The sequence below is a fragment of the Mycobacterium sp. genome (genome assembly GCF_035623875.1).
In the GTDB taxonomy this organism is placed as follows: domain Bacteria; phylum Actinomycetota; class Actinomycetes; order Mycobacteriales; family Mycobacteriaceae; genus Mycobacterium.
Genome location: NZ_DASPSP010000248.1, coordinates 1 through 42,690, shown reverse-complemented (window position 1 = coordinate 42,690; position 42,690 = coordinate 1). Strand labels below are relative to the sequence as shown.

General features: G+C 65.6%; 38 protein-coding genes. 22 read left to right on the top strand and 16 right to left on the bottom strand.

The window, feature by feature from the left end:
- Positions 1–98 precede the first annotated feature (98 nt).
- Genes rfbC through VEI45_RS20490 form a run of 6 tightly spaced genes read right to left on the bottom strand, consistent with a single transcriptional unit; the run spans position 99 to position 6,688 of the window.
- Entirely contained in the window at positions 99–701 is a 603-nt protein-coding gene (rfbC, locus tag VEI45_RS20515; protein ID WP_324856362.1) for a dTDP-4-dehydrorhamnose 3,5-epimerase, read from the bottom strand.
- A gap of 1 nt (position 702) precedes the next feature.
- Entirely contained in the window at positions 703–1,698 is a 996-nt protein-coding gene (gene rfbB / locus VEI45_RS20510; protein ID WP_324856361.1) for a dTDP-glucose 4,6-dehydratase, read from the bottom strand.
- 27 nt (positions 1,699–1,725) lie between these two features.
- Positions 1,726–2,592, bottom strand: coding sequence for an LLM class F420-dependent oxidoreductase (locus VEI45_RS20505; protein WP_324856360.1), 867 nt, complete (start codon positions 2,590–2,592; stop codon positions 1,726–1,728).
- Between the two features lie 19 nt (positions 2,593–2,611).
- The gene (locus tag VEI45_RS20500) at positions 2,612–3,460 is read right to left on the bottom strand and encodes an LLM class F420-dependent oxidoreductase (protein ID WP_324856359.1); all 849 of its coding nucleotides are present in this window, start codon (positions 3,458–3,460) and stop codon (positions 2,612–2,614) included.
- A gap of 28 nt (positions 3,461–3,488) precedes the next feature.
- On the bottom strand, positions 3,489–5,006 hold the full coding sequence (locus tag VEI45_RS20495; RefSeq protein ID WP_324856358.1) for an ATP-binding protein: 1,518 nt from the start codon (positions 5,004–5,006) through the stop codon (positions 3,489–3,491).
- The gene (locus tag VEI45_RS20490) at positions 5,003–6,688 is read right to left on the bottom strand and encodes an FAD-dependent oxidoreductase (protein ID WP_324856357.1); all 1,686 of its coding nucleotides are present in this window, start codon (positions 6,686–6,688) and stop codon (positions 5,003–5,005) included. Before VEI45_RS20490 ends, VEI45_RS20495 begins: the two co-directional genes overlap by 4 nt.
- Positions 6,689–6,937: 249 nt before the next feature.
- Here VEI45_RS20490 and infA point away from each other — a divergent pair, with 249 nt between their 5' ends.
- The 8 genes from infA to truA all read left to right on the top strand — a co-directional run bounded on the left by infA (position 6,938) and on the right by truA (position 11,550).
- Positions 6,938–7,159, top strand: coding sequence for a translation initiation factor IF-1 (infA, locus tag VEI45_RS20485; RefSeq protein ID WP_003418601.1), 222 nt, complete (start codon positions 6,938–6,940; stop codon positions 7,157–7,159).
- Positions 7,160–7,209: 50 nt separating this feature from the next.
- Entirely contained in the window at positions 7,210–7,323 is a 114-nt protein-coding gene (gene rpmJ / locus VEI45_RS20480) for a 50S ribosomal protein L36 (protein WP_003879483.1), read from the top strand.
- 170 nt (positions 7,324–7,493) lie between these two features.
- On the top strand, positions 7,494–7,868 hold the full coding sequence (gene rpsM / locus VEI45_RS20475) for a 30S ribosomal protein S13 (RefSeq protein WP_324856356.1): 375 nt from the start codon (positions 7,494–7,496) through the stop codon (positions 7,866–7,868).
- Positions 7,869–7,871: 3 nt separating this feature from the next.
- On the top strand, positions 7,872–8,291 hold the full coding sequence (rpsK, locus tag VEI45_RS20470; RefSeq protein WP_324856355.1) for a 30S ribosomal protein S11: 420 nt from the start codon (positions 7,872–7,874) through the stop codon (positions 8,289–8,291).
- 24 nt (positions 8,292–8,315) lie between these two features.
- Complete coding sequence (gene rpsD, locus VEI45_RS20465; RefSeq protein WP_324856354.1) at positions 8,316–8,921, top strand: 30S ribosomal protein S4; 606 nt, start codon at positions 8,316–8,318, stop codon at positions 8,919–8,921.
- Between the two features lie 75 nt (positions 8,922–8,996).
- Positions 8,997–10,040 (top strand): DNA-directed RNA polymerase subunit alpha, encoded by a 1,044-nt coding sequence (locus tag VEI45_RS20460; RefSeq protein WP_324856353.1) that lies wholly within the window; start codon positions 8,997–8,999, stop codon positions 10,038–10,040.
- Between the two features lie 30 nt (positions 10,041–10,070).
- Positions 10,071–10,667, top strand: coding sequence for a 50S ribosomal protein L17 (gene rplQ / locus VEI45_RS20455; protein WP_324856352.1), 597 nt, complete (start codon positions 10,071–10,073; stop codon positions 10,665–10,667).
- On the top strand, positions 10,654–11,550 hold the full coding sequence (gene truA / locus VEI45_RS20450) for a tRNA pseudouridine(38-40) synthase TruA (RefSeq protein WP_414687546.1): 897 nt from the start codon (positions 10,654–10,656) through the stop codon (positions 11,548–11,550). Before rplQ ends, truA begins: the two co-directional genes overlap by 14 nt.
- 7 nt (positions 11,551–11,557) lie before the next feature.
- On the opposite strand, the gene VEI45_RS20445 is transcribed toward truA, so the two are convergent.
- Genes VEI45_RS20445 through VEI45_RS20435 form a run of 3 tightly spaced genes read right to left on the bottom strand, consistent with a single transcriptional unit; the run spans position 11,558 to position 13,930 of the window.
- On the bottom strand, positions 11,558–12,280 hold the full coding sequence (locus VEI45_RS20445; RefSeq protein ID WP_324856350.1) for a cutinase family protein: 723 nt from the start codon (positions 12,278–12,280) through the stop codon (positions 11,558–11,560).
- 60 nt (positions 12,281–12,340) lie between these two features.
- Complete coding sequence (locus VEI45_RS20440; protein WP_324856349.1) at positions 12,341–13,033, bottom strand: cutinase family protein; 693 nt, start codon at positions 13,031–13,033, stop codon at positions 12,341–12,343.
- A 48-nt stretch (positions 13,034–13,081) separates the two neighbouring features.
- Entirely contained in the window at positions 13,082–13,930 is an 849-nt protein-coding gene (locus tag VEI45_RS20435) for a cutinase family protein (RefSeq protein WP_324856366.1), read from the bottom strand.
- 151 nt (positions 13,931–14,081) lie between these two features.
- Between VEI45_RS20435 and eccB the strand changes: the two genes are divergently transcribed.
- Positions 14,082–15,512, top strand: a complete 1,431-nt coding sequence (gene eccB, locus VEI45_RS20430) for a type VII secretion protein EccB (protein ID WP_324856348.1) — start codon at positions 14,082–14,084, stop codon at positions 15,510–15,512.
- On the opposite strand, the gene mycP is transcribed toward eccB, so the two are convergent.
- Positions 15,459–16,841: a type VII secretion-associated serine protease mycosin gene (mycP, locus tag VEI45_RS20425; RefSeq protein WP_324856365.1), complete on the bottom strand. Its 1,383-nt coding sequence runs from the start codon at positions 16,839–16,841 to the stop codon at positions 15,459–15,461. The two genes, eccB and mycP, sit on opposite strands and share 54 nt — an antisense overlap.
- Before the next feature lie 2 nt (positions 16,842–16,843).
- Positions 16,844–18,280: a type VII secretion integral membrane protein EccD gene (gene eccD / locus VEI45_RS20420; RefSeq protein ID WP_324856347.1), complete on the bottom strand. Its 1,437-nt coding sequence runs from the start codon at positions 18,278–18,280 to the stop codon at positions 16,844–16,846.
- A 189-nt stretch (positions 18,281–18,469) separates the two neighbouring features.
- On the opposite strand from eccD, the gene eccCa reads away from it, so the two are divergent.
- Together eccCa and VEI45_RS20410 are read left to right on the top strand one after the other, a co-directional pair.
- Positions 18,470–22,369 carry a type VII secretion protein EccCa gene (gene eccCa / locus VEI45_RS20415; protein WP_324856364.1) on the top strand — a complete coding sequence of 1,300 codons (3,900 nt, stop codon included), beginning with the start codon at positions 18,470–18,472 and terminating at the stop codon, positions 22,367–22,369.
- Positions 22,366–23,595 carry a type VII secretion-associated protein gene (locus tag VEI45_RS20410; protein ID WP_324856346.1) on the top strand — a complete coding sequence of 410 codons (1,230 nt, stop codon included), beginning with the start codon at positions 22,366–22,368 and terminating at the stop codon, positions 23,593–23,595. Before eccCa ends, VEI45_RS20410 begins: the two co-directional genes overlap by 4 nt.
- A gap of 8 nt (positions 23,596–23,603) precedes the next feature.
- Here the strand turns inward: VEI45_RS20410 and VEI45_RS20405 are convergent, their stop codons facing one another.
- A complete protein-coding gene (locus VEI45_RS20405; protein WP_324856345.1) occupies positions 23,604–25,010 on the bottom strand; it encodes a wax ester/triacylglycerol synthase family O-acyltransferase in 1,407 nt (468 codons plus the stop codon).
- A 223-nt stretch (positions 25,011–25,233) separates the two neighbouring features.
- On the opposite strand from VEI45_RS20405, the gene VEI45_RS20400 reads away from it, so the two are divergent.
- From VEI45_RS20400 to VEI45_RS20385, 4 genes are all read left to right on the top strand, one after another.
- Entirely contained in the window at positions 25,234–25,863 is a 630-nt protein-coding gene (locus tag VEI45_RS20400; protein WP_324856344.1) for a TetR/AcrR family transcriptional regulator, read from the top strand.
- 4 nt (positions 25,864–25,867) lie between these two features.
- Positions 25,868–26,668, top strand: a complete 801-nt coding sequence (locus VEI45_RS20395; RefSeq protein ID WP_324856343.1) for an enoyl-CoA hydratase/isomerase family protein — start codon at positions 25,868–25,870, stop codon at positions 26,666–26,668.
- A 44-nt stretch (positions 26,669–26,712) separates the two neighbouring features.
- The gene (locus VEI45_RS20390) at positions 26,713–29,994 is read left to right on the top strand and encodes an error-prone DNA polymerase (protein WP_324856342.1); all 3,282 of its coding nucleotides are present in this window, start codon (positions 26,713–26,715) and stop codon (positions 29,992–29,994) included.
- A 65-nt stretch (positions 29,995–30,059) separates the two neighbouring features.
- Positions 30,060–30,704 carry a nitroreductase family protein gene (locus VEI45_RS20385; RefSeq protein ID WP_324856341.1) on the top strand — a complete coding sequence of 215 codons (645 nt, stop codon included), beginning with the start codon at positions 30,060–30,062 and terminating at the stop codon, positions 30,702–30,704.
- 57 nt (positions 30,705–30,761) lie between these two features.
- On the opposite strand, the gene VEI45_RS20380 is transcribed toward VEI45_RS20385, so the two are convergent.
- Complete coding sequence (locus VEI45_RS20380) at positions 30,762–31,256, bottom strand: tRNA (cytidine(34)-2'-O)-methyltransferase (RefSeq protein ID WP_324856340.1); 495 nt, start codon at positions 31,254–31,256, stop codon at positions 30,762–30,764.
- Positions 31,257–31,495: 239 nt separating this feature from the next.
- Here VEI45_RS20380 and VEI45_RS20375 point away from each other — a divergent pair, with 239 nt between their 5' ends.
- From VEI45_RS20375 to VEI45_RS20360, 4 genes are read left to right on the top strand one after another with little or no spacing between them, the layout of a single operon-like run.
- Positions 31,496–34,348 (top strand): sensor histidine kinase, encoded by a 2,853-nt coding sequence (locus VEI45_RS20375; RefSeq protein ID WP_414687545.1) that lies wholly within the window; start codon positions 31,496–31,498, stop codon positions 34,346–34,348.
- Positions 34,345–34,830, top strand: coding sequence for a roadblock/LC7 domain-containing protein (locus tag VEI45_RS20370; RefSeq protein ID WP_324856339.1), 486 nt, complete (start codon positions 34,345–34,347; stop codon positions 34,828–34,830). Before VEI45_RS20375 ends, VEI45_RS20370 begins: the two co-directional genes overlap by 4 nt.
- A 6-nt stretch (positions 34,831–34,836) precedes the next feature.
- Positions 34,837–35,220, top strand: a complete 384-nt coding sequence (locus VEI45_RS20365; protein WP_324856338.1) for a DUF742 domain-containing protein — start codon at positions 34,837–34,839, stop codon at positions 35,218–35,220.
- Complete coding sequence (locus VEI45_RS20360) at positions 35,201–35,806, top strand: ATP/GTP-binding protein (RefSeq protein WP_324856337.1); 606 nt, start codon at positions 35,201–35,203, stop codon at positions 35,804–35,806. The genes VEI45_RS20365 and VEI45_RS20360 overlap by 20 nt, the downstream gene beginning before the upstream one ends.
- A 13-nt stretch (positions 35,807–35,819) precedes the next feature.
- On the opposite strand, the gene VEI45_RS20355 is transcribed toward VEI45_RS20360, so the two are convergent.
- Positions 35,820–38,438: an FHA domain-containing protein gene (locus tag VEI45_RS20355; protein WP_324856336.1), complete on the bottom strand. Its 2,619-nt coding sequence runs from the start codon at positions 38,436–38,438 to the stop codon at positions 35,820–35,822.
- Between the two features lie 78 nt (positions 38,439–38,516).
- Positions 38,517–39,722 carry an NADH:flavin oxidoreductase gene (locus VEI45_RS20350; RefSeq protein WP_324856335.1) on the bottom strand — a complete coding sequence of 402 codons (1,206 nt, stop codon included), beginning with the start codon at positions 39,720–39,722 and terminating at the stop codon, positions 38,517–38,519.
- Positions 39,723–39,748: 26 nt separating this feature from the next.
- Between VEI45_RS20350 and VEI45_RS20345 the strand changes: the two genes are divergently transcribed.
- A complete protein-coding gene (locus VEI45_RS20345; RefSeq protein ID WP_324856334.1) occupies positions 39,749–40,594 on the top strand; it encodes a bifunctional methylenetetrahydrofolate dehydrogenase/methenyltetrahydrofolate cyclohydrolase in 846 nt (281 codons plus the stop codon).
- Positions 40,591–40,872 carry a DUF3017 domain-containing protein gene (locus VEI45_RS20340; protein ID WP_414687544.1) on the top strand — a complete coding sequence of 94 codons (282 nt, stop codon included), beginning with the start codon at positions 40,591–40,593 and terminating at the stop codon, positions 40,870–40,872. Before VEI45_RS20345 ends, VEI45_RS20340 begins: the two co-directional genes overlap by 4 nt.
- Here the strand turns inward: VEI45_RS20340 and VEI45_RS20335 are convergent.
- Positions 40,869–41,297 (bottom strand): DUF732 domain-containing protein, encoded by a 429-nt coding sequence (locus VEI45_RS20335; protein ID WP_324856332.1) that lies wholly within the window; start codon positions 41,295–41,297, stop codon positions 40,869–40,871. The genes VEI45_RS20340 and VEI45_RS20335 overlap by 4 nt on opposite strands.
- 173 nt (positions 41,298–41,470) lie before the next feature.
- Between VEI45_RS20335 and VEI45_RS20330 the strand changes: the two genes are divergently transcribed.
- Positions 41,471–42,690, top strand: a 1,220-nt coding sequence (locus VEI45_RS20330; protein ID WP_324856331.1) for an FAD-binding oxidoreductase, incomplete at its 3' end; no start/stop codon positions are given.

Genomic DNA, 42,690 nt, shown 5'->3' with positions numbered 1-42,690 from the left:
GCCCGGATTGCCACCGAACGTAAGCAGAATCAGCGAGCCCGCCAAGCCGCCCGGTCGGGTCAGCCACCACCCGTCAGCGACGACGAACCGCCGCCGTTCTAGCTGTCGCACAAGCCGTTAATGAACGCTTGGGTGTCTTCCCAGGTCGGCAGCAGGCCGGCGGCGCGGACCTCGTCCAAAGTGGGTGCGGCCGCGTCGCGGTCGGACAACACCAACTCATGGCCGCCGGGCCAGTCAATCGCCAACGCGGGGTCGGTGGCGGCAATGGTGTGCTCGCGTTGCGGGTTGTATTCGGCTGAGCACAAATACATTACCGTCGAGTTGTCTTGTAGCGCGAGGAAACCATGCGCAAGGCCTTCGGAGACGTACACCGTTCTGTGGTCGCGGTCGTCGAGTAGCACTGAGTCCCACCGCCCGAAAGTCGGTGAGCCGACCCGGACGTCGACAACCACATCGAAAACCGACCCGGATACGCAGGTCACATATTTGGCCTGGCTCGGCGGTACCTGGGCGAAGTGCAGGCCGCGCAGCACACCGGCCGTCGATACCGAACAGTTGGCTTGCTGGACATCCAACCGGTGACCGGCAAACCCGGTGAACCCGCGGTCGGTGAGCCACTCGAAGAACATTCCACGCGAATCGGAATGCAGCTGCGGCGTGATCTCCCATACGCCGGCGATATCGAGTTCACGGGCCTGCATGTCACCGACTCCATTGCTCGTAGCGCGCTTCGACGGCAGCCTTCAGCGGACCCCACCACGATTCGTTGTTCCGATACCAGTCGATGGTGGCGCGCAGGCCCTCCGTGAAATCGGTATGCTTTGGCGCCCAGCCTAATTCGTCGCACAGCGCCGTTGGATCGATAGCGTACCGTAGGTCGTGGCCAGCGCGGTCGACGACATAGTCGAAGTCGTCGGGATCGTGGCCCATCAGCTCTAACAGCGTCTGCAGCACCGATAGGTTGTCGCGCTCGCCCCCGGCGCCGATCAAGTAGGTTCGGCCGATCTGGCCGCCGTGCAAGATCCGCCGAACCGCGTCGTTGTGGTCGTCGACGTGGATCCAATCCCTGACATTGGTCCCTTTGCCGTACAGCTTCGGCCGCCGCCCCGTAAGCACGTTGGTGATCTGGCGGGGTATGAACTTCTCCACGTGCTGATAAGGCCCGTAGTTGTTGGAGCAGTTCGAGATCGTCGCGTGCACATCGTAGGAGCGCACCCAGGCGCGCACCAGCATGTCGGATGCGGCCTTGGTCGACGAGTACGGACTTGACGGGTTGTAGGGCGTGGACTCGGTGAACCGCTTTGGGTCGTCGAGCGCCAGGTCGCCGTAAACCTCGTCGGTGGAGACGTGATGCAGCCGCACCCCGTGCTCGCGTACCGCCTCCAGAACGTTGAACGTCCCGATCACGTTGGCCCGCAGGAACGTCGCCGGGTCGGCCAACGAGTTGTCGACGTGGGTTTCGGCCGCGAAGTGCACCACCGTGTCGCACTCGGCGACCAGTCGGGACACCAAGTCGGCGTCGGTGATATCGCCTTGTACCAGCCGGATGTCGTTCTCGACGGGAGCCAGCGATTCGCGGCTGCCGGCATACGTCATCGCGTCCAGCACCGTCACCGCGTCGTCTGGGTGCTCGCGCACGGTGGTGTGCACGAAGTTGGCGCCGATGAAACCGGCGCCGCCGGTCACCAGCAGCCGCATGGTCGAACCCTAACCGAGCGGGGGCGATCAGCTGACGGCTATCAGCCCCAGCGGTCCGGCCAGTTCGCTCAACGCGGGCAGGAGCGTCTCCGGGGTCCAGCCGTCCAGCACCTGGATCGCCACGTGATCGGCACCGGCCTCCAGGTGCTCGTTGAGGCGCGCGGCGATCGCCTCCGGGGTGCCGTAAGCCACCACCGCGTCGATCAGCCTGTCGCTGCCGGGCTTGCGCACGTCGTCCTCGCTGAAGCCCAGCCGCAGCCAATTGTTCACGTAGTTGCTCAGACCCAGGTAGTGGTCAACGGTCTCCCGGCCAATCCGGCGGGCCTCGTCGACGTCGGTGGTGAGCACCACCTTGTGCTCCGGCGCCAAGAACACCGAGTTGCCCATCTCTTCGCGCGCTTTGGCCGTGTGTTCCGGTGTGGTCAGATACGGATGTGCGCCCGCGCTGCGCTCGGCGGCCAGTTTCAGGACTTTGGGGCCCAGCGCCGCGAGCACTCGGCGACTGGTCGGCACCATGGCACCGTCGAGTTCGTCGAGGTAACCGACCAGCGCGTCGTAAGGCTTCACGTACTCCTCGGTGTGCTCGCGGTGCCCAACCCCGATGCCCAGCAAAAACCTTCCGGGATAGGCGTTTTCGATGCGCTCAAAAGACTGGGCCACCACCGGCGCGGGTGCGGACCAGATGTTGACGATCCCGGTGGCCAGCTGCAACGAATTGGTCTGCGCCAGAGCCGGATCTACCCACTCCAACTCCGCATCCGGCGATCCGCCGACCCAGGTGGCGCCATAACCGAGCGATTCGATTTGGGCGGCGAGTTCGGGTGCCAGTGAGCGGAAGGCCAGCCACACGCCGAAGCGGCCCAGGTCAGGTTTCAGCGAGACTCCCTCGCTCATCTAGATCCCCTCTGCTTCGTCAAGATTGGTTCAGTCCAAGCGGCCCGGCCAGTTCGGCCAGCGCCGGAACCAGGTTCTCACTCTTCGTCAGCACCTGAACGGCCACGTGGTCTGCGCCCGCGTCGAGGTGTTCATTCAGCCGGGCGGCTATCGAGTCGGTCGTGCCGTAGGCGACCATCGCATCGACGAGGCGGTCACTGCCGGGGCGAGTGATGTCGTCGTCGGTGAAACCCAGCCGCCGCCAATTGTTCAGGTAGTTGGCCAGGTTGAGGTAAATGTCGAGTGCCTTACGTCCGACGGAGCGGGCGTGGTCCGCGTCGGTGGTCAGTACCACCTTGTGCTCGGGCGCCAAAAACGCCGACGGGCCGATCAGTTCCCGGGCGTGCGCCGTGTGCTCCGGCGTGGTCAGGTAGGGATGCGCTCCGGCGCCGCGCTGCGCCGAAAGCTGCAGCACCCGCGGGCCCAGCGCGGCAACTACCCGACGCTCGGCGGGTACCCCGTAGTCGTCGAGGCGGTCGAGGTACTCCACCAGCGCGTCGTAGGGCTTGCGGTACTCGCTGACCGCCTCGGGATGCCCGACGCCGATGCCCAGCAGGAAGCGGCCGGGGTAGCCCTTGTCGATGCGGTGGAAAGACTCGGCGACCGGCTTGGCCGGTGCCGACCAGATGTTGACGATGCCGGTGGCCACCTGCAGCGTGCTTGTCGCTTCGAGGATGGGTTCCACCCATTCCAACTCGGCCGGCGGTGAGCCGCCTACCCAGACGGCCCCGTAGCCCAGGGCCTCGATTTCTTTGGCCTGCTGCGGGGTGACGCCGCGGCCGAACGATCCGAACCGACCAAGATTGGGTTTACTCGCTGCATCAGTCATGGTGTCTCCAACCGGTCGCGCGATGTCGCTATTCCACCTGCGGCGAAACCTCGGCGGGGTCGTCTAGCGGCAGGGTCACATCGATGGCGGGCGGCATCTCCAGCGGCAATAGCACGATGAAGCGAGTATCGCCGGGCACAGACTCCACGCGCAGATCCCCGCGATGCTTCTTGACGACGATCTTCCAGGCCAGATCCAGCCCGAGGCCGGTGCCCTCGCCGACTGGTTTGGTGGTGAAGAACGGCTCGAAGATGCGCTCGCGCACGTCGTTGGGGACCCCGGGCCCGGTGTCGCAGATCTCGACCCGGGCCATTTTCTCACCGTCCCGGGCGGTGCGGATGGTCAGCGTGCCGCCATCTTCGCCCATCGCGGCAATGGCGTTGTCAATGATATTGGTCCATACTTGGTTGAGATCGCCTGGAAAGCAAGGGATTTCGGGCAGCGAGCGATCGAACTCCTTGACCACCGTGACGGTTTTGGCGCCTTTGCCGCTGTCTTTGCCCAACCGGTCGGCAAACATTGTCAGTGTGCTGCGCAGCAGTTCGTGGACATCGGCAACCTGGAACGGGGCGCGGTCCATCTGAGAGTACTGTTTGGCGTCGGCAAGCAACACCGAGATCCGCTTGCTGGCTTCCGAAATCTGGTTCAGCAGCAGCTCGATCTCGACGGTGTAGTAGAGCCAGCGGATAGCCCCCTCCAATGATGTCGACGGGAGCTCGTGGGCAACCGCGGAAATCCGCTCCAACCAATCGGCGTCGATGCCGCCTTCGACGAAAGTCGGTGCCAGATCCCATCCGCCGTCGATGCCGTGGTCCTCCAGCCACTCGCCCACGGCGTCCTCGGTGTCGGCGGTCTCGATCGCGCTCATCTGGTGCGACGTGGACTTGGCGACCTGCTCGGTGACCTCCTGCTGCAGCTGCATCAGGGCGCGCAACGCGTGCGGGGTGAAGCTTCCGTCGGCGAGCGTCCGCAGCTTGTGCCGCATGCCGGCGACCCGCTCACGCAGCTCGGCGGCGGCTCGCACGCTGGCCGCGGCGGGATTATTGAGCTGGTGGGTGAGCCCGGCCGATAACTGGCCCAGCGCCAGCAGTTTTTCGCGATTGTCGATGATCCGACGAGTCCGCTCGGTGCCGACGGCCAGCCCGTCGAGCAGGTGGACCGCCATCGGAAACTGGTCCTTCATGAACTTGCCGAAGGCGGGCGCGTCCATCACGAAAAACCGCGACGGCTTGGTCACGTGCACCGAGGTGGTGTAGGTCTGATGCTGCTCGGCGGTGAACGCCGACCAGGCGCCGCAATAGACGCCGCGCTGCGATGTCCGGTTTGTTTCGATGTCTTGGCCGCCGGAAAGCTTCGACATCGACAGCTCTCCATCGATGAGGACATAAAAGCAAGTAGCCGGCTCGCCCTCGACGCAGATTGGGCCCGGTTCGTAGTGCTGGATGTGGCCATCGGCGCACAACGTCTCGAGCTGCTCGTCGCTGAGCGCCTCGAACAAGAACAGGGTGCGCAGCTCGTCGGCGTCGCACGGCAGCTGGTCGGTCATGATTCGGCCAAGTAGCGGTGAACCAGCATCACGGCCATCGATCCTTCGCCGACCGCGGCTGCAACCCGTTTGGCGGAGTCGGCGCGCACATCGCCGGCCACGAACACGCCCGGCACGCTGGTTTCCAGGTGGTGCGGTGGACGGTCCAGCGTCCATCCGCAGACGTTCCGCAGATCGGGACCGGTGAGGATGAAGCCGCGGTCGTCACGGGCGACTACCCCGTCAAGCCAGTCGGTGCGCGGCGCGGCGCCGATGAAGATGAACATCCGGCCGCAGGTGACATCCTCGGTTTGGCCCGTTCGGTTGTCGATCAGGGTCAGCTTCTCCAGGTGATCATCTCCGGTAGCGCAGTGAACTTCGGTACAGGTGCGCACGTTGATCTTGGGGTTCTGCTCGATCTGCTGGATTAGGTAGTACGACATCGACGCCTCCAACGACGGGCCACGCACGACGATGGTCACCGAGTTGGCCTGGCGGGACAGATACATCGCGGCCTGGCCGGCTGAGTTGGCCCCGCCGACCACGTAGACCTCTTCGTCCTTGCAGTCCGACGCGATCGAGACGGCAGCCCCGTAGTAGACGCCGCGCCCGGTCAGCTCGGCGCAGCCGGTGGCGGCCAGTTGGCGATAGGCGACGCCGGTGGCCAGGATGACCGCGTGCGCGTCGATGGAGCCGCCGTCGGCGAAGCGGACGGTGCGCTTGGACCCATTGACCTCCAGCCCGGTGGCCGTGCGGGCGGTGATCAGTTCGGCGCCGAACTTCTCGGCCTGTCTGCGCGCCCGATCAGCCAACTGGCCGCCCGACACCCCGTCCGGAAAGCCCAGATAGTTCTCGATCCGCGAGCTCTGGCCGGCCTGACCGCCGGTCGCGGTGCGTTCGATCAGCACTGTGCGCAGCCCCTCGGAGGCGCCGTAGACCGCGGCAGCCAGGCCTGCGGGCCCGCCGCCGACCACGATCAGGTCGTAGAACTCCTGCGATGGGGTGGTGGTGAGGCCCAACGTGTCCGCCAGTTCGGCGTCGCTGGGTTCGACGAGGGTGTCGCCGCGTTCGGTGACGACGACCGGCAGCCGTAGGCCGTCTTCGCCGGCGGCCCGTAACAGCTGTTCGCCTTCGGGATCGTCGGCCATGAACCAGTTGTAGTAGAGCCCGTTGCGGGCCAGAAAATCGCGTACCTGCCACGATCGCGCCGACCAGCGGTGCCCGATCACCTTGGTATGTGGGACGGGGTGTTCCGGTGCCCGCTCCCAGGCGTCCAGCAGGGCATCGATGACGGGGTAGAGCTTTTCCTCGGGTGGGTCCCATGGCTTGAGCAGGTAGTGGTCGAGGTCGACGACGTTGATCGCGTCGATCGCGGCGTGGGTATCGGCGTAGGCGGTGAGCAGCACCCGCCGCGCCGCTGGATACAGGTCCATCGCCTGCTCGAGGAATTCGATACCGGTCATCTGCGGCATCCGGTAGTCCGCGACGAGCGTTGCGACCGTCTCACCACGCAGTTTGAGCTGCTTAAGGGTTTCCAATGCATCCGGGCCGGACTCCGCCCGCATGATCCGGTGGGCCTCGCCGTAATGGCGACGCAGATCCCTGGCAACCGCCCGGGATACCGCGGGATCGTCGTCGACGGTCAAGATCACCGGTTTGCGGGTCTGGGCGTCGGGACTTGCAGGGCTTGCAGGATGGGTCATTGGGGTTAAGTATGCGCTTGTCAGGGCCCGTCCGGGGGGGTGACGTTGGCAGGTCCGATTCCGCTCACAGCGATTTTGGCCAGCCGGAATGTGCGGGTATCGTGGACCAACGGCGCGTCATCGCGCTGGTTTCGTGCGTGCCCAGTCCTAGGAATTTCCTGTCACCGGCTCACGTTGTAAAGCCAGCCATTGCTGCGCCGATCCGGGCGTAGAAGCAACGAAACCAAAGATGAGGATTTCTGGAAAGTTATGGCCAAGAAGGACGGCGCCATAGAGGTCGAGGGCCGCGTGGTCGAGCCCCTGCCCAATGCGATGTTCCGCATTGAGCTGGAGAACGGCCACAAGGTGCTTGCCCACATCAGCGGCAAGATGCGACAGCACTACATCCGCATCCTGCCCGAGGACCGGGTGGTGGTGGAGCTGTCTCCCTACGACCTGTCCCGCGGCCGCATCGTGTACCGCTACAAGTAGTAAGCCCGAACCAAGAACCAACGAGTAGACAGAACAGGATCGAAACAGCCGTGAAGGTGAACCCGAGCGTCAAGCCGATCTGCGACAAGTGCAGGGTGATCCGTCGGCATGGGCGGGTCATGGTGATCTGCTCCGATCCGCGCCACAAGCAGCGCCAAGGCTAGTACCTCGCGCCGCACCGACAACTGAATGCAGACCTCCCAGCACCAGTGAGCGGCTGGAATCTTTAGAGATGGGCCAGCTCATCCACGTCCGGAACGGAGGCCGGACCCCGGAGCAGTCAGCCGGGAACGGACTGGGATCAGACCTCCGCGAACGAAAAGGAATGCCACCCATGGCTCGAGTTGTGGGCGTAGACCTGCCGCGCGACAAGCGCATGGAGGTCGCGTTGACCTACATCTACGGCGTTGGCCGTACCCGGTCGAATGAGATCCTGGCCGCCACCGGGATTGACAAAGACTTGCGCACCAAGGACCTCACCGATGACCAGGTGACCCATCTGCGCGATTACATCGAAGCCAATCTCAAGGTCGAGGGTGACCTGCGCCGCGAGGTGCAGGCCGACATCCGTCGCAAAATCGAGATCGGCTGCTACCAGGGGCTACGGCACCGCCGCGGTATGCCGGTGCGCGGTCAGCGCACCAAGACCAATGCGCGTACCCGCAAGGGCCCCAAGCGCACCATCGCAGGCAAGAAGAAGGCCAGGTAAGTCATGCCCCCAGCCAAGAAGGCAGCCGCTGCCGCCCCCAAGAAGGGTCAGAAGACCCGGCGGCGGGAAAAGAAGAACGTCCCGCACGGCGCAGCCCACATCAAGAGCACGTTCAACAACACGATCGTGACGATCACCGACCTGCAGGGCAACGTCATCGCCTGGGCGTCGTCGGGCCACGTCGGCTTTAAGGGTTCGCGTAAGTCGACGCCGTTCGCCGCCCAGCTGGCCGCCGAGAACGCTGCCCGCAAAGCCCAGGAGCACGGCGTGCGCAAGGTCGACGTGTTCGTGAAGGGCCCGGGCTCGGGCCGCGAGACCGCGATCCGGTCGCTGCAGGCCGCCGGCCTGGAGGTCGGCGCGATCTCCGATGTCACCCCCCAGCCGCACAACGGCTGCCGTCCGCCCAAGCGGCGAAGAGTCTAGTCGGCCCAGGAGGAAGAGACAGAAATGGCTCGTTACACCGGACCCGTCACCCGGAAATCACGCCGGCTGCGCACCGACCTCGTCGGTGGCGACCAGGCGTTCGAGAAGCGCCCCTACCCGCCCGGCCAGCATGGCCGCGCGCGGATCAAGGAGAGCGAATACCTGCTGCAGATGCAGGAAAAGCAGAAGGCCCGCTTCACCTACGGCGTCATGGAGAAGCAGTTCCGCCGCTACTACGAAGAGGCTGCGGGCCGTCCCGGCAAGACCGGTGACGAGTTGCTGCAGATCCTGGAAAGCCGGCTGGACAACGTCGTCTACCGCGCCGGGCTGGCGCGCACCCGCCGGATGGCCCGCCAATTGGTCAGCCACGGGCACTTCACGGTCAACGGCGTGCACGTCAACGTCCCCAGCTACCGGGTGGCGCAATACGACATCATCGATGTGCGGGATAAGTCAGTGAACAGCGTTCCGTTCCAGATCGCGCGCGAGACCGCCGGCGACCGTCCGATCCCCAGCTGGCTGCAGGTGGTCGGCGAACGTCAACGCATCCTGATCCACCAACTGCCGGAGCGGGCGCAGATCGACGTGCCACTCACCGAGCAGCTGATCGTCGAGTACTACTCGAAGTAGACCACCAGCACCAACCGGTGCAGGTACCTAAGCGGCATCAAATAGCGGGTGCCGAGAAGGAGAAGAAGAAACACCATGCTGATCTCACAGCGACCCACCTTGTCCGAAGAGGTCGTCAACGACAACCGTTCGCAATTCGTCATCGAGCCGCTGGAGCCGGGATTTGGCTACACGCTTGGTAACTCGCTGCGCCGCACGCTGCTGTCGTCGATCCCCGGCGCGGCCGTCACCAGCATCCGCATCGACGGCGTGCTGCACGAGTTCACCACCGTGCCCGGCGTCAAGGAAGACGTCACCGACATCATCTTGAACCTCAAGAGTCTGGTGGTGTCCTCGGAAGAAGACGAGCCGGTGACGATGTATCTACGTAAGCAAGGCCCGGGCGAGGTCACCGCCGGTGACATCGTGCCCCCGGCCGGTGTGACCGTGCACAACCCCGAGATGCACATCGCGACGTTGAACGACAAGGGCAAGCTCGAGATCGAGCTCGTCGTCGAGCGTGGCCGCGGCTACGTCCCGGCCGTGCAGAACAAGGCGTCGGGCGCCGAAATCGGCCGTATCCCAGTCGATTCCATCTACTCGCCGGTGCTCAAGGTCACCTACAAGGTGGACGCCACCCGTGTCGAGCAGCGTACCGACTTCGACAAGCTGATCCTCGACGTCGAGACCAAGAGCTCGATCGGCCCGCGTGACGCGTTGGCGTCGGCGGGTAAGACGCTGGTCGAATTGTTCGGTCTGGCACGCGAACTCAACGTCGAGGCCGAGGGCATCGAGATCGGGCCGTCGCCGGCCGAGGCGGATCACATCGCGTCGTTCGCGTTGCCGATCGACGACCTGGATCTGACCGTGCGTTCGTACAACTGCCTCAAGCGCGAAGGTGTGCACACCGTCGGCGAGCTGGTGTCGCGCACCGAGTCCGACCTGCTCGACATCCGCAACTTCGGGCAGAAGTCCATCGACGAGGTGAAGGTCAAGCTGCACCAGCTGGGTCTGTCGCTCAAGGACAGCCCGGCCAGCTTCGACCCGTCGGAGGTCGCCGGCTACGACGTGGCCACCGGCACCTGGTCCAGCGAGGGTGCCTACGACGACCAGGACTACGCGGAAACCGAACAGCTCTAAAGGCTCTCGAACTAGACAGGAGCGTCAGCAATGCCCAAGCCCACCAAGGGCCGTCGCCTCGGCGGATCGTCGTCGCATCAGAAGGCGATTCTGGCCAACCTGGCCACGGCGCTCTTTGAGCACGGCCGGATCAAGACCACCGAGCCCAAGGCTCGGGCACTGCGGCCTTACGCCGAGAAGCTGATCACCCACGCTAAAAAGGGCACGCTGCACAACCGTCGTGAGGTGCTCAAGAAGATCCGCGACAAGGACATCGTGCACAGCCTGTTCGCCGAGATCGGGCCGTTCTTCGCCGACCGCAACGGCGGCTACACCCGGATCATCAAAGTCGAGGCACGCAAGGGTGACAACGCCCCGATGGCGGTGATCGAGCTGGTGCGGGAGAAGACGGTCACTTCGGAGGCCGAGCGCGCACGTCGGGTCGGCGCATCGAAGGCCGCTGCCAAGGCTGCAGCGAAGCCTGCGCCGGAGGCGGAAGAGGTTGCGGCCGAGGCTGAAGCCGACACCACCGAGACCACCGAGGACGCCGCCGAGGCTGACGCCACGACGCCTGAGCCCGAAGCCGAGGCGGAGGCCGCTGAGCCCGAAGCCGCTGAGCCGGAAGCCGAGGACGCTGACAAGTCCTAGCGATTCGCCGTCGAACGACGTGCCCGCCATCGACGCCGATGGCGGGCGCGTTCGTCTTCGGCTCGATATCGCCTATGACGGCACGGATTTCGCCGGATGGGCCACGCAGTCAGGTCAGCGCACCGTTGCGGGCATTCTCGAGGAGGCGCTCTCGACGGTGTTTCGGACCCCGGTGCGTTTGCGCGCGGCTGGGCGCACCGACACCGGCGTGCACGCCACCGGTCAGGTCGCTCATGTCGACGTTCCGGTAGGTGCGCTGCCCAATGCTTATCCTCGTTCGCCCCGACCCCCCGAACCGGAATTCCTGCCGCTGGTTCGGCGTCTGGGCCGGCTGCTGCCCGCCGACGTTCGGGTGCGCCGGATCATCCGTGCGCCAGCGGGTTTCGACGCTCGGTTCTCGGCGCTGCGCCGCCATTACGTCTACCGGCTCTCGACCGCCCCCTACGGCGTGGAGCCACATCAGGCCCGCTATATTACCGCCTGGCCGCGGCCGCTCGACGTGGACGCGATGACGGAAGCTTCCCGAAACCTGTTGGGATTGCACGACTTTGCCGCATTTTGCCGCCACCGCGCGGCTGCCACCACGATTCGCGATCTACAGCGGCTCGACTGGACCGGCGATGGTCATCTGATCACCGCATACGTCACCGCCGACGCATTCTGCTGGTCGATGGTGCGGTCGCTGGTCGGCGCGCTGCTGGCCGTCGGCGAACACCGTCGCACCCCCGCGTGGTGCGGCGAGCTGCTCACCTCGACGCGGCGGTCCAGTGACTTCGCCGCCGCACCTGCGCGGGGTTTGACGTTGATCGGTGTGGACTACCCGCCGGAGAGCGAACTGCAGGCGCGCACAGTGATCACTCGCGAAATACGCACGCGCGACTGAGCTTTGGCTATAGCTTGCCGGCGACGAAGCTCGCGGCCTGATCTACCAGCCCGGAGTTGATGTACGAGGGCTGTAGGTGCGAGTTCCAATGCAGATCGTGCACACGCGGGGTGCAGATCGGGTCGCCGGCCGCGCAGAGGTCGATGGTCTTGCCGGCGAAGGCCGGGCTGAAATCGGGCACCGGGCCGAGCACCCGCTGGGTGCCGTTACCGAACAAGGCGACCGCCGCGACGTGCTGGTCCATGTTCGGCGGCAGGACATCGGTGTAGCCGAATCCTGGTTGGTTCATCGCAACGACGACGTCAGCCGCCGCAGCACCGAGCGAGTAGCCGCCGAGCACCAGTTTGGTGTTCGGGCAACTCGCCGCCATCTGTTGCACGTGGGCGCTCATGTCGTTGGAGCCCTTGGTGACGCTGACGTCGGCGGGGTAATTGACCTCATAGGAGCCGATCGTCATGTGCGGCACCCTCGATTGCAGCGAATTGATGAAGGCCTGGCCGACCTCGCCGACGCCGGGGGCTTCTTCTCGGCCGCGGGCGAAATCTACTTCGGCGTCCGGGCACGTCGCTGACGCCGTCGGAATATGCCCGCCAGCCGGCAAGGGCGCCACAGCCGGGGAGATCAGCAGCCCTGCGGCGAGCAACGCAGCGCCCGCGAAGCCGGCTACCCGCTTTGCGTCCTCTGACCTGCTGTAAAGCCGCGGCAGCACGCCGATCAGAGCAAATTTCATGAGCGGATATTATCGAGCAAAGCTAATGAACTGCTGAAACGGCCTGCAGGGTTGGCTTAGTTACTGCAGCTTGCCCGCGACGAAGTCGGCGGCCTGATTGACCATCCCGGCCTGGATGTATCCGCCGGCAGAGTGTTGCGGCCAGTTGTTGGACCAGGTGTGTGGGTCCGCCGGATTACAGATTGGGTCGCTGCCGTGGCACAGATCGATGGTCCGGTCGGTGTAGGTCGGGTTGAAATTGGTGATCGGCCCGACCCATTGGCTGCCGTTGCCGAACAGCGCGACCGCGGCGATGTGCTGGTCGGCGCCCGGCGGCAGCGGATTGGTGAAGCCGAAGAGCGGGCCGGGAGCCGCTATCACGACGTCGGTGACCGCGGCGCCCAGCGAGTAGCCGCCCAGCACCTCGCGGGTGTCCGGGCACCCGTTGATCGTGGACTGGACGTGGGCGCTCATGTCGTTGGCGCCGACGTCTACCTCGTTGTCGGCGGGGTAGCGCACCGCGTAGAGACTGACGTTGCGATTGACCTTGGACCGCAGCGCGCTGACGAAGGCGTTGCCGATGACACCGGCGCCGGGTGACTCCTGCCGTCCCCGGGCGAACACCACCTCGACGTCCGGGCAGGAGGCCGATGCCGTCGGGATCAGCGTCGCGGGCGCGACTACTGACGCCGCGGTAAAAAGCCCGGCGGCGGCGAACCTGCCTAACCTGCCCGGAATCGACTGTGGCGGTGGATTTATCAGGCGGAGCCTCATGGCCCGATATTACTGCGCCGACTGGCGGTCAGCGCGCTGGGTGATCCGTCAGTGAAATACCACGGGCTGGGTCTGATCGACCACGGACGGACCCGGGGCACTGGGACCAGGCAGAGGCCCCGGTCCGGGCCCAGGGGCAGGCCCAGGTGGCACGCCCATCGGCCCAGGTGGCACGCCCATCGGACCTTCGGGCGAGGTGGGAGCCAGGACCGCCAGCAGCCTGGTCTGAATGAAGCTGGCCGCCTGGCTGGTGTAGACGGGCACGTAGCCCTTGGTGTGCCCGCTCCACTGGTTGCCGGGGCCCGCATGACAGATCGGGTCTTCGGGGTTGCAGTAATCGATCGCCTTGGCGGCGAACAGCTGGCTCTGCTGCGAGATCGGGCCGCCGCTACGGTCGGCCGGATTACCGAAGGTGGTCACCGCGACGACGTTGTTGGCGTATTGGGGCGGCAACGAGCTGCCCCAGCCGATGCCGCCGATGGGAACCCCGGTGACTATGTCGATCACCGACGCGCCCTGCGAGTACCCGCCGAGCACCTGCGGGGTGTTCGGGCACTTGTCGGCCACATCTTTGATGTGCTTGATGGCGTCGTTGGCGCCGTCACCGCCGTGCAGCTGCAGCAGGCTGGCCTTGTAGTTGACCGGGTAGGCGTCGATGTTCTTGCCGGTGTTCTGGCGCAGGTCGTCGGCAAGGGCCTGGCCGACCTGGCCCAGACCGGCCGGCTCGTCGGTGCCCCGGGCGAAGGTCAGCGCAACGTCCGGGCAGTTGTCGGCGCCGGCCGACGGGACGGCTCGCGGAACGGCGGTCGGGGCGACCAGCAGAACGCCGGCCGCCAGCAGCGCGGCGGCGCTCAGGCCAACCCAGCGGAAGCTGCGTGACCAGCGACGACGCGACATCGAACGGCTGAGGTGGTTGATGCTCACCAGGCGATTTTAACGAGAATCGGGCAATCGGTCACATCGACGGTTGTCCGGCGCCGGGTTGTGGATGGCTGGCGAAGAGCTCGGTGATCACGGAATATCGTGACGCCGACGGACCGGGGGACTGATGGCATGGCAACCGACCACGCGGCTGCACGTCAGCGGGTACCGATTTCTGCTGCGCCGTATTGAATGCGCGCTGCTGGGCAGGGACTTCCGCGGGGCTAACGAACCGATCCGCGCGTCGATGCAGTCGCTGATGGCCGGCTCAGTGCTGGCGATCATCGTGCTGGCTGGGTCTGCGGTCCTGGCAGTTGTGCACCCACAACCAGCCGGGGCGAATGCGCCGATCGTGATGGGCAAGCAGTCGGGGGCGCTATACGTCAGGAGAGGTGAAACCCTGCATCCGGTGCTGAATCTGGCCTCAGCCAGGCTGATCGTGCAAACGAACGCTGACCCGCAACCGGTACCCGAGTCGGAATTGGGCCATAGCAAACGGGGTCCGCTGCTGGGCATACCCGGTGCTCCGCAATTGCTGGGTATGCCACTCGCCGAGGACGAATTGCGGTGGGCAGTGTGTGACAGCGGCTATGACGCCGCGCCGGGTACCACAGTCGTCATCGGCCCGGCCGAGGGACTGCTGTCGCACCTTCTGGCGAGCAGACAATCCGTGCTGGTCAGGCCGGTCTCCGGCGCGTCGACCTACCTCCTTTACCAAGGTCGCCGAGCCGTGGTCAATCTGGATGAGCCTGCGGTTGTGCGCGCACTGGGGCTGGACGGTGAGGTCCCGTGGCCGGTGTCACCGACGCTACTGAACGCAGTCCCGGAGGCACCGCCTGTCACGGTGCCGCGCATCCCCAATGCCGGGCGTCGCGGACCGGCCACACTGCCGGGTTTTCCGGTCGGCAGCGTACTGCGCGTGGCCCGCGCCGACGGCGACGAGTATTACGTCGTACTCAGCCATGGGATTCAGCGGATCGGTCAGGTTGCCGCGGACTTGCTGCGATTCACCGACTCGCGGGGCACCCGCACCGCTATCTCGGTTGCGCCCGACCTGATCCGTGCGACACCCGCGCTGGCCGACTTGCCGGTAGCCACCTTCCCCGACCGGGCGCCGTCGCCGCTGGATGCCGGCGGTACGACGCTGTGCGTCAGCTGGAAGCATGCGGCGTCGAGTGGCGTCGAGATCGCGTTTTCCGCCGGCGGCCTACCCATCCCGGCGGGCTACGAGCCGGTGAAGCTAGCGCAGGCCGACGGAAGGGGCCCAGCGGTCGACGCCGTGTACCTGTCGCCCGGGCGCAGTGCATACGTGCGTGCCACCGGCCTGTCCGGAGCCAACGCGCAAGCCGGCACCCGATACCTGATAACCGACACCGGCGTGCGATTCGCCATCCACGATGACGATGCGGCACGCGACCTCGGTCTACCCGATGCGGCGATCGCGGCGCCGTGGCCGGTGTTGGCCAAGCTGCCCGCCGGGCCGGAATTGAGTAGAGCGAACGCCTCAGTGGCCTACGACAGTGTCGTCGGCGTGCGCTCGACTGCCGGCTCGCCGTAGCCGGGCCGTCAGTGCGCCGGTGGCAAGCATGACCGCCAGCACGCCACCGCAGATCGCTGCGCCAGTGAACGCTGCGTCTCGCGAACCGTGGTGCGCCGGCGCAGGAAGCGGAGGCGGCGCAATCTGCACCGGTGTGCGTGGTGGCAGACCAGCTGGGCTGGCCGGGGGGTCGGTGCTGACCGCCGCAGGAAAGTCGACAACGCCCGCCCCTACCAGCGGATCCCACCCGCCGGGTGGATGATGCGCGGTGGCCTCGATGCGTTGCATCACCTGCCGAGCCGTCAGATTCGGGAACCGGGATCGGATCAGCGCCGCCAAGCCGCTGACCACCGGAGCGGCGTAGCTGGTGCCCGAAAGCGGACTCGGACCATTCGGCCCGCCAAAGCTATTCACTAATCCGTCGCCCGACGAGCTCAGCGATATCACCCCCTCGCCGGGGGCAGCGACGTCCACCCAGGGTCCGGCCAGGGTGAACGCCGACGGTTCGCCGTGGGCGTTCACCGAGCCCACGGTCAGGACATAGTCGTCGTACCAAGCTGGACTCACCACGACCGTCACCGTGTCCCACGTTGCTTTCGGTGGCTGAGCGGGACACTGCCCGGTGCCGGTGTTGCCGGCGGCGACCACCACGACGGCATCCTTGACGTCAACCGCGTAGGACAGCGCGGCGCCGAGCGCGCGATCGTCGAGCGCCGAACCGGTGCGGATGCAGGCAACTGAGGAAATATTGATCACTGAAGCACCGAGATCTGCGGCGGTACGAACGGCTTTTGCCATCGTGCCGACGTCACCGAATCCGGGGTTGGACGAATCCGCTACCGCACCGAACTTCGTGCTGGCCTGCCGGATGCTGATCAAATTGACACCCGGGGCGACCCCGCTGAAACCATCTGCGTGACGGGGATCGGATGCGGCGGAGATGATCCCGGCCACGGCGGTCCCATGTCCGTCGCAATCTTGGGTGCCGTCACCGGTGAATACATAGTCTCCGCCGGCCGTCACGTCGGGGAGTCGTGAGTGCGGCGCAACTCCGGTGTCGATGACGGCGACCCGTTGGCCCGAACCACGTGTCAGCTTCCAAACCTGTGGCAGGTCGAGCCCGGAGAGTTGGCCGGAAGCGTTCGCCCGGTCCGAATCGGGAGTTGTGGCTGGAACTGCACACATCTCGCGCTGCACGGTGGGCTGCGGCGGTCTTGCTGGCGCCGGCTCGGGTAACCGGCTGCTGTCGATCGGCGGTGGCGAGACCGCACCTGCAGCTGGTACTCCACATTGGGGCAATGCGGCGATTACCACCGCGATCGCACAGCGCAGCGCTCTGGAGTGCGCCATGGTCATTGCAGGTTCATGCCACGCGCAGCGCTGTAAAGCCTGCAGATCCAGCACGCCAGCGGCACGATGACGGCCAAGGCTAGATACTCCAGCAGCTCAATGCTTCGTCGCCTGATGGGAGAGAACGTCATCGTTTGGGTAATGAAACCGACGCACAGTGCGGCGGCGGCGAGCACCATCGATGCGGCGGCCAGGTAAGGCGTGCGTAGCGGATAGGCAACGGCAGCGATGACGAGTGTGGCACTGAGCGTGACTGTTCCAGCCACCACCAGCGGCACGGATCTCGCTAAATCACGGTGTGAGCGCGCCCGCAACAGCAGCACGCCACCGGTGAGGGTCGCGAACGCGATGCCAGGCGAGGGTGGGCCACCAGCGAAGTACGATCCGGCCGCAGCGCCGATCGCTCCCAGTGCTGCCGCGGCGGAGAATGCAGCGACCTGGCTGGTCAGCCAGGTGCTGGCACGGATCGCGCTGGTGCTCAGGCGATCTGGAGCCGGGATGGGTTCCGGGCGAACTGCATCCGGCTCCGACATCACATGTGAGGACAGCCCGGCTAACATGATCGACACTGGCGCGGACGCTTCGACCAGGATCAGCGATATCGCTGCGGACGCCGCACCGATCGCCTGTAACGGCAGGGCGGTGACCGTGCCCACCACGGCCGCAGCCGTTTCGAATGCGGCGAAACACGCCAATGCCGTGAACACGGTTGCACAGCAGCCTATTACGCGGATGGTGGTCGCTGACGTCGCCGTAGCAGCCGTGGCGAGGAGCGCATTCGGTGCTCCCAGGTCGCCTGGAACCGCCAGTAAGCCCGCGAGCCCGGCGAATCCGCTAGCCGCCAGACCCAACGTGAGACCGGCAGTGCTGTCGCGAAATACGCGATAGGCGACTACCGCCGCGGGCAGAGCAATGAAACCGGCCGCCGCCGCTACGACGGCACAGCCGCCGCGACGGGCGTCGTCGGTATCAAGAGCCGTTCGAATCAGGACCGCTGCGCCGGTGCCGGCCAGCCAAGCGGCTGCTAAGACGCTGATGAGCCGGGCAGCTTGTCGCGTCCAAGGTCGCACCGACGCGGCGAGCGACACCGATACCGCCTCCGCTGCGTCGTCGAAACGGGGCGACGCCAAGACGGCCGACAAGTTGGTCAAAATCAGTGTGGCTCCGTTACGGATTCCTAACTGGGCCAACGTCTTCGACGGATCCAGTGCGGCTTTCCCGGGAAGGGAAAGTTGATGCTGAACCGCGACGGGCTGAGGGCGGTGACCGCCCTCAGCTGCCAGGATGTCCACTATTGGCGGTATCAGCGACCGAATCGGCACTACCGCCGATAACACCAAGTCGACGTGGAAGGAGTCGGCAGAAACCGACACCCGCCGCAACCCGTCGCCGGGCGGACCGGGTTCGCTGCTTTGGCGTGCTTCCACCGCTTGGTGCACCGCGACCTCCGTTCGCCGATGCGGATGCTGATCCGGACGCTAACCGGTCGCGCGACGCCAGGTATGCGTTGATCCACAGCTGACTTGCCGCTGATTGCGCTCGCACCTACGGTGCCAATCGCATTTGGCGCCGTGATGACGCGGGAGGGCTGGCTGGTGCAGTTGGATGGTTCTGCGACCCTGGAATTCATGCCGCCGGCACGACTGCCCACTCCGGTGTTCGAGACGGCCGACATCGTCGTCGCGGCCCCGCCGGAAGCGACCCGACCGGCGGGAACGAACGTGATGACCCGTTTTCTGCCGGTCGTGATGGCCATCGCCACGGTGGGCATGATGGCTGTGGTCGTCTTTTCCCGGTCGGCCGTGACGCACAATCCGGCGTTCATGACGTTTCCAGTAATGATGCTCTTGTCGGCGGTTGCGACGGTAGTGTCGGGCGCGGATCGGAGGCGCGGCGAGATCAACGCCGAACGCGCCGAGTATCTGGGCTACCTCTCCGACTTGCGAGGTGCCGTCGTCAAGACCGCTGCAGCACAGTGTTGTTCGCTGGTGTGGTGCCATCCGGATCCCGAGGCGCTGTGGACCTTGGTGGGCGGCTGCCGGATGTGGGAGCGGCGGGCGGCGGACGGGGACTTCTGCCGTGTCCGGATCGGTGTCGGAGACCAGCGTCTCGCCACCCGTTTGGTGCCTCCGCCGACCGGGCCGGTGCAGCGGCTGGATCCGGTAACGGGGAGCGCGTTGCGTCGATTTCTTCAAACACACTCGACCGTCCCGGACGCGCCTATCGTGGTCGACCTGCGCGGGCTGGAGGCCGTTACGGTCGGCGGGAACCCGATGCACGCGCGTGCGCTGTTACGCGCGATGATTTGTCAACTGGCCGTCCTGCACAGTCCGAGCCTGGTCTTGATTGCCGCCGCGGTCAGCGACTGCACCCGAGCCCACTGGGATTGGTTGAAATGGTTGCCGCACAATCAACATCCGCACGCCTACGACCGCCTCGGCTCTGCCCGGATGGTGTACCCGTCGCTGGCTGCGGCCCAGAAGGCGCTCGCCGGTCTGTCGGCTGACTACGTGCCGGTTCACGCGGCGGCACCGCCTCAGCTACTGGTCGTCGTCGACAACGACGACGTCGACGACAGTTGTGTGATCGAAAGCGCCACCGCGCACCTGACTTTGCTGAAAATCGGCACCTGCCATGATGGCGCGGCAACAGCTGGAGTGCTGCGGCTACGGGTGGGCGAGAACGAGCTGGCGATCGGGCTGTCCGGCCACGACGAAGCGTCCGCCCGCCCGGACCAGATGAGTTCCATCGATGCGCTGGCGTGTGCGCAAAGACTGGCCAGCTACCGGGCCGGTGGGCGGGACGTGTTCGGCGCGGCGTCGGGCGGCGGCTTGGACTGGCAGGATCTTGTCGGGATCGGCGATCTCGCGTCTTACACTCCGCCCGATTGGTGGAACAGCCGGAGTCCCCGCGATCGTCTTCGTGTTCCCATCGGCGCGACCGCCACGAACGCACCGCTGGAGCTCGACATCAAGGAGGCCGCCGAGAAAGGTATGGGGCCGCACGGGCTCTGCATCGGCGCGACGGGGTCGGGTAAGTCGGAGTTCTTGCGCACGGTCGCGCTCGGGATGATGGCCCGTCATTCACCGGAAGAGCTCAACCTGGCCCTCATTGACTTCAAGGGTGGTGCGACCTTCTCCGGCCTGGAGCCGGCGCCGCACGTTGCGGCTGTCATCACCAACTTGTCCGACAAGGCGGCGCTGGTCCCTCGAATGCGTGATGCCCTAACCGGAGAACTGAACCGCCGACAGGAGGCGCTTCGCTTGGCAGGCAACCTCGACGGGATTGCCGCTTACAACCGGGTGCGACGTTCCGGAGTCCAATTAGCGCCCCTTCCAGTGCTGTTCATTATCATCGACGAATTTTCCGAATTACTCAGCCAGCATCCGGATTTCGCAGACGTCTTCCTGGCCATCGGCCGACTCGGGCGATCGTTGGGCATGCATCTGCTACTGGCCAGTCAGCGTCTGGACGAAGGCCGACTGCGCGGATTGGAATCGCATCTGTCCTACCGCGTATGCCTGAAAACACTGTCGGCCAGCGAATCGCGACTTGTCTTGGGCGCGTCCGATGCCTATGAACTGCCGAACACGCCTGGCGCAGCCTATCTGCGGATCGGCACGGATGAGTTGATTCGCTTTCAGACCGCATATGTTTCCGGTCCATGTAATGAGGAAATGCATTGCGCTGCAAATGCTTCTGACTCGCCGGGCTATGGCACGATCCCGGCGCCCGTCCGATTGTTCACCGCGGGGCCGGCAGGGCCGGTCACTCTGGCCAGTAGGGCCGGCCCGGATGTTGCTGATCGGCACACTGTCCTGCAGAAGATCGTCGACCGGCTGTCCGGGCACGGCCCGCGTGCGCGTGAAGTGTGGCTGCCGCCGCTCGGCGCGGCACCGGCACTGGACACCGTGCTGCGCGATGCCGAATCCACCGACAAAACCATGTCCGCGTTGACGGTCTCCATCGGTGTCGTCGATCGCCCGTTCGAGCAACGGCGAACGCCGCTCGTCGTCGACCTGTCCGGGGCTGCCGGCAATGTCGCTGTTGTCGGAGCACCTCAATCGGGCAAATCGACAGCTTTGCGTACGTTGATCAGTGCGCTGGCCATCAACCACGATCCGAGCTTGGTGCAGTTCTACTGTTTGGACTTCGGCGGCGGGGTCTTGGCATCGCTACGAGACTGGCCGCACGTCGGTTCGGTCGCCGGCAGAGCAGACTCGCAGTTGGCTCGACGCACGATCGCCCAGCTCGAAGCAATCGTCCGGTCTCGCGAAAACATCTTCCACGACCATGGGATCCAATCGATGGCGCAGTATCGCCTGCTAAAGGCGAGGAGAGATCCGATATGCGACCGCTTTGGTGACGTTTTCCTGATTGTTGACGGGTGGGCAACGTTGCGCCGTGAATTCGAAACGATCGAGACATCGATCACCAGCCTTGCTGCTCAGGGACTCTCATTCGGTGTGCACATCGTGATGTCCGCGTCGCGATGGGCCGAGATTCGTCCCGCGCTCAAGGATCAGATCGGGACCCGAATCGAGCTGCGGCTCGGGGATCCCGCGGATTCCGAACTCGATCGTCGGCGGGCTCAGCAAGTCCCGGAGGGTAACCCGGGTCGAGGACTTGCAGACGACGGGCTGCACATGGTGATCGCGCTGCCCCGGCTGGACGGCGCCAGCTCAAGCTCCGGTCTGGCCGAGGCCGGTGCGCGGGTGGGGGAGATGTTGCGGGGCCGTCACAGCGGATCCAATGCGCCCGCAATACCGCTACTGCCCGCGCACGTCGATCGCGAGAGCGTGGTCGAGCGGGCCATCGACGGGCGAGACGCCGCTGTCCTGATCGGCCTCGAGGAAAGTGAACTGCGCTCGGTTGCAATCGATTTCACGCAGCAGCTGCATCTCCTTATCATCGGCGACGGCGAATGCGGAAAGACAGCCGCCTTGCGCACCATTTGCCGCGAACTCCTGCGAACCACGACCGCCGCTCAGTCCCAATTGTTCATCGTCGATTTCCGGCGCTCACTCCTCGGCGTGGTCGAGCCCGAGTCCGAACATCTTGGCGGATATCTCGCCTCGGCGGATGCGGTCGACGCGGTTATGCCGCGCCTGGCCGACCGGCTGCGCGGAAGGATGCCGCCTGCGGACGTTAGCCCGATGCAATTACGCACCCGGTCCTGGTGGTCGGGGCCCGAGATATATGTCGTGATCGACGATTACGATCTGGTCGCCACAGATCGGCGCAATCCGCTGATGCCGCTGGTGGAATTTCTGCCGCAGGCGAAAGACGTGGGTTTGCACCTGGTCGTGACACGCCGCAGCGGAGGCGCCGCCCGCGCCATGTTCGAGCCACTCCCCGCCGGGTTGCGCAATGCGGGCTGTATGGCCTTGATAATGAGCGGAAGCCCGGACGAAGGTCTGGTAGTTGGATCGGTGCGTCAGTCGCCCATGCCGCCTGGCCGCGGCACGCTGATCACTCGTGATGGCCACTCACAGCTGGTGCAGGTCGCCTGGAGCCCGCCGCCGTGAGCACGCACATTGTCGAGGTCGGCCCGAAGGTGATCCGCCAATTATGTTGTGGGGGAAATACACTCGCCGCTCACGATGAGATAGTACGGGTTGCTTTCGACAGCATCGACGATCCGGTAACACTGGTCGACCTGCGTCCGGTCACTGTCGACTCACTGTGGCAGATGGTGCTGGGGTCGGTGGACTGCGGAAGCCCTGAACGTGCGATCGTTGTTCATCCGTCGTGGTGGGCGGCGACGCGCATCGATGTGCTCGGCGCGGCAGCACAGGTCCTCGCCGATGAGGTTGTGATGCGACCCCGGTCGTGGCTGCTGACCCAGGCGTCCCCGCGCAAATTCATGCACGCGACGGTGGTTGTAGAAATCGCTGACCACTTCGTGGTGATCACCGGCGCCGAAGTGGTCGCCGAGACCCGGCGCGGAGAACCCCAGCTCGTCGTCGAGGCGGTTGTGCGTTCCATCCTCGAGATGACGTCCAAAACGACCGTGGCGGTGGTGGTTGACGCGCCGAGCACGGTAGGCGGGGCCGGCGCGCTGGCAGCGATGATCGCCGAACGGTTACGCGCCACCGACGGCATCACCGCGGTGCAAGTCGGCGATGCCCAGTTGGGAGAGCTTGCCGGAGCGATCATTTCGGGCGAAGACAATACTTGTGAGTCCGACCGCATCGATGCTACGGAACGTGGCTATCGCCGTCATTGGACGCTGGCGCTGCTCGCGCTGCTGATTATCGGGGTGCTCGGGGTGCTCGGGGTGCTCGCGTCGGCCCGTCGCGACGCGCCCGCGGACAGTGGCGTTCCGACAACGTTCCTGGTCGAAGGCCGCGTGGCCGTCCAGGTTCCGGCCCAATGGCAGACGCAGCGCGTCGTATCCGGACCCGGTTCGGCGCGGGTGCAGGCCACGTCGCCGTCGGATCTGGAAATGGTGCTGCACGTGACGCAATCGCGAGTGGCCATAGAAGCCTTGAGCGCCACCGCCGAGGCGCTGAAACAGGCGATCGACGCCGAGCCGACCGGCGTATTCGTCGACTTCAACCCGGCCGGCAATAGTGCCGGCCGCCCGGCGGTGACCTATCGGGAGGTCCGCTCTGGCCACGACATCCGATGGACAGTGTTGGTCGATAAGGCCGTCCGGATCAGCATCGGATGTCAAAGCCGCCACGGCCAGGAAGACGCGATCCGGCACGTCTGCGACCGCGCGGTGCGGTCGGCTCGGGCATTGAGCTGAGTTAGCGCTCAGACCGACTTGTTGGCGAACAGCAAGACCGAGTCGTGGCTGAGCATTTCCAAACGCGTGACGGCCGTTTCGATGCCGTTGGCCAATTCTTCGACGTCGGCTCCGGAGTTGTAATCGGCGGTGATACCGAACACCAGGTCATCGGCATAGCTCAGCACCGCGACACCGGTGCGCAACCGCAGCGCGATCGGTGGAATCGGCAGCAGGCGCGCCACCTTGCTGCCCATCATCTCCAACTGGCGGCGCGGTCCGGCGACATTGGTTGCCAGCGTCACGATGCCGCGCTGCGGTAGACGGGTGAGGAATCGAATCGCCCACGAGGACCACATGAACGGGATGTAGTTGGCCGCCGAGACTGCCACGTTGCCCGCTTGCCGCTGCCCACCTTGCTTGGCCCGGCTCAACCGGTTGTGCACGATGCGCAACTGCTGGATCGGGTCATCCTGTTCGACGGGCAGATAGGGCAGCATGACCGAGAGGCGATTGCCCGGCTTGTCGAGTGCGTCGGGCGAGCGCACCGACACCGGGACCAGGGTGCGCAGCGAGTCCGGGCGGGGTTCCTCGCCGCGATGCAGCAAAACCGAGCGGAAGCCTTCGGTGATCGCGGTCAGCGCAACATCGTTGATGGTCACGTCGAACTTCCGGCATACCTGCTCGACTTCGGCGAGCGGGACGCGAACTGCGTGATAGCACCGCATCGCGGTGACCGGCCCCACCAATGACGAGCCCGCGGAAGGTCGGAGCAAGCCGGCGGCAATTTCCGCGGCGCCGCCAACCGTCCGCGCAGCGGCACCGGTGATGCCGGTGGCCGTCCGCCAGAGGCTGTCCAGCGGGTTCCACCAGTTCTCCAGCGGCTTGGGGTCCGGCACCGGCTTGAGGTGTTTGCGTGTCGCGGCGGTTCGCTTGGTGACGGCGGGGCGAGCGAACGGATCGCCGTCGACCTCATCGCACAGTCGAGCGAGGATGCGGGTCGCCGAGATTCCATCGGCGATGCAGTGGTGGATCTTCATCAGGATCGCCCAGCGATTGCCCTTCAGACCTTCGATGACCCAGCATTCCCACAGCGGGCGATCCCGATCCAGACGGCGCTCCAGCACGTCGGCAACGACCCGGTACAGTTCGGCGTCATCGCCGGGCTGCGGAACCGCTATCCGGCGCACGTGCCGGCTGAGGTCGAATCCCGGATCGTCGACCCACTGCGGAGCACCGACGTCGAAGGGTTGGGTACGCAGCATCTGCGTGCAGCGCGGTATTGCCCGGATCCGTTCTTCCAGCGTGTCTTTAAACTCGTCGTGATCGGGAGCCGAACCGTCGATGATCGCTATTGCGCCGATCGCCAGACTGACGTTTCGGTCCGAATCCTCCGCCATGAGGAAACCCGCATCGAGCGTATTGAGTTGCTCCACGACTCAGCACCGCCGTTCACTGCCGGGGATCTCATATGAGTATCCTTTGCTGCGCTCAGCGGGAGGTGGCGGCCAGATTAAATCGTGTAAACAACGGGAGTCGATTGCGTGGCAACGCAGTTCAGTCTGAGAATTTCTGAGAATTTTCTCAACCCCCGGCAAGGGCGGTCTGGCTATAAAACATTTCAGTCGACTGACTTGTATCTGTGTTATCGTCGATGGCATGGGCCCATCCACCCAGGTACAGCGCCGGACCCAAGCCGAGCGCAGGGAATCGACGCGTACGGCGTTGCTGGATGCCGCGGTCGAGTGCCTGATCGAAGAGGGGTACGCGGCGATCACGACCCGCCGGGTCGCCGAACGTGCCGGGGTCTCCCAAGGGGCGCAACAGCACTACTTCGACGGACGTGTCGACATGGTTGTGCAGGCCGTCGGGCATCTGTCGCAGCGATTGGCCGAGCAGTCCCGGGAGCAGATCCGTGCCGGTCAGCGCGACGAGCGTCGCCGCATGCAGGCGCTGCTGGATCGAATGTGGGACATCCACACCGGTCCCGCATTCCAGACCGCGGCTGAACTCTGGGCCGCCGCCCGCACGGATCTCGAACTGCGGGAGCCGGTCGAAAACCTCGGTCGGGACCTGGATCGTCAGTTGGCGCAGACCTTCGCCGAACTGCTGCCCACCCTCGCGAACAAGGACACCGGGCGCACGCTGCTCGACGTCGCAATGGCCACCGCCCGCGGTCTGGCGCTGCGTCGGCTACCCGGACTGGAGGCCACCGTTGACCGGCGGTGGCGTGCCGCGAGATCCCTGCTCTTGGACACCTATGACTCCCTGGCCGACAAGAAGGGATGACGCGATGACCGCTCCCACCCCCGTGCTGGTGGAACACCGTGGCCCGATCGCCATCGTCACCTTGAACCGACCCGACCGGCTCAACGCGCTCGCTCCCGATCAGGCAGTGCCGACCCGGCAAGCCCTCAACGCGCTACGCGAGGACGACTCCTGTCGTGTCGTCGTGCTGACCGGTGCCGGCCGCGCGTTCTGCTCAGGAATGGATCTCGTCGCCGGACTCGACATTGCCGGGCACGGGCAGGTCCAGGGCCGCTACTTAGCCCTCGAACGCGCCGCTGAAGTCGCCCTGGCGCTGCGTGAGATCCCGCAACCGGTCATCGCCGCCATCCACGGCCACGCCGTCGGCGCGGGCCTGGCCCTGGCAGCAATGGCTGACATCCGCGTCGCCGACACCACCGCCCGCTTCGGCCCCGTATTCACCCACCGCGGTTTCTCCGGCGGCGACCTCGGCGCCTCCTGGTGGCTGCCGCGGCTGATCGGTTTCGCCAACGCCGCCGAAATGCTCTACACAGCAGAACCTTTCGACGCCCACCGTGCGCGCCAAATCGGATTCGTGACCCACCTCACCGCCGAAGGCACAGACATCGACACCGCCGTCGGCATCGGTGAAAAGATCGCCGTCAACGCCCCGTTCGGCGTCAGCCAGACCAAGAACCTGCTGAACGCCGCTCTTGGCATCGAGGAACTGCGCCAACACATGACCACCGAAATCCGCGCGCAAGTCCTGTGCTCGCTCACCGACGACGTCGGCGAAGGCGTCAGCGCCGCGCTTCAGCGCCGCGCACCCACCTTCAGCAACAGCTGAACGCACTGTAGGCCTATCGAACATATATTCGATAGACTGGTCGCGTGGGTTTCAGTAATGGTCCGCCGGGCTGGGCGGAAATGGAGCGGGTGCTCTCCGGTAAGCCGCGCCGTTCCGGCACGCCATCTGTGTGGGGATCGGCCGACGATGTCCCATTGTCTCGCAAGCGGGTGAGCTACCACCCGCCGGACGATAACCGGGCGGTTCGCTCGTCCGTCCCGTACGCCGAGTTGCACACGCATTCGGCGTTCAGCTTCCTCGACGGGGCCAGCACGCCGGAGGAGCTGGTCGAAGAGGCGGTGCTGCTGGATCTGCGCGCCATCGCGCTGACCGACCATAACGGCCTCTATGGGGCGGTGCGGTTCGCGGAAGCGGCCACGGAATTGGACATGAGTACCGTATTCGGCGCCGAACTCTCGTTAGGGCCCGGTGCCCGGACCGACGACCCGGATCCGGCGGGCCCGCATCTGCTGGTGCTGGCTCGCGGCCCGGAAGGCTATCGACGATTGTCGCGGCAACTGGCCGTGGCTCATCTGGCCGGCGGCGAGAAAGGCAAGCTGCGCTTCGATTTCGGTGCGCTTGCCGATGCAGCGGGTGGGCACTGGCATATCTTGACCGGTTGTCGTAAAGGTCATGTCCGCGCCGCGCTGGCCACCGGCGGGCCGGATGCGGCCTCGGCGGCGTTGGCGGATCTGGTGGACCGGTTCGGGCGGAGGCGGGTCAGCGTCGAGCTGACCCAGCACGGCCATCCGCTCGACGACGAAGTCAACGCCGAATTAGCCGAACTGGCAATGCGATTCGGTCTCCAATGTGTCGCCACCACCGGCGCGCATTTCGCCGCGCCGTCGCGCCGTCGGCTGGCGATGGCCATGGGTGCGATACGAGCCAGGCAGTCGCTGGACGAAGCGGCCGGCTGGCTGGCCGCGCTGGGCGGTTCCCACCTGCGGTCGGGTGATGAGATGGCGCGGCTGTTCGCGCAGCGGCCCGACGTGGTGACCGCCGCGGCCGAACTCGGCGAGCAGTGCGCCTTCGGCCTGGCGCTCATCGCCCCGCAGCTGCCGCCGTTCGACGTCCCGCCCGGCCATACCGAGGACAGTTGGTTGCGCGAACTGGCGATGGCGGGTGCGGAGCGCCGCTACGGGCCGCGAGCACGGGCGCGGCAAGCGTATGCCCAGATCGAGCACGAGTTGGAAATCATTGCACAGCTGACATTTCCGGGCTATTTCCTGGTGGTCTACGACATCACCCGATTCTGCCGGGAGAACAACATCCTGTGTCAGGGCAGGGGATCGGCGGCCAACTCGGCGGTCTGTTATGCCCTCGGTGTCACCGCGGTCGATCCGGTGGCCAACGAGCTGTTGTTCGAGCGTTTCCTGTCGCCGGCCCGCGACGGGCCACCCGATATTGACATCGACATCGAGTCGGATCAGCGCGAAAAGGTCATCCAGTACGTCTATGACAAATACGGCCGTGACTACGCCGCCCAGGTTGCCAACGTGATCACCTACCGCAGTCGGATCGCGGTGCGCGACATGGCCCGTGCGCTGGGATTCTCACAGGGACAGCAGGACGCGTGGAGCAAGCAGATCAGCCACTGGAGTGGACGACCGTCGGATGTCGACGACATCCCCGAGCAGGTCATCGACCTGGCCACCCAGATCCAGAATCTGCCGCGGCACATGGGCATCCACTCCGGTGGCATGGTCATCTGCGACCGCCCTATCGCCGATGTCTGCCCGGTGGAATGGGCGCGCATGGAAAACCGCAGCGTGCTGCAGTGGGACAAAGACGACTGCGCGGCAATCGGTTTGGTGAAATTCGATCTGCTCGGGCTGGGCATGCTCTCGGCGTTGCACTACGCCATCGACCTGCTGGCCGAACACAAAGGCATCGAGGTCGACCTGGCCACGTTGGACCTGTCCGAGTCGGCGGTGTACGAAATGCTGGCCCGCGCCGATTCCGTCGGGGTTTTCCAGGTGGAGTCCCGCGCGCAGATGGCCACCCTGCCGCGGCTGCGGCCGAGGGTGTTCTACGACCTGGTGGTCGAAGTTGCGCTGATCCGTCCCGGACCCATCCAGGGCGGCTCGGTGCACCCGTACATCCGGCGGCGCAATGGCGTCGACCCGGTCGTCTACGACCATCCATCGATGGAGCCGGCGTTACGGAAGACGTTGGGAGTGCCGTTGTTTCAGGAACAGCTGATGCAGCTCGCGGTGGACTGTGCCGGCTTTTCCGCTGCCGAGGCCGATCAGCTGCGGCGCGCCATGGGCTCCAAGCGGTCGACCGAGCGTATGCAACGGCTGCGCGGCCGGTTCTACGACGGCATGCGTGCGCTGCACGGTGCCACCGACGAGGTGATCGACCGCACCTACGAAAAGCTGGAGGCATTCGCCAATTTCGGCTTTCCGGAAAGCCACGCGCTGAGCTTCGCATCGTTGGTGTTCTATTCGTCGTGGTTCAAGCTGCATCACCCGGCGGCGTTCTGTGCGGCGCTGCTGCGCGCGCAGCCGATGGGCTTCTATTCGCCGCAGTCGCTGGTGGCCGACACCCGCAGGCACGGTGTAACGGTGCACGGCCCCGACGTCAATGCCAGCCTGGCGCACGCCACTCTGGAAAACGCCGGAATGGAAGTCCGGCTGGGGCTGGGCGGCGTCCGTCATATCGGCGATGACCTGGCGGAAAAGGTGGTTGAGGAACGAAAAGCCCACGGCCCCTTCGCTTCTCTGCTGGATTTGACGTCCCGGGTGCAGCTTTCCGTGCCGCAGACCGAAGCGCTGGCCACCGCAGGAGCGCTGAGCTGCTTCGGGGTATCGCGGCGCGAGGCGCTATGGGCGGCCGGGGCGGCCGCCACCCAACGGCCGGATCGCTTACCAGGGGTGGGCTCGTCGTCGCACATCCCGGTGTTACCCGCGATGAGCGAGCTGGAATTGGCCGTCGCCGATGTGTGGGCCACCGGCATCTCCCCGGACAGCTATCCGACCCAGTTCCTGCGGTCGGATTTAGATGAGATGGGGGTGTTGCCCGCTGAGGCCCTGCTGTCGGTGCCCGACGGCGACCGCGTGCTGATCGCCGGGGCGGTCACCCATCGCCAGCGGCCGGGGACAGCCCAGGGCGTGACGTTTATCAACCTCGAAGACGAGACCGGGATGGTCAACGTGCTGTGCACACCGGGGGTATGGGCGCGACACCGCAAGCTGGCGCAGACAGCGTCGGCGCTGCTGATTCGGGGTCAGGTCCAAAATGCCAGTGGCGCAGTCACCGTCGTGGCAGAGCGGTTGGCCAAGCTCACCCTGAAGATCGGATCGAAGTCCCGCGATTTTCGGTGATCGAGGGTGACGTCCATCAATTCGGCCCGGGAAGGATCGGGGCGAAGCGACTGTTACTTTCGGGCATGACCTTGAACTTGTCTGTCGACGAAGTCCTCACCACCACCCGATCGGTTCGCAAGCGCCTCGATTTCGATAAGCCGGTATCCCGCGAAGTACTGATGGAATGCCTCGAATTGGCGCTGCAGGCGCCCACTGGTTCCAACTCACAGGGCTGGCAGTGGGTGTTCGTCGAGGACTCCGACAAGAAGAAGGCCATCGGCGACGTCTACCTGGCTAATGCCCGTGCCTACCTCGGCTCGGCGTCAGCCGAGTACCCCGAGGGCGACACCCGCGGTGAGCGGATGGGCGCCGTCCGGGATTCCGCGACCTATCTTGCCGAGCACATGCACCAGGCGCCGGTCCTGCTGATCCCCTGCATCGAGGGCCGAGAGGACAGCTCGCCGCTGGGCGGCGCCTCGTTCTGGGCGTCGCTGTTCCCGGCGGTCTGGAGTTTCTGTCTGGCGCTGCGCTCGCGCGGATTGGGCTCTTGCTGGACGACGCTGCACCTGGTTCGTGACGGTGAGAAAGAAGTAGCCGAGGTGCTGGGCATTCCCTATGAGCAGTACAGCCAGGGTGGGCTGTTTCCAATCGCCTACACCAAGGGCACGGATTTCCGGCCCGCCAAGCGGTTGCCCGCCGACAGCCTCACACACTGGAACGCCTGGTAGTTCGGCCTGGTAGTTGAATTGCCCGCCTCGCCCCCGCAAGCGGGCGGTACCCCCACCTCAGGACGCTCCGCGTCCTGCATCGTCAGCGCGCGCCGCCCCAGCGAACCCCTGCTGACGCCACGCCTCGTAGACGGCGACCGCGGCGGCGTTGGACAAATTGAGTGAGCGTCGTCCGGTCAGCATCGGGATGCGGACGCGGTCGGTGATGTGACCGTCGGCCAGCGTCGTCGAGTCCAGTCCGGTCGGCTCGGGGCCGAACATCAATACGTCGCCGGCCTGATAGCTGACGTCGGTGAACAACGACGTCGCATGTGCGGTGAAGGCGAACACCCGCTGCGGCGACAGCGCCTTCCAGGCGGCGTCAAGTGACGTGTGCACGGTGACCGAAGCCAGGTCGTGGTAGTCCAGCCCGGCGCGGCGCAGCTTGGGTTCGGACAGGTCGAAGCCGAGCGGCTCGACGAGATGCAGTTCGGTGCCAGTGGCCGCCGCAGTCCGGATTGCATTGCCCGTATTGGGCGCGATACGCGGCGAGTAAAACAGCAGCCGGAACATCTGTCGATCATGACAGTTGTCGTCGAAGAATTTGCTCAGCTATGCTTCGCGGTGCCTGGCACGAGTCGGCGAACTCTGTCTGTTCAGTAAGAATTGTGGTTTCCATAGCCGCAGGCTGGCATACTCGCAGAATTGCCAGGCGTATATCGCCCGGGGTGGGTGTAATCAGCAGGAAGTCTCATGAACGACGCGCCAACACTGCATATCATCGGAGCGGTCGCCCGCACGGACGTAGGCCGGTGACCATGTTTGCCCGCGCGACACGGGCGATTCTGCCGACCGAAAGTCACATCGCGGACAGCAACGGCGCCGAGTCCTCATCGGCTAAACGACCGGCGTCATGGTCGCCCCGAAATTGGCCGGTGCGGTGGAAAGTCGTGGCCATTGTCGTTGTCCCTTCGGTGCTGGCGATGGTTTTCGGGGGATTCCGCATCGCGAGTGCGTTGACCGACGCGCACGACCTCCGGTTGGCCGCCGATCGCGCCGAGGTGGTTCCGGCCATTGCCAACTACATGTCGGCGCTCGATGTCGCATTGCTCGCAAGCCCGACCGGAGGCGACGTCGAGGGCGTGAAGAAGAATTACGACGCGCGCAAACATGAGCTGCAGGCCCGGCTGGCGGAAACCGACGTTGCCGCCGATGTGGGGGCAGGGGTCAACGCCATGCTGAGCGGCGGGCAGGCGTTGCTGGACGCGGTCGCGTCGAACGCCATCGGTTTGCGGGAGCGAGTGTCCACCTACGCCCCGATCTTGTTGACCGCCGAGAACGCGATCGACGGATCGGTACGCGTCGACAACGTGCGAATCCGGGCTGCGGCTCAGGGACTGAGCCGCGCGATCGGGGCCCGCGGCCAGATGATGATGCAGCAGCTGCTGATCACCCGCGGCGCCGACCTGCCCGAGCCTGAGCTGCGCACGTCGATGATCACTTTGGCCGGCACCGAGCCGTCGACGCTGTTCGGAATGGCTGAGGTGCTCGGTGTCGGCTCAGCGGAAGCCAAGACGCTGCAGCAGCAGATGGTCACCCGGCTGGCGATCATGTCCGATCCGACCACTCTGCTGGTCAACAACCCGGCGCTGCTTCGCTCGGTACAGACCACCGATGGGATCGCCGCCGAGGTGATCAAGGGCACCACCGCGTCGGTGACGAAATCCGTGCAGGACCTGGCCCGCAACCGGCGCGACGCCGCGATCCGCGACACCGTCGTCGTGCTGGCAGCCGTCGTCGCCGCACTCGCCATCGTGCTGCTGGTGGCGCGCTCGCTGGTCCAGCCGCTGCGCATGCTGCGGGACAGCGCTTTGAAGGTCGCTCACAAAGATCTCGACCGTGAGATCTCCCGCGTTCGGGCCGGTGACGAACAGCCTCCTGAGCCGCTGCCGGTGCACACCACCGAAGAAATCGGTCAGGTCGCGCACGCGGTCGACGAATTGCACACCCAGGCGCTGCTATTGGCTGGTGACGAGGCCCGACTGCGGCTGTTGGTCAATGACATGTTCGAGACCATGTCACGGCGAAACCGTTCACTGGTCGACCAGCAGCTCGCGCTGATCGACCGGCTGGAGCGCAACGAGGAGGATCCCGATCGCCTCGACAGCCTGTTCCGCCTCGACCACCTGGCTGCCCGGATGCGCCGCAACGGTGCCAACCTGCTGGTGCTGTCGGGCGCACAGAGCTCGCGGGGAGACCAACGCGGAGCGGTGCCGTTGTCGTCGGCCATCAACGCTGCGACCTCCGAAGTCGAGGACTATCGCCGAGTCGAGACGTCGATGGTGCCCGACTGCGCGATCAACGGCACCGCCGCCGGCGATATCATTCATCTCCTTGCCGAGTTGATCGACAACGCGTTGCGCTACTCATCGCCCGCGTCGCCGGTCCGGGTCTCGGCCTCACGGCGCAGCGACGGGGCGGTTCTGCTCAAGATCCTCGATGCCGGGCTGGGCATGACCGACGGTGACCGACGCATCGCCAACATGCGGCTGCGCGCCGGTGGAGAGGCCACGCCGGACAGCGCCCGCCACATGGGTCTTTTCGTGGTCGGCCGACTGGCCGACCGACACGGCATCCGGGTGCGGCTGCGCGGTTTGTCGACCGAGCAAGCACGGTCGGGTACGACGGCGGAGGTGTATCTGCCGGCGGCGTTGTTGGCCGGTGCGGACGACGGGTACACTACGCCGCGCGAAGCAGCGCCGGTGCGCCCAGACGTCTCGGTCCCGGCCGATCACTCGCCGGCGCCGGATTACGGCGATACTCCAGACGTCGTTGCGCTGGCGGATACGCCCAAGCGCAACGGCTCGCATTCGACCGAATCGCCGATCACGTTGTTGCCGCGGCGCAGCCCCGGATCCAGCGGCATCACCGGTGTCCCGGCCGACCGACCGGATCCGCCGTCACGGCGCGAATCACCGCCGCACCGGTGGGAAAAGGTAGTTGAGCCGACTACAGAAATCCCGGAAACCCCTGCGGATCAACCGGTTTCGAACACGTCGTCGTTCTTCGGACCACGGGCGCGATTCACCCGCCAGCAACCCCCCAAAGCGGAGCCCGTCGAGCCGGAGCCGGTCGCGGCGGAGCCGGCAGCTCAGTCCGAGCCGCAGCAGATCGACGATGCCTGGCCCGCTGAAGCCGAAGCCGCCGCGACGACGAGCGAGCCGCCGGAGTCCGATGTGATTTACCAGCGGATGCTTTCCGAGTTCCTGGTTGACCCGCACGACTTGGGCCGTAGCGCCGATTTGGATTGGAAGTCGGTTTGGGACCACGGTTGGTCAGCGGCCGCCGAGGTCGAAAATGTGCCCGTGCAAGCCCACACCGACCACGGCCTGCCGGTACGTGACCCGGGTGCCCGGCTGGTGCCGGGTGGCGCCGGTCCCGAGCACAATGGCATTGCGGGCGTCGCCCACGACCGGGCAGCCGAGGACAATGGAGCGGCATCGAACGGAGGATTTCCATCCGGCCCCACCGACCGCAAATCGGCCCATGAGGCACCGATGCGAGACCCGGAAGCGATCCGCGCCTCGATGAGCAGCCATTTCGGCGGCGTGCGCGCCGGACGATCGCATGCCCGCGATACGGATCAAGGACCCGATCACGAATGACTTCTGCTTTCGATGGCTACGATTCGGCCCGCTCGGACAGCTCCCTGGATTGGCTGGTGTCGAACTTCGCTCGCGAGGTTTCCGGGGTGTCGCACGCAGTACTGGTATCCGTCGACGGGCTGCTGATCGCGGCCAGCGAGCACCTGCCGCAGGAGCGGGCGGATCAGCTCGCCGCGGTTTCGTCAGGTCTGGCGAGCTTGGCCACCGGCGCCGCCCAGTTGTTTGACGGTGGCCAGGTGCTGCAGTCGGTGGTGGAGATGGAAAACGGCTACCTGTTGCTGATGCGGGTCGGTGACGGCTCGCATCTGGCAACGCTGGCCGCGACGTCTTGTGATATCGGTCAGATCGGTTACGAGATGGCCGTCCTTGTCGAACGGGTGGGCAACGTCGTGCAGTCGACCCGACGTGCTTCGTCCGATCACTCGGCGTCTCCTCGGGCCGCGTCACGGCCCGCGTCGTCGCCGACCGCGTCGCACTCGTGAGTCGCGATGGACAGTCGCGAGCCACTGGGGCCGGAGTCACCCGCAGCTGAGGCGAGCCTGGTCCGTCCTTACACTTTGACGGCCGGGCGGACCAGGGGGAGCGTCGAGCTTCCGCTCGAAGCGCCGGTGCAGACGTTGCAGTCGGCGCTTTTTCACCGATGGCCACCCAACGACGTGCGAGGCAGGATCGTTCAACTGTGTGTCAAGAGCCCATCCGTTGCCGAGATCTCGGCCCGGTTGGATTTGCCGCTCGGTGTCACGCGCGTGTTGGTCGGCGATCTCGTGACTTCGGGCTACCTTCGAGTGAACCGGACGTTGACCGACCGCTCGACGCGCGATGAACGCCGCGAACTCATAGGAAGGACGCTCCGTGGCCTACGAGCCCTCTGAGCGAAACGCCCAACCCAATCGGAAGGCCCGAGATACCGCGTCGACGAAGATCGTCATCGCGGGCGGGTTCGGTGCCGGAAAGACGACGTTCGTCGGCGCGGTGTCGGAGATCATGCCACTGCGAACTGAGGCAATGGTCACCGACGCCTCCGCAGGCGTAGACATGGTGGAAGCTACCCCGGACAAACGGACCACCACGGTAGCGATGGACTTCGGCCGGATCACGTTGGACGAGGATCTGGTGCTTTATCTGTTCGGTACTCCAGGGCAGCGCCGATTCTGGTTCATGTGGGACGACTTGGTGCGCGGCGCGATCGGCGCGGTGGTCCTGGTGGACTGTCGGCGCCTCCAGGACAGCTTCGCCGCGGTCGACTTCTTCGAACACCGCAACCTGCCATTCCTCATCGCGGTAAACGAGTTCGACGGCGCCCCAACGTATCCCGTTGGCGAGGTACGCAAAGCGCTTACCCTGGCCGAACACGTCCCGGTCATCAACATCGATGCCCGCGACCGCAGATCGGCGACCGATGCACTGATCGCGGTCAGCGAGTACGCGCTGGCAAGCTTGATGCCCGCCGGCGGCTGAAGGCTGTGAGGCGTCAGCGCTTGAGCCGGATGTTCCAGCGCACGTAGCACGCGTAGAACACCGACAGCAGCGCGAGCATCGCCATGTCGAAGAGATAGATGTGCTTCGAGTGCTGCCACAGTGGGTCATTCGTCGGAATTTGCTTGACTTTGACCAGGTCCGGGAAGTCGATCGACGATGCTCCCGCGGCGTAACCCCACCGTCCCGGCGTCACCCAGGACAGCTGATTAAGACCCGCCCGGCCGGTCACCGGGATCATCCCGCCGGCAAGTACGAGCTGCGACATGATCGACACCACCAGCAGCGGCATGATCTGCTCGTTTGACTGCGCCACCGCCGACAACAGCAGGCCCAGGATCGCCGACGCGACGCAGGTGCCGGCGACGGTGACAAACAGCGAGAAGGTCGAATTGTCGAAGAACGGGGGATGCGCTGTGGGCGCACCCTTGCCGAGTCTGACGATAAAGGTTGCGATGGCCGCTTGGACGGTCGCGAAAACAAAGAAGACGAAGACCTTGGCCATCAGGTACGCCGTGGTGGACAGGCCGACCGCCTGTTCCCTGCGGAAGATCGGACGCTCGCCGATCAGGTCGCGAATGGTCAACGCCGTGCCCATGAAGACGGCGCCGATGTTGAGCAGGACCATGATGTACTGCGGCTGGGTAGGTGCGAGGCCGAGCGGGTCGGCGGGACCGAGTCCCGGTTTGGGCCCTTTCACGGTCAGCGACAGCGCGCCGATCAGGAACGGCAGTAACGCCAGGAACACCGAGTAGCCGCGATCGGAGACGACGAGTCGGACCTGACGGCGCGCAATCGTGGAGAACTGGCGCACCAGGTCGGTGTGCATTGGTTCACCCAGGTCTGCCGGGCTTTCCGGAACCGGGGCTTCGGAAAGCCTCTTGCCGTCGCGTTCTATGAAGCGGCGGTTGGCTTCGTCGGGATCGGCGCCCACGTTGGCGAAGATGTCCGCCCAGTTGGTGGTTCCTAACGCCGCACCCACCTGACTGGGCGGCCCGTTGAAGGCGGTCTTGCCGCCGGGGGCGATTAGCAGGATTTGATCGCAGACGTCGAGGTAGGACACCGAGTGCGTGACCACCAGCACCACGCGACCGGCGTCGGCGAGCTGCCGCAACATCAGCATGACCTGACGGTCCAGCGCCGGGTCCAGACCGGACGTCGGCTCGTCGAGGAGCAGCAGCGACGGTTGAGTGAGCAGTTCCAGTGCCACCGACGCGCGTTTGCGCTGCCCGCCGGAGAGCTTGTCGACCCGGGTATCGGCGTGTTTGGTCAGGTCGAGTTCCTCGAGCACCTGTGCGACCACCTGAGCGCGCTCTTGTTTGCTGGTGTCGGGCGGTAGCCGTAGCTCGGCGGCGTAGCCCAGCGCCTGGTTCACTGTCAGCTGGCGGTGAACCACGTCGTCCTGCGGGACCATCCCGATCCTGCTGCGCATGGTCGCGTACTCGGCGTGGATGTTGTGGCCCTCGAAGGTGACCGACCCGGCGCTGGGGCGGGTGTATCCGGCGATCAGCCGCGACAGTGTGGTCTTGCCCGCACCGGATCCCCCGATGATCGCGGTCAGCGTGCCCGGTCGGGCGGTCAGCGAGATGTTGTCCAGCAGTTCCTTGCCGTCGATCTTGAAGTGCACGCCGTTGACCTCGAGGCCGCCGGTGCGGGTGGCGGCCTCGGTGCGGCGGATCAGGTTGCCGTCGGTGAAAACCAGGTCGACGTTGCCGATCGTGATCACGTCGCCCTCGTTCAGCACCGCCGAGCCGACGCGCACGCCGTTGACGAATGTGCCATTGACGCTGTGCGCGTCGCGGATCTCAGTGCCGAGCGGAGACTGGATCAGGAACGCGTGATGGCGCGACGCAAGCACATCCTGGATGACGATGTCGTTGTCGTTGGCGCGGCCGATGGTGGCCGATCCCGGCGGCTTCTGCGGTGTGCCGGATCCGGGAAGAATTGCCTGGATCATCTTGGTGGCGAGGTTGCCCACCTCGGGCGGTTTGCTGGCCGGCGGAGCCAATTGAGTTTTCGGCCGGAGGTTCGGCGGCGGCGCTGACGGGGGTTGCCGGTTCAGCGGCGGTGGTTGTTGCGGATAGACCGGCGGACGTTGGCCCCCGGCGCCCTGATACATCGGCTGCGGTGGTGCCGGAGGGGCGCCCGGATACGGTCGTGATTGTCCCGCTGCCGGCGGCCGGAGCACGCCCGCCGGCGGCCCGGCTGCCGGGCGTGCCGGCGGCGGGTGCGCCGACCGCGCGGCTGCTGACCGTTGGACGGCGCGCATCGACGCGGTTTGCGGCGGCCGGCCGGCCGCCCCCGCGTGGTGACCGATCTCGAAAGCAAGCTGCGGCCCGTCAGGATTGCCGATGTTGATGGTCTGGCCGTCGTGGATGTCGACCACCGGCACCCGACGCCCGTTGACATAGGTCCCGTTCAACGACCCGTTGTCGATGGCGAGCCAACGCCCTTGGTCGAAGCGCAGCAGTAGATGCGCCCGCGAGATGAGTGGGTGCGTGATGCGCATGTCGGCGCGCAGATCGCGCCCGACGACCACGTCATGACCTGCTGCGAAGGTGCGTTGAGATCCGTCATGTCGGACTGTCAGCACGGGCGGTGCTGCTCGACTCATCGCCCCAACCTTAGCTGCTTGGCTCACTGCACCGACTGTATCGGCTGCTGCACAATCGGCTCAGAACGACACGGACCGTCAGCGGACGGTGTCGGGCGCGCCGGTTACCACACAGCGGGTGCGGGTGTAGATGGTCGGCATGCACCGGTTGCAGTGCGTGCACGCCGAATGCACGGTGTGCGCGGCACCGTCGGCGGCGATCCGGTTGATCAGATCGGGCTCGGCCAGCAGGGCCCGGCCCATCGCAACGAAGTCGAATCCCTCCGCCATGGCCAGGTCCATCGTTTCCCGGTTGGTAATGCCGCCGAGCAGAATCAGCGGCAGTGTCAGCTCGGCGCGGAACAGCTTGGCATCGCGCAGCAGATAGGCCTCATGGTAGGGGTACTCGCGGAGGAACTTCTTGCCCGTCATCCGCATACCCCAGCGCAGCGGCGGATTGAAGGCGGCAGCGAATTCTTTCAGTGGAGCGTCGCCGCGGAATAAATACATCGGATTGACCAGCGAGCTGCCGGCGGTCAGTTCAATCGCGTCCAGCCCGCCGTCGTCCTGCAACCACTTGGCGGTGGTCAGCGCCTCGTCGACGCTGATCCCGCCGCGCACCCCGTCGGCCATATTGAGCTTGGCGGTCACCGCGATCGGCGTTCCCTCGTTATCCACCGCACGGCGAACGGCCATCACGATCCCGCGGGCGACCTTGGCTCGGTTCTCCAGCGATCCGCCGAACTCGTCGTTGCGGCGATTGATCAACGGAGACAGAAAGGAACTCGCCAAATAGTTGTGGCCCAAATGGATTTCGACCGCATCGAAGCCTGCTTCGATGGCGAATCGGGCGGCCTTTGCGTGTGCGGCGATAACGTCGTCGATGTCGTCGCGGGTCGCCTTCTTGGCGAATCGCATGCCGATCGGGTTGAAGAACCGCACCGGGGCCAAGGCGGTGGCCTTGTTGGAGCGAGCATTCGCGACCGGGCCGGCGTGGCCGATCTGTGCGCTCACCGCCGCGCTTTCGGCGTGGATCGCGTCGGTGAGCCGACGGAACCCGGGCACGGCCTCCGAGCGCATCCAGATCCCGTTGCCTTCGGTGCGGCCGCCCCGGGAGACCGCGCAGTAGGCGACCGTGGTCATGCCGACGCCGCCGGCGGCCGGGAGTCGGTGGTACTCGATCAAGTCGTCGGTCACCAGCGCGTTGGGCGTACGCGCCTCGAATGTCGCCGACTTGATGGTGCGGTTGCGCAGGGTGATCGGGCCCAGCTTGGCAGGGCTCAGCACGTCCGGAGGGCTAGACATAACGGGAGCGTGCCAGACTGTGAGACGTGGGCGCAATCACGTTGGACGGCAAAGTCACGCGCGACGAGATTTTCGTCGACCTGAAGCAACGGGTAGCGGCTTTGACCGCTTCAGGGCGGACGCCTGGCCTGGGCACGATCCTGGTCGGCGATGACCCGGGGTCGCAAGCCTACGTCCGCGGAAAGCATTCCGACTGCGCCAAGGTCGGCATCACCTCGCTACGCCGCGACCTGCCCGCCGATATCGGCCAGGCGAAGCTCGATGAGACCATCGACGAACTCAATGCGAACCCCGAGTGCACCGGTTACATCGTGCAGTTACCGCTGCCGAAACAACTGGACGAGAACGCCGCGCTGGAGCGCGTCGACCCGGACAAGGATGCCGACGGATTGCACCCGACCAATCTGGGTCGGCTGGTGCTGGGTACCCCGGCGCCGCTGCCGTGCACGGCGCGCGGCATCGTGCACCTGTTGCGCCGCTTCGACGTCGAGATCGCCGGCGCCCACGTCGTGGTCATCGGTCGCGGTGTCACGGTCGGTCGCCCGCTGGGACTGATACTGACGCGCCGCTCGGAAAACGCCACCGTCACCTTGTGTCACACCGGAACTCGTGATCTGCCGGCGCTCACCAGGCAGGCCGACATCGTCGTGGCGGCTGTGGGGGTCCCGCATCTGCTCACCGCGGACATGGTGCGTCCCGGTGCCGCCGTCGTCGATGTCGGTGTCAGCCGGACCGACGATGGGCTGGTCGGCGACGTGCACCCGGATGTGTGGGAGGTCGCCGGTCACGTATCGCCGAATCCCGGTGGCGTCGGCCCGCTGACCCGCGCATTCCTGTTGACAAATGTCGTCGAATTGGCTGAACAGCAATGAATTTGCGTCAGCAGGTCCGCTCGCAGTGGCCAATCGTGACGGTAATGCTGATCTTTGCCGTGGCGTTCACGCTGGTGGCGGCGAACTTCTGGCGCCGCGGCTCGCTGTTGATCGGTATCGGGGTAGGGGTCGCCGCCGTGCTGCGGTTAGCGCTCACCGAAGACCAGGCCGGGCTTCTGGTGGTGCGCAGCAAGGGAATTGACTTCCCTACCATGGCGCTCGTCGCAGCAGGGATGGTATATATCGCCTGGACGATCGACCCGCTGGGTACGCGTTAGACCCCTGGGATCATCCCCGCCATGCCCGGGAGTTGCTGCAGACCAGACACGTTGCCGCCAAGTATGTTTGCCATCTCCTCGGGGCAGTACGTCTGTATCGCGATGGTGGTGAACAACTGAGCCATCTGTGGTGACATGCCTCGGTGAGAGATGCCCGACGCGGCAGCGGCGAAGCTGCCGCCGGGCTGGGCGAGCATCGGGCAGATGGACTGGCCCACCGCCATCGCGTTTCCCGGTTCGCCGTACTCGACGCCGGCATGGCTCAACGCGTCGATGAAGTCGTCGTCGTGCGGGTCCGCCTGCACTGGTGCCGAAAACAGCGCGGACGCCGCGATCAGACAGCCGGCGCCCAGCAGCAAACGAACGGTCAGTGGTTGGTTGTTAGAACGCCAAATCCGGTCGCGCGCGATCTCAAGTGTCGCCATGTCCTGCTCCTCACGTGGCGGGAGTGCAACCGCGGCACTCAAGAGTTCCGGTTAGAAACCCTCGTTTATCGCTGTCACGTTCACAACACGGTGAGGTTAAGGTTCGCGCACGTTTCAGTTATCCCGCGACACGTCATGCGGCACCGCGGTTCCCGTGATCGACAATGCGGGACGTGACGCGTGAGATCTCGCGCCAGACGTTTCTGCGGGGTGCCGTTGGAGCGTTAGCCGCCGGCGCCGTTTTCGGATCGGGCCAAGCCGGATCGGGTCGAGCCATTGCCGATCCGATTGCCTCCGGTTGGGGCCCGCTGGCTTCCGCCATCGGCGGGCAGGTAATACAACCGGACAACGGCCAATTCGCAACTGCCAAGCAGGTTTTCAACACCAACTACAACGGCTCGACGCCTGCGGTGATCGTCGTCCCGACATCGCCGGCGGACGTGCAAAAAGCGATGGCATTCGCTGCTGCCCACAACCTCAAGGTCGCTCCGCGCAGTGGTGGACACTCCTACGTGGGGGCCTCCACGGCCAACGGAACCATGGTGCTCGACCTGCGTCAGCTGCCTGGGGGGATCAGTTACGACGCCGCCACCGGGCAGGTCACCGTCACGCCGGCGACCAGTTTGTATGCGATGCACCAAGCGCTGGCTGCGGCCGGTCGGGGGATACCGACGGGTACCTGCCCGTCGGTCGGGGCCTCCGGGCACGCGCTGGGCGGTGGGCTGGGCGCCCATTCCCGGCACGCGGGCCTGATGTGTGACGCGTTGAGATCGGCGTCGGTGGTGCTGCCCAGCGGCCAGGTGGTCACCGCGTCTGCCGCCAACAACCCAGACCTGTTCTGGGCGTTACGCGGTGGCGGCGGTGGCAACTTCGGGGTGACCACCTCGCTGACCTTTGCCACGTTCCCCACCGGTGACGTCGACGTGGTGAACCTCAATTTCCCGCCGCAGTCGTTCGCCCAGGTTCTCGTCGGTTGGCAGAACTGGCTGCGGACCGCCGACCGAAGCAGCTGGGCACTGGCCGACGCCACCGTCGATGCGATGGGCACGCACTGTCGTATTCTTGCGACCTGCCCGGCCGGGTCGGGGAGCAGCATGTCGAACGCCATCGTTTCGGCCGTCGGAATGCAACCGACCGGTCGCGAGAACCATACGTTCAATTACCTGGACCTGGTGAACTATCTGGCCGTCGGGAACCTCAACCCGTCACCGCTGGGATATGTCGGCGGATCCGATGTCTTTTCGACGATCACTCCCGCCGCCGCGCAGGGGATCGCCTCGGCGGTCGACGCCTTTCCTCGTGGCGCGGGCCGCATGTTGGCGATCATGCACGCCCTCGACGGCGCCCTCGCCAGTGTGCCGTCGGGCGCCACAGCGTTCCCGTGGCGCCAGCA

Excerpts from the sequence above, each read along its gene's own strand:
- rfbC (WP_324856362.1), bottom strand. The coding sequence starts at position 701 with ATGCAGGCCCGTGAACTCGATATCGCCGGCGTATGGGAGATCACGCCG.
- rfbB (WP_324856361.1), bottom strand. The coding sequence starts at position 1,698 with ATGCGGCTGCTGGTGACCGGCGGCGCCGGTTTCATCGGCGCCAACTTC.
- VEI45_RS20505 (WP_324856360.1), bottom strand. The coding sequence starts at position 2,592 with ATGAGCGAGGGAGTCTCGCTGAAACCTGACCTGGGCCGCTTCGGCGTG.
- VEI45_RS20500 (WP_324856359.1), bottom strand. The coding sequence starts at position 3,460 with ATGACTGATGCAGCGAGTAAACCCAATCTTGGTCGGTTCGGATCGTTC.
- VEI45_RS20495 (WP_324856358.1), bottom strand. The coding sequence starts at position 5,006 with ATGACCGACCAGCTGCCGTGCGACGCCGACGAGCTGCGCACCCTGTTC.
- VEI45_RS20490 (WP_324856357.1), bottom strand. The coding sequence starts at position 6,688 with ATGACCCATCCTGCAAGCCCTGCAAGTCCCGACGCCCAGACCCGCAAA.
- infA (WP_003418601.1), top strand. The coding sequence starts at position 6,938 with ATGGCCAAGAAGGACGGCGCCATAGAGGTCGAGGGCCGCGTGGTCGAG.
- rpsM (WP_324856356.1), top strand. The coding sequence starts at position 7,494 with ATGGCTCGAGTTGTGGGCGTAGACCTGCCGCGCGACAAGCGCATGGAG.
- rpsK (WP_324856355.1), top strand. The coding sequence starts at position 7,872 with ATGCCCCCAGCCAAGAAGGCAGCCGCTGCCGCCCCCAAGAAGGGTCAG.
- rpsD (WP_324856354.1), top strand. The coding sequence starts at position 8,316 with ATGGCTCGTTACACCGGACCCGTCACCCGGAAATCACGCCGGCTGCGC.
- VEI45_RS20460 (WP_324856353.1), top strand. The coding sequence starts at position 8,997 with ATGCTGATCTCACAGCGACCCACCTTGTCCGAAGAGGTCGTCAACGAC.
- rplQ (WP_324856352.1), top strand. The coding sequence starts at position 10,071 with ATGCCCAAGCCCACCAAGGGCCGTCGCCTCGGCGGATCGTCGTCGCAT.
- VEI45_RS20445 (WP_324856350.1), bottom strand. The coding sequence starts at position 12,280 with ATGAAATTTGCTCTGATCGGCGTGCTGCCGCGGCTTTACAGCAGGTCA.
- VEI45_RS20440 (WP_324856349.1), bottom strand. The coding sequence starts at position 13,033 with ATGAGGCTCCGCCTGATAAATCCACCGCCACAGTCGATTCCGGGCAGG.
- VEI45_RS20435 (WP_324856366.1), bottom strand. The coding sequence starts at position 13,930 with ATGTCGCGTCGTCGCTGGTCACGCAGCTTCCGCTGGGTTGGCCTGAGC.
- eccB (WP_324856348.1), top strand. The coding sequence starts at position 14,082 with ATGGCATGGCAACCGACCACGCGGCTGCACGTCAGCGGGTACCGATTT.
- mycP (WP_324856365.1), bottom strand. The coding sequence starts at position 16,841 with ATGGCGCACTCCAGAGCGCTGCGCTGTGCGATCGCGGTGGTAATCGCC.
- eccCa (WP_324856364.1), top strand. The coding sequence starts at position 18,470 with ATGCCGCCGGCACGACTGCCCACTCCGGTGTTCGAGACGGCCGACATC.
- VEI45_RS20400 (WP_324856344.1), top strand. The coding sequence starts at position 25,234 with ATGGGCCCATCCACCCAGGTACAGCGCCGGACCCAAGCCGAGCGCAGG.
- VEI45_RS20395 (WP_324856343.1), top strand. The coding sequence starts at position 25,868 with ATGACCGCTCCCACCCCCGTGCTGGTGGAACACCGTGGCCCGATCGCC.
- VEI45_RS20385 (WP_324856341.1), top strand. The coding sequence starts at position 30,060 with ATGACCTTGAACTTGTCTGTCGACGAAGTCCTCACCACCACCCGATCG.
- VEI45_RS20380 (WP_324856340.1), bottom strand. The coding sequence starts at position 31,256 with ATGTTCCGGCTGCTGTTTTACTCGCCGCGTATCGCGCCCAATACGGGC.
- VEI45_RS20370 (WP_324856339.1), top strand. The coding sequence starts at position 34,345 with ATGACTTCTGCTTTCGATGGCTACGATTCGGCCCGCTCGGACAGCTCC.
- VEI45_RS20365 (WP_324856338.1), top strand. The coding sequence starts at position 34,837 with ATGGACAGTCGCGAGCCACTGGGGCCGGAGTCACCCGCAGCTGAGGCG.
- VEI45_RS20355 (WP_324856336.1), bottom strand. The coding sequence starts at position 38,438 with ATGAGTCGAGCAGCACCGCCCGTGCTGACAGTCCGACATGACGGATCT.
- VEI45_RS20350 (WP_324856335.1), bottom strand. The coding sequence starts at position 39,722 with ATGTCTAGCCCTCCGGACGTGCTGAGCCCTGCCAAGCTGGGCCCGATC.
- VEI45_RS20340 (WP_414687544.1), top strand. The coding sequence starts at position 40,591 with ATGAATTTGCGTCAGCAGGTCCGCTCGCAGTGGCCAATCGTGACGGTA.
- VEI45_RS20335 (WP_324856332.1), bottom strand. The coding sequence starts at position 41,297 with ATGGCGACACTTGAGATCGCGCGCGACCGGATTTGGCGTTCTAACAAC.